Origin of the sequence: Micromonospora endolithica (assembly GCF_003626595.1) — a bacterium.
In the GTDB taxonomy this organism is placed as follows: domain Bacteria; phylum Actinomycetota; class Actinomycetes; order Mycobacteriales; family Micromonosporaceae; genus Micromonospora; species Micromonospora endolithica.
On the sequence record NZ_RBAK01000010.1, the window covers coordinates 1 to 57,671 of the forward strand.

Sequence of the window (57,671 nt, forward strand, 5' to 3'; positions counted from 1 at the left end):
ATAACCAGTCGAGGTTCGAAGCTCGAAATGTCACAACGTAAATCGCCGTCCGGAGTTAACCCGATCTGACCTACTCCGACCCGCCAGACCGCGCCCAGCTTCACGACGCCCCGCCCCGCCCCTGGACACGCGATCTTGCACTTTCTGTCGCCGCTTTTCGGACACAGCACGCGAAACGGCGACCAGAAGTGCAAGATCGCGAAAGGTGGGTGGGGTGGGTGGGGTGGGTGGGGAAATCGGTTTGTGGGGGTGGGTGGGGGAGCTAGGGTCGCGGGCATGTTCGCGTACGCACTGATCGAGGCGGTCGGCACGCCGGCCTGTCTCGGGCCGCTGTTGCAGGCCCGCCCGCGAGTCCGGCGTCCGGCCCTGGCCGGCGTGACCCGCTACTGATCCTCGTCCGCGCGGCATCCTGACCGGATGCCGTGGCGCCCCGCCCGGATGACCTGCTCCGAGGCGGCGCGCCGTCCGCGCGGCACCGTCACCGCGTCACCGCCCAGGGCCGTCCGAGTCCCCGATCAATCGGACAGGCTTCTGATCCACCGTGCCCGCCGCTCCAGACGATCGAACGCGTAGGGCTGCGCACGTCCGAGGGCGGCCCGACTGCGCCGAGCCGCCTCGGGACCGCGACGCGGCCATGCGGCCGGCGCGGGCTGGGGCACCGGAACCGCCTGTCCGTTCCGTCGCCGTACGGCGACAGACAGGACGACGCCCCGTGGCAACCCGCCGTACCCGTACCGAACGCGACCGGTCCCGTCGCGTACTGTCCCAGAACTTCCTCGTTGACCCGGCCGCGATCGCACGGTTGGTCCGGGCGGCCCGTCCCGATCCGGACACGCTCCTGCTGGAGGTCGGCGCCGGTCGGGGTCAGCTCACCCGGGCGCTGGCCGCCCGGTGCCGACACCTGGTCGCGTACGAGGTGGATCCGGCCGCCGCGGCGGAGCTGGCCCGGGTCTGCGCGGCGGTCCCGAACGTGACACACCGGCAGGCGGACTTCCTGATGGCCGTGCCGCCGGCGGAGCCGTTCGACGTGGTGGGCAACATTCCGTGGTCGCTCACCTCCGCCGTGGTGCGCTGGTGCCTGGCGGCGCCGGGGCTGCGCGCGGCCACCCTGCTCACCCAGGCGGAGTACGCGCGCCGGCGCAGCGGCGACTACGGCCGGTGGACGCGGCTGACCGTGTCGACCTGGCCGGAGTTCGGTTGGCGGCTGGTGGGCCGGGTGCCCCGGACCGCGTTCCGCCCGGTGCCCGGGGTGGACGCCGGCATCCTGCGCGTCGAGCGGCGGCCGGAGGCCCTGCTGCCCCCGGCGGCGCTGCCCGCGTACCGGAGGATGGTGGAGCGGGGCTTCGACGGCGCCGGCGGGTCGCTCGCGGCGTCGCTGGGCCGGCGGTACCCGCGGGCCCGGGTGGCCGCGGCCCTGCGCGCGGCCCGGCTCGACGCGGCCACGCCGGTCGGCCACGTCTGGCCGGAGCAGTGGCTGGTGCTGTTCCGGCTGCTGCACGCCCGCTGACCGGGCAAGGAAGGGCCCCTCCTTAACGCCTGGTGTCGAGGAGGGGCCCCCGCTCAACACCGTCAGGCGAGGGTGTTCAACGCGTCGGTCAGCTCGGCCGGATCGTCGAACTGCTCGGGCGGGAGCGCCCGCAGCATCTGCAACACCTCGGTGGGCGCCCCGTTCTCCTGGCCCCAGCGCACCAGGTCCTCCCGGGAGATCGGGTAGTCGAGCCCGGCAAGGTACTCCTGCAACTGCACCCCGCTGACGGTCATGGCGGGCGGCTACCCGCTGCGCCGGCCCGTACACCGCCCGGGCGCCGGTTTGCCCGCTGGACCGCCGGGTAGCCGCCCGGCATGCTGGTTCAGCGGCTCGGCGCGCCGAGCGACTTCGACCCGTTGCTGGAGCGTGTCCGGGACGCCCGGATCGTCATGATCGGCGAGGCGACGCACGGCAGCTACGACTACTACCGCCTGCGGGAGCAGCTCACCCGCCGGCTGATCGCCGAGTGCGGTTTCTCGTTCGTCGCCGTGGAGGGGGACTGGCCCGACTGCGACCGGGTGCACCGGTCGGTCGTCGCCGCCCCGGGCGGCGCCACCGAGCCGCAGACCGCGCTGGAACGCTTCGAGCGCTGGCCCACCTGGATGTGGGCGAACGCCGAGGTGGCCCGGTTCTGCCGCTGGCTGCGGGCGTGGAACCTGGACCGGCCGGAGCCGGCCCGCGCCGGTTTCCACGGCTTGGACGTCTACAGCCTGTGGGAGTCGATGCAGGCCATCTTCGACTACCTCGGCGAGGAGGACCCGGCGTCGCTGGAGGCCGCGCAGGACGCCTACCGGTGCTTCGAGCCGTACGGCAAGCGGGTCGAGGAGTACGGCATGGCGAGCCGGTTCGTGTCGGCGCGCTGCGAGGAGGAGGTGGTACGCCTGCTGGCGCGTACCCGGGAACACGCCGTGGCGGACGGCCCGGACGCCTTCTCGGCCTGGCAGAACGCGGAGGTGGTGGCCGGCGCGGAGCGGTACTACCGGGCGATGGTCGCCGGCGGCCCGGAGTCGTGGAACGTCCGCGACATCCACATGGCGGACACCCTGGACCGGCTGCTGGACCGGTACGGCCCGGATGCCCGGGGGATCGTCTGGGCGCACAACACCCACGTGGGGGACGCCCGGGCGACCGACATGGCCGCCGACGGCATGCTCAACATCGGCCAGTTGGCGCGGGAGCGGCACGGCGACGACCGGGTCGTGCTGGTCGGCTTCGGCAGCTACCGGGGCAATGTGGTGGCCGCGCCCCGCTGGGGCTCGCCGGCCGAGGCGATGATCGTGCCGCCGGCCCGGGAGGGGTCGGTGGAGCGCCGGTTGCACGAGCTGATGCCGGAGCGGGCGGTGCTGGTCTTCGGCGGCGACCAGCCGGGCTGGGTCACCGACAGCCTGGACCACCGGGCGATCGGGGTGGTGTACGACCCGTCCTTCGAGTCCTGGGGAAACTACGTGCCGACCCGGCTGGGGCAGCGGTACGACGCCTTCATCTGGTGCGACGAGGCGACCGCGCTGCACCCGCTGCCCGCGCTGGCGATGCCGGGGGAGATGGAGACGTACCCGGCCGGTGTCTGAGCCGCGGTCGTGCTCGTGGGGTGTTAAGAAGGGCCCCCGGTACCACGCCAGGCGTTAACCGGGGGCCCTTCCTTACTGCCCGCTACACGCGGGCGGGGGTCTTCTCGTCGAGGTGGGCGCGCAGGCCCTCACCCTCGATGTCGACGTTGGGCAGTGCCCGCTGCAGCCAGCTCGGCAGCCACCACGCGGCCCTGCCGAGCAGCGACATCACCGCCGGCACGATGGTCATCCGGACCACGAAGGCGTCGATGGCGACACCCACGGCGAGCGCGAAGCCCATCGACTTGATCACCGGGTCGTCCAGGAAGACGAAGCCGCCGAAGACCGAGATCATGATCAGCGCGGCGGCGGTGACCACCCGGGCGCCGTGCCCCATGCCGTTGATGGTGGCTTGCTGCGCGGTGTCGCCGTGCACGAAGTCCTCCCGCATCCGGGAGACCAGGAAGACCTCGTAGTCCATGGCGAGGCCGAACAGGATGCCGATCAGCAGGATCGGCAGGAAGCTGATCAGCGGCCCCGGGGTGTCCAGGCCGACCAGGTCGGCCAGGTGACCCTGCTGGAACACGGCCACCGTGATGCCGAAGGTCGCGGCGACGGTGAGCAGGAAGCCCACCGCGGCCTTCACCGGCACCAGCAGCGAGCGGAAGACCAGCATCAGCAGCAGCACCGACAGGCCGACCACCAGCAGCAGGTAGACCGGCAGCGCGTCGGACAGCTTCTCGGAGACGTCGATGCCGATGGCGGTGACGCCGGTGAGCAGCACGTCGGCGCCCTGGATCCCGCCGACCGCGGCGCGGACGTCGTTGACCAGCGTCTCGGTCGCCGCGTCGGTCGGGCCGGTCTCCGGCACCACGGCGAGCAGCGCGGTCTTCCCGTCCGGGCTGAGCTGCGGCGGGGTCACCGCGAGGACGTTCTCGGTGCGCTGGATCTGCGCGGTCACCTGCGGTACCGCGTCGGCGGTGGCCTGCGGGGTGTCGCCGGCGACGACCACCGCGAGCCGGCCGGTGAAGCCCGGCCCGAAGCCCTCGCTGATCAGGTCGTTGGACTCCCGGGCGGGCGACCCGACCGGTGCGGTGCCGGCGTCCGGCAGGGCCAGCCGCATGTCCGGGGTGGGCAGCGCGAGCAGGCCGAGACCGAGCAGCCCGACCAGGATGACCGGCACCCGGAAGCGGGTGACCAGGCGGGCCCAGCGGAACCCGAACCCGGAGCGGTCCTCGGCCCGCGCGGCACCGGCGACCGGGGCCGGCGCGTCGGTCCCGCCGGTGGTGTCGGACCCGTCGGCGGTGCCGGTGGTCGGCCCGCCGTCGGTGCCGGCGTCCGCCCGGTCGGCGGCGCCGGTGGCCAGCTGGTCGGCGGGGACGGCGGTACGCAGCTTGCGGGGCAGCACCCGGGCACCGGCGAAGCCGAGCAGGGCCGGTTGCAGGGTGATCGCGACCAGCACGGCCACGGTGACCGTGCCGGCGGCGGCCAGACCCATCACGGTGAGGAACGGGATGTCGACCACGGCCAGCCCGGCGAGCGCGATGACCACGGTGGCGCCGGCGAAGACCACCGCCGAGCCGGCGGTGCCGACCGCCCGCCCGACCGCCTCGTCCGCCGGCAGGCCCTCCAGGAGGTTCTGCCGGTAGCGCGAGGTGATGAAGAGCGAGTAGTCGATGCCGACCGCCAGCCCGAGCATCAGGGCGAGGATCGGCGCGGTGCTGGTCAGCTCGACCACGCTGCTCAGCGCGAACAACCCGGCCATGCCGACGCCGACGCCGATCAGCGCGTTCAGCATGGTCATCCCGGCCGCGACCAGCGAGCCGAACGTGACCACCAGGACGATCAGGGCCACCGCGACGCCGATCGCCTCGGTCGACCCGACCTCCGGCTCGCCGTTCAGCACCTCACCGCCGGGGGCGACCTGCCAACCCTGCGCCTCGGCCGCCGCGCCGACCTTCTCGTACGCCTCGCGCTGCTCGTCGGTCACCTCGTCGGCGCCGGTGGCGAACTGGACCTGGACCAGCGCGTACCGGCCGTCCGGGGTGACCGCGCGGGCCTGCAGCGGGTCGACGGCGCCGACCACGCCGGGCAACGTCGCCGCCTCCCGGGTCAGCTCCTGCACCACCGCCTGACCGGCCGGGGTACCGAGCTGACCGGCCTCGGGTGCCTTGACCGCGATGGTGCCGGTCGCGCCGCTGGCCGCCGGGAACTGCTCGGCGAGCAGGTCCTGGGCGCGCTGCGACTCGGTGCCGGGCATGGTGAAGTTGCTCGCCGTCGGGCCGCGCAGCGTCGCGGCGGCCAGACCGAGCCCGACGAGTACGACGAGCCAGATCACCGCGACGAGTCGCCGTCGGCGCAACGAGCCCCGGCCGAGCCGGTAGAGCAGGGTCGCCATGAGTTCCTAGTCCTCCGTGTGGATGGGTGGGACGGGCGTCGAGGAGTGGGGTGGTGCGGGTCGGTCGACGGGCTCCAGCCCGCGCGTGACGAGGGCCAGCAGTGCCGGGCGGAGCACCTCTTCACCGAGGTCGAGGAACTCGCCGCACGCCTCGGAGATGCCGGCCAGCAGCACCAGCGCGGCGATCCGGGCCGACGGGCGTTCGGGGTGTCCGGCGAGCGCGTCGACCAGCCGCTCGGAGATCCGCTGGATGTGCGCGAAGGCGGGTTGCGCGAGCAGCTCCGGGAAGTCGCCGCGGAGCACCGCGATCTCGCGCCGGAACCGTACGGCCAGGTTGACGAAACCCTCGGCGGCGACCCGCTGGGCGTCGGCCGGGTCGGTGGCGAGGGCGATCCGCTCGTCGAGGGACTGGAGCACGGCGATCGCCGGGGCCATCAGCTCGGTGAGGATGGCCTCCTTGTTGGCGAAGTGGTAGAGCACGGCGGCCTTGGAACAGCCCACCTCGCGGGCGATGTCCTGCAACGACGTGCCTCGGTAGCCGGTCGCCGCGAAGCGTCGCGTCGCCGCCGTCAGGATCTCGTCGTGTGTCTCCGGTACCGCCCGTGCCATCGCCGGCCACCTCCCCGCACCAGCATGCCTGACCGATCGGTCAGTAGCTGACCGATCGGTCAGACTCTGGGCGTGGTCTTCCCCACAGAATGGGTGGGTTTCGATCAGTCCGGGGTGCCGGTCCAGTCGTCCAGCCAGGGACCGTGCCAGGTCAGCGTGCCCGCCCGCAGGTCGGCCACGAGGCCGCGTACCCACGCCAGCTCGGCGCGCATCATGGCCAGCCGGTACTCGTCCTCGACCAGGAACAGCCGGGGCAGGTCGATCGCCGCGAGGACCGCCTCCCGCTCGCGCAGCCGGGCGGCCAGCAGCTCGGCCCGCCGGTCGAGCTGCTGGGCCGCTTCGGCCGGCGGCAGGATCGGCAGGAAGGAGAGCGCCGCCGGGAACTCCGGGAACTCCCGGGCGGGCGCGGCCAGCGCGTCGGCGAGCCAGGCGTCCAGCGCGCGGCGGCCCTCCGGCGTCAGCTCGTACACGGTGCGTTCCGGGCGGCGTTCGTCCCGGGCGGTGTGGCTGACCCGGACCAGTTCCTCCCGCCGCAGCCGCTCCACGGTCTGGTAGATGCTGTTGCGCTGCGCGACGTTGACCACGTCCAGCTTGTCCCGCTCCCGGATCACCTGCTGCATCCGGTACGCGTGCATCGGCTCCTCGACCAGCAACGCGAGCACCATCATCGCCAGCGGCGAGCGGCGCTGGGCCCGTGCGGTCATCTCCTCACCCTAGGCGACGGGGTGGTTCACCATAGTCATTCTATGTATAGTCACTTTATGACTAAGGCTCTCATCATCGGTGGTGGCATCGCCGGCCCGGTCGCCGCCATGGCGCTCCAGCGGGCCGGCATCGAGGCGGTCGTACACGAGGCGTACGCGCGGGACGCGGTGGGTGTGGGCGCGTTCCTCACCCTGTCCGTCAACGGGGTGGACGCGCTGCGCGCGATCGGGCTGGACGGCCTGGTCGCCGGCCTCGGCCACCGGACACCCCGGATGGCGCTGCACAACCACCGGGGGCGGCGGCTGGCCGAGTTCGGCACCGCCGGCGTCCGCACCCGGGGGTCGGGCAGCACCACGGTCCGGCGCTCCGACCTCTACCGGGCGCTGCGCGACGAGGCGCTCCGCCGGGGCGTACCGATCGTGCACGGGGCCCGGATGGTGGACGCCGAGCCGACCGCCACCGGCGTGCGTGCCCGCTTCGCCGACGGCCGCGACGCCGAGGGTGACCTGCTGATCGGTGCCGACGGCCTGCGGTCGCGGACCCGTCAGGTGATCGATCCGGCGGCGCCCGTGCCCCGGTACGTGCCGTTGCTCAACGCCGGCGGCTTCGCCCGGGTGCCGGGGCTGGGCGGCGAGACCGGCCTGATGCATATGGTCTTCGGCAGGCGTTGCTTCTTCTGCTGGATCCCGGTCGGCGGCGACGAGGTCTGGTGGTTCGCCAACCTGCCCCAACGAACCGAGCTGACCCCCGCCGAGATCGCCACCCTCGACGCCGGGGAGTTCCGCGCGCGCCTGCGCGGGCTGGTCGCCGACGACGCCGGGCCGGCAGCACAGATCATCGACGCCACCGATCGGATGGAGTACGGCTGGCCGACGTACGACCTGCCGTCGGTGCCGCGCTGGCAGCGGCACCGGATGGTGATCATCGGGGACGCCGCGCACACCGCCGCACCCTCCTCGGGGCAGGGCGCCGCGATGGCCTTCGAGGACGCCGTGCAACTGGCCCGCTGCCTGCGCGACCTGCCCGACCCGACCGAGGCGTTCGGCGCGTACGAGCGGCTGCGCCGCGACCGGGTGGAACGGGTGGTCGCGCAGGGCAGGCGGACCAGCAACACGAAGGTGGCCGGCCCGGTCGGTCGGGTGCTGTGGGACGTCACCATGCCGCTGTTCGGCCGGTGGGCGGCCAGGGACGACGGGAAGTCGTTCGCCTGGCTCTACGACCACCACATCGACTGGGACGCCAGGATCACGGCGTAGCCGGGCTCACCGCTGGTCGTGCTCGCGGTCGTAGGCGGCGCGGGCGGCGGCGATCGCGCCGCGGTGCCGCTCCGCCCAGCCGGTGAGTGCGACCAGCGACTCGTACAGTTCCAGGGCGATCGGCGTGGCGGTGTACTCGACCTTCGGCGGCACCGTCGGGTACACCTTGCGCCGCAGCAGGCCGTCCCGTTCCAGGTTGCGCAGGGTCAGGGTGAGCATCCGCCGGCTGATCCCCTCGACGCACCGCTCCAACTCGGTGAACCGCACCGGCCCCTGGGAGGCGGCCACCAGGATGCCGATGCTCCACTTGCCGCCCACCCGGTCCAGCACCTCGCGGACCGTGCAGGCGCGGGCCAGTCCGGGCGTGAACGGGCCGTCGCCGGTCGGGCAGTCGGACCGATCTTCGCCCGTCACGGGCACATCGCTGTTCCCCTGGGACATCAAAGTGCCTCCTTACGCCTCGGCCAATGGTCACAGACCGTTTCGCCGGTGGTCCCGTCGGACCGGCCCGGCGCGGCGCTGGTTGACCGGGGGATCGCGGACGGGGAGGGTGGGCGGATGAGCGGGGCGGGCGAGGAGCGGGACGGGGTCGCGCTGACCAATCTGGATCAGCCGCTGTTCGACGGATCGGGGGCGACCAAGCGGGACCTGGTCGACTACCTCGACGCGGTCGGTGAACGGATCCTGCCCGCGCTGGCCGGGCGGCCGCTCTCGGTGGTCCGGGTGCGTCCCGGCCAGCCCCCGTTCATGCAGAAGAATCTGCCCAGGTACACCCCGGACTGGGTCCGCCGCACCACGGTGTGGGCGGAGGCGTCGCACCGGGAGATCGCGTACGCCCTCTGCGACGACCGACGCACGCTGCTGTGGTTCGCCAACCAGCGGGCGGTGGAGTACCACCCGACGCTGGCCACGGCGGACGCCCCGCACCGACCCACCCACCTCGTGCTGGACCTGGACCCGCCGGAGGGCGCGGCGTTCGGCACCGCGGTCGCCGCCGCCCTGCTGGTTCGGCAGGCGTTGGCCGACGCCGGGCTGGCCGGCGCGGTGAAGACCAGCGGGGCGAAGGGCGTGCACGTGTTCGTCCCGGTCGCCGAGGGCGCCGCCGCCGACGACATGGCTGCCGCGACCCGGGCCCTGGCCGCCCACGCCGAGCGGCTGGATCCGGCGCTCGCCACCACCGCCTTCATCCGTGAGGACCGGGCCGGGAAGGTGTTCGTCGACTCGACCCGGGCCGGCGGCGCGACCGTGGTGGCCGCGTACAGCCCACGGTTGCGACCGGGGGTGCCGGTGTCGTTCCCGGTGGACTGGGCGGACCTGGAGTCGGTGACACCGGCCGACTTCACCCTCCGGACCGCCCCGGCGCTGGTCGCGGAGCGGGACCCGTGGGCCGCCACGATGCCCGCGCCGCAGTCGCTCCCCACCGACCTGGTGGCCGAGGGGCACACCATCCCGGTCGCCCGGGTGCAGGCGATGCACGAGGGCAAGCGCCGGGCCCGCGCCCGCCGCGCCGCCGGCTGAGGTACGCACCGGTTTGCCCCGACCGGCCGGGAGGCCGATCATGTCCGGCGTGACGGAACCTCTTGGGTACGACTGGGTGTGGGGGTTGGTCGACGACGACCCCGGCGTACGGGCGGCGGCCGTCACCCGGCACCGAGCCCTTCTCCGGTCGCACTCGTGGGACGAGCGCAACGGCACCCTGACCGACCTGGTGAACGACTTCCTGATCGCCTCCCGGGCGGCGGAGCCGGCGGCGACCCGGCTGCTCCCGTACGCGCTGCTGTTTCTGGACTGGGAGAACCGCCACCCCGACGAGTGGCGGCGGGCCGGTTGGCTCTGGTCGCCCTGGTCGACGAAGGAGGCGCTGCTGGATCACCTGGCCCGCTACCACGCCACGGCGGCCGGCCCGGCCCTGACCGAGCGGCTGGTCACCGCCGTGCGGCGACGGCAGCACTGTCAGGACCGGTGGTACTGGCACCTCGCCCGGGCGCTCGACGGCCCCCGGTTGCGGGACCGCCTACGACACGTCGCGCGGGACGCCGCCGGGGCGGGGGACGACCGGACGGAGCTGCGCGCCCGCTTCGTGCTCTGGCTGCTCGACAGTCCTTCCGAGGCGACCGGCAGCCGGAGCTGGCGGCGGTGGTGGCGCGACGTTGCCCGGCCGGTGACCGCACCCCGGCCGGCGCGGGAACTGGCGGCGATGCCGGCCACCGAGGTGGCGGCCCTGCTCGGCGGCCTGCCCCCGGCCGAGCTGGCGCGGGTCCTGGAGGGGCTGCACGCGGGGCCCGCGATGCGGATCGTCACCGTTCTCGGTCTGTCGGCGACCGAGGCGGTGGCGCTGATGGACGCCCGGATGGCCGCGAAGCTTCTCAAGATCATGGACCGGCCGCTGGCGGTGGCGTTGTTGACGGCGATGCCGGCGGAAGCGGCGGCGTCCCGCATCCCCGGCGAGGGGTACTGGGTCCTGCGGGAGATGGACCGGGAGGTGGCACTGCGCTGCCTCGCCGCGATGAAGCCGACGGTGGCCGGTCGGTACCTGCGGGCGTTGTGGCCGGGGGAGGCGGCGGCGTTCGTCCGCCGGCTGGAGCCGTCCCGGGCCGGGGCGGCGTTGGAGTACGCCTGGCCCGCCGTGCCGGAGATCCTGGGCAGGCTGCCGGCCCGGCAGGCGGCCGACCTGCGCGGCAGGCTCGCGCCTCACGTGGTCGACCTGATCCGGGACGTCGTCCGGCCGGACTGGTGAGGGCGAGGCGTCCGGGAGACGAAGAAGCCCGGACCGTGAGGTCCGGGCTGTTCGATGATCTCTGGTGCCCCCGGCAGGATTCGAACCTGCGCCCCCGCCTCCGGAGGGCGGTGCTCTATCCCCTGAGCTACGGGGGCTCAGCGACGGGAGAAGACTAGCAAACCCGGTCGCCGAACGCCGAATCGGTATCCGGGGCCCGCCACCGTGTCGCCGCACCGTCCAGTGGCCGACAGCGCGGCTCGGCAGCCGCACCGGTCAGGCCGCGACGACCGTGCGCCCGCAGCTCGGCAGCGGGTGCAGCACGATCCGCCGGGGAAGGCGCCGGGGCCACTCGTTGCGGGGCCATGAGCCGTCCACGATCAGGTGCACCGTGCGCTGCTCCGCGCCGCTGAGCCGGAGCACGAAGTCCCGGGGCAGCGGCGGGTCGACCGACGGAGTGGTGATCATGAAACGGACCCGCCCGCGGGACGAGACGGCGGAGATGACGTCCGCCGCCGGCATCGTGCCGCGCAGCCGGATCCGCCCGATCCAGTAGACCTCCGCCAGGTGTTCCTGGGCGGCCCGGGTGATCGCCGGGTACTCCAGGCGTACCCAGCGCTCCACCGCGCCGACGCACAGCCCGCAGGCCCGCTCCCGCGGTTCCCGCGGGCCCAACCCCCAGGCCCGCAGGTACGCCCCGACCGCGCCCGCCTCCAGCGGCAGTTCGAAGCGGCGCTGGATGAGGGTGTGCAGGCTCTGCCGCGTCCACAGCTCCTCGTCCAGCCCGAACGCGTCCGGGTAGGTGCCTCGGAGGATGTCGATGAGTTCCAGTTCCTGTTCGCGGCTGAGCAATCCCGGCTCGCCCTGCCGCTGTCCGCGACGGACGGTCGCCACCGCTCCGTCACCGCCGATGGTGTGGCGCCGGCACCAGCTGGTGACCGAACGCCGTGCGTCTCTCAGTGCAACCCCCACGTCCTGCGCAACGAGCCCGAATCGCAACTGGTCACGATATCTATGGAGAAAACTCTCTTAGAGTCGCAATCGGTCCAAGAGCCCACTGCGCGCTAAAAGTGCTAAAAGCCCAAAACGGTCATCGGTTGGCCGGTCGACGGCGTGGACCGGTGGATGCGTCCAGGGCGCTGTCGAGCTGAGTCATTCACGACATCGTGCTGCTCCGCGCCGCGGCTGCGCTGGGCGCAGTCCGACCCGGCCCGCTCGGCGATGGCCGTGCCGGGCTCGGTGCCGTTACGGCGATGGCGGCGTCCGGTTCGGTGCCGCTACGGCGATGGCCGTGCCTGGCTCGGTGCCGTTACGGCGATGGCGGCGTCCGGTTCGGTGGCGCTACGGCGATGGCCGTGCCTGGCCCGGATGCCGCTCCGGCCTGGATGCCGCTCGGGTCCGGCTCGTGCGGCTGAGAGGTGCGGCTCGTGCGGCTCCGGGTTTGGCCCGCTGGCGCCGGGCCCGGTGGAGCGGCCTCCGAACACCGGCGCAGGGCTGATCCATCGACGACATCAGCTCGAAAGCGCCCGACGGGACAGTGTCGCCCGTCGGCCGGCGGGTGGGCAGTGTCGCCCCGTCGGCCGGCCGGCGGCCGGCGGTCGGCCGACGGGTGCGATCGCGGCGGATACGGGGCCGGTCGCGGGGAGAGGGAGGGGCCCGGCAGACGGGAGGCCCGCACCGCGAACGGTACGGGCCTCCCGGCGGTGATGCCGGACCGGAGCGGTCAGCCCTTGATGCGATCCAGGGCGTTCCGCAGGTTGACCAGCTCGGTCTGCTGGGTGTTCTTCATGGTCTGCGCGGCGCGCACCACGTCCGGCTCGTCGCTGGCGTCGAGCAGGGCGTCGGCCATGTGGACGCCGCCGATGTGGTGGTCGATCATCAGGTCCAGGAAGAGCACGTCCAGCTCCTTGCCCTGGGCGGCGCGCAACTGCGCCATCTGCTCCGGGGTGGCCATGCCCGGCATCAGGCCGTTCCTGACCATGTCGGTGCCGTCGGGCATCCACGCCATCCGGGGCTGCGAGCCGGTCGGGTCCAGCCCCCAGGACCGCAGCCAGGTCTGCATCGCGCCGATGTCACCCTGCTGGGACAGGGCGATGTCGCCGCCGATGCTGCGGACCTCCTGGTCCGTGCCGCGTTGGAAGGCGATCAGCCCCATCTCCACCGCCTGCGCGTGGTGGGTGGTCATGTCCCGGGCGAAGCCGGCCTCCACGGAGGCGTCCCCCGGCCGGGTCAGGCGCGGGGTGAGGAGACCGCCCGCGTACCCCAGCAGGAGGCCGACCACGACGGCGGCCGCCACCACGACGGTGCCGAACCGGCGGGCGGACCTCCGGTCACCGTGCTCGGTGACCGGGGTCTCGTCCGGCGAGCCGTCCAGGGTCGCGGGTGCGGTCATCGCTCGTCCTTACTGCTGGGCGCCGAGTTGCTGCGGGGTGCGCGGGGTGGTGCCGGTGGCGGTCACGCCCTGGTTGCAGAGCGCGGTCGGGCCCTCGACCGAGGCGTTCACCTTCAGCGTCTTGATGAAGTCGTCGATCCGGCTGTCGTCGGCGTTGTCGACCTTGAGCTGGTAGCCCCACGCCTGGAGCGAGATCGCCTTGTCCAGACCCTCGTACGGGCTGAGCATCAGCTTCTCGTTGCCGCGCACCTTGGCGGCCAGCTTCTCGACCTGGTCGGCGGGCAGGTCCGGACGGTAGGTGATCCAGACCGCGCCGTGCTCCAGGCTGTGCACCGCGTGCTCGCTGGCGATCGGGGCGGTGTAGACGTCACCCATGCAGTTCTGCCAGGCGTCGTTGTGCGGGCCGGCGACCGGCGGGAGCACCGAGTAGGTGATCGCCCCCTGCTGGTGCTTCCCGCCCTTGACCAGCTCCGGGTCCTTCTCGCGGTAGTTGACGATGCCGTCGATCGAGTTCGCCCGGTCCTCCCACGGCTTCGAGCCCTGGAAGGTGGCCCACGCGCCGTAGCCGATGATCGCCACGGCGAGCACACCGACGGCGGTGAACAGCGCGATCGGACCCCAGCTGCGGCCCTGGCTGACCTTGACCGGGGTGACCGGCTTGCGGGGGCCCTTGCCGCCGCCGGAGCGCCCGGCGCCCGCCGGCTTGCCGGAAGCGGCCTTGGCGCCGGCGGAGGGCCGGCCCGCGGCCGGCTTCTTGCCGGTGCTGACCACGGTCGGGCGGCGCTCGGGGCCGCCCGGGGTGCTGATGCTCATCGTCCCTCGTCAGGTCGGTCGGTCAGGGGATCTGGCGGGTCGGGTTCACATGCTGGGTCGCCGCCGCAGTGGCCGAGTCTACCCCCGATAACATGGATCGGTGACTCCCGCAGAACTCGCCGAGGTCGTCCTCACCGCAGCCCACGCCGTCTTCACCGAGCGGGGCCTGGACCGTGCCGCCCTGCCGGAGCGGACGGTGGTGGAGCGACCCCGAAACCCCGAGCACGGTGACTACGCCTCGACGCTGGCGCTCCAGCTCAGCAAGAAGGTGGGTGTCCCGCCGCGCGAGCTGGCCGCCGCCCTCGCCGAGCAGCTCGGTCGGGCCCCCGGGATCAAGTCGGTGGAGATCGCCGGTCCGGGCTTCCTCAACATCCGGCTCGACGCCGCCGCCGCAGGCCAGCTGGCCCGCGTGATCGTGGAGGCCGGCGCGGACTACGGCACCAGCGACCGGCTCGCCGGCCAGAAGATCAACCTGGAGTTCGTGTCGGCCAACCCGACCGGCCCGGTGCACATCGGCGGTGTCCGCTGGGCGGCCGTCGGCGACGCGCTGTCCCGGCTGCTGCGGGCCACCGGCGCCGAGGTCGGCACGGAATACTACTTCAACGACGCCGGGTCCCAGATCGACCGGTTCGCCCGCTCGCTGCTGGCCGCCGCGAAGGGCGAGCCGGCCCCCGAGGACGGGTACGCCGGCGCTTACCTCACCGAGATCGCCACGCAGGTCCAGGCGCTCCGGCCGGACGTGCTGAGCCTCGACGACGCCGCCGCCCAGGAGGTGTTCCGGGTCGAGGGCGTCCAGCTGATGTTCGCCGAGATCAAGTCGTCGCTGCGGGACTTCGGGGTGGAGTTCGACACCTACTTCAACGAGAAGGACCTGCACGACTCCGGCGAGCTGGAGCACGCCCTGACCCGGCTGCGGGAGCAGGGCCACACCTTCGAGCACGACGGCGCGACCTGGCTGCGCACGACGGACTTCGGCGACGACAAGGACCGGGTGCTGCGCAAGTCCAACGGCGAGTGGACCTACTTCGCCGCCGACTGCGCGTACTACCTGGACAAGCGGGAGCGCGGCTTCGACCGGGTCGTGATCATGCTGGGTGCCGACCACCACGGCTACATCGGCCGGATGAAGGCGATGTCCGCGTGCTTCGGCGACGACCCGGAGCACCACCTGGAGATCCTCATCGGCCAGCTGGTCAACCTGGTCCGCGACGGCGCCCCGGTGCGGATGAGCAAGCGGGCCGGCACGGTGGTCACCCTGGAGGACCTGGTCGAGGCGATCGGGGTGGACGCCGCCCGGTACGCGCTGGCCCGCTACTCGTCGGACTCCCCGATCGACCTCGACGTGGAGCTGTGGACCAAGGCCGGCAACGACAACCCGGTCTTCTACGTGCAGTACGTCGCCGCCCGGACGGCCAGCGTCGGCCGGAACGCCGCCGAGGTCGGCCTGACCCGGGGCGACGCCGCGTCGTTCCACCCCGAGCTGCTCGGCCACGAGAAGGAGAACGAGCTGCTCAAGGCGCTCGCCCAGTTCCCCGCCGTGGTGGCCACCGCCGCCGAGCTGCGCGCGCCGCACCGGGTCGCGCGCTACCTGGAGGAGCTGGCCGGGGCGTACCACCGGTTCTACGACCACTGCCGGATCCTGCCGCGCGGCGAGGAGGAGATCACCGACCTGCACCGGGCCCGGCTCTGGCTGAACGACGCCACCCGCACGGTGATCGCCAACGGCCTGCGGCTGCTCGGCGTCACCGCCCCGGAGCGGATGTAATGCGGGCGCACGAGGCCGGCGCCCTGCACGGTGACATCGGCAGCCGCGGGCCGGCCTGGCTGCGTCCGCCGGCCGACGTCAACGCCCTGGTGCCGGACCTGTGGCCGCGCAACGTGGTGCGCGCGACGGACGGCGCGCTCGCCGTCGCGGGCCTCTCGGTCCACGACGTCGCGGCCGAGTACGGGACGGCGGTGTACGTCCTGGACGAGGACGACCTGCGGTCGCGCTGCCGGGACTTCCGGGCCGCCTTCCCGACCGAGGACGTCTACTACGCGGGCAAGGCGTTCCTCTGCCGCGCGGTGGTCCGGATCATCGCCGAAGAGGGACTGCACCTCGACGTCTGCACCGGGGGTGAGCTGGCCACCGCGCTGTCGGCGGGCATGCCCCCGGAGCGGATCGGGTTCCACGGCAACAACAAGTCGGTGTCCGAGCTGACCCGGGCGCTGGACGCCGGGGTGGGCCGGATCATCGTCGACTCGTTCACCGAGATCGACCGGCTCACCGCGCTGGCCCGCGAGCGGGGTGTCCGGCCGAGGGTGCTGGTCCGGGTGACCGTCGGTGTCGAGGCGCACACCCACGAGTTCATCGCCACCGCCCACGAGGACCAGAAGTTCGGGTTCTCCCTGGCGGGCGGGGCGGCGGCGGCCGCCGCCTTCAAGATCCTCGACGAGGACGTCCTGGAGCTGCGGGGCCTGCACTCGCACATCGGCTCGCAGATCTTCGACGCCAACGGCTTCGAGGTCTCCGCTCGCCGGGTGCTCGCCCTTCAGGCGCAGATCCGTGACGCCCGCGGGGTGGAGCTGCCCGAGCTGGACCTGGGCGGCGGCTTCGGCATCGCGTACACGACCCAGGACGACCCGGCCACGCCGCAGGACCTCGCCAAGCGGTTGCGCAAGATCGTGGACTCGGAGTGCGCGGCGGAGCGGCTGGCCGTGCCGCACCTGTCCATCGAGCCCGGTCGGGCCATCGTCGGGCCGGCGGTCTTCACCCTCTACGAGGTGGGCACGGTCAAGGACGTCGACGGCATCCGGACGTACGTCAGTGTCGACGGGGGGATGAGCGACAACATCCGCACCGCCCTGTACGACGCGTCGTACTCGGCGACGCTCGCCTCCCGCGCCTCGACCGCGGAGCCGATGCTCGCCCGCGTGGTGGGAAAGCACTGTGAGTCCGGGGACATCGTGGTGAAGGATGAATTCCTGCCCGCCGACGTGCAGCCCGGAGATCTTCTCGCGGTACCCGGCACCGGTGCCTACTGCCGGAGCATGGCCAGCAACTACAACCACGTGCCCCGGCCGCCGGTGGTCGCGGTGCGGGACGGTCGAGCGCGACTGATCGTCCGGCGGGAGACCGAAGACGACCTGCTCGCATTGGATGTTGGATGACGTCACCTGTGCGTTTGGCACTGCTCGGTTGCGGCACGGTCGGCCAGGAGGTGGTCCGGCTGCTGCACGAGCAGTCGGCCGACCTGGCCGCCCGGATCGGCGCGCCGCTGGAGATCGCCGGCATCGCCGTACGCCGGATCGGCCGGGACCGGGGTGACCTGCCGGTCGACCCGACGCTGTTCACCACCGACCCGCTCGGCCTGATCAAGCGCGACGACGTCGACGTGGTGATCGAGGTGGTCGGCGGCATCGAACCGGCCCGGACCTGGCTGGTGGAGGCGCTGCGCGCGGGCAAGAGCGTGGTCACCGCCAACAAGGCGCTGCTCGCCGAGGACGGCGCGGCGCTGCACGACGCGGCGGCCGAGGGCGGCGGTGACCTCTACTACGAGGCGTCCGTGGCCGGCGCGATCCCGCTGCTGCGTCCGCTGCGTGAGTCGCTGCACGGCGACCGGATCACCCGGGTCACCGGCATCGTCAACGGCACCACCAACTTCATCCTCTCCGCGATGGACGCCACCGGCGCCGGCTTCGCCGAGGCACTGGAGGAGGCCACCGAACTGGGTTACGCGGAGGCCGACCCGACCGCCGACGTCGAGGGCTTCGACGCCGCCGCGAAGGCCGCGATCCTCGCCTCGCTGGCCTTCCACACCCGGGTGGCCGCGGCGGACGTGCACCGCGAGGGCATCACCGAGGTCACCGCCGCCGACGTGGCCAGCGCCCGGGCGATGGGCTGCACCATCAAGCTGCTCTGCATCGCCGCCCGGGGTGCCGACGCGGCCGGCCGCGAGACGGTCGGCGTCCGGGTGCATCCGGCGATGATCCCTCTGACCCACCCCCTGGCGAGCGTCGGCGACGCGTTCAACGCGGTCTTCGTCGAGGCCGACGCGGCCGGGCAGCTCATGTTCTACGGCCGGGGCGCGGGCGGCGCACCCACCGCCAGCGCGGTGCTCGGCGACGTGGTCGCGGTGTCCCGCAACCGGCTCGCCGGGGTCCGCGCGGCCAGCGAGTCCGCCTACGCGGACCTGGCGGTACGGCCGATGGGGGAGGCCCTCACCCGCTACCACATCAGTCTCGACGTGGCCGACCGGCCGGGTGTGCTGGAAGCGGTGGCCGGCGTGTTCGCCCGGCACGACGTGTCCATCGCGACCGTCCGGCAGGGCCCGGCGGGCGGCGGTCCGGCCGGCCGGGGCGACGACGCGGACCTGGTCATCGTCACCCACGTCGCCCCGGACGCCGCGCTCGCCGCGACCGTCCGGGAGCTGCGGGGCCTGGACATCGTCCGGTCGGTGGCCAGCGTCCTGCGGGTCGAGGGCGGCGCCTGACCCGGCGTCTCGCCTGGTGGTTAACCGTGGGTGCGACGAGGATGGGTGCGCAAGGCTGGACCACGCTGGACGGGAGCCCCCGGGGAGCGGGGCACGGAGCGAGGAGAGCGACATGTGGCGGGGTCTGATCGACGCGTACGCCGACCGGCTGCCGGTCACCGAGGCCACGCCCGTCGTCACCCTGCACGAGGGGAACACCCCGCTGCTGCCCGCGCCGGTGCTCTCGGCCCGGCTCGGCTGTGACGTCTGGTTGAAGGTCGAGGGGGCCAACCCGACCGGCTCCTTCAAGGACCGGGGCATGACGCTGGCCGTCTCCAAGGCGGTCGAGGCCGGCAACAAGGCGATCATCTGCGCCTCCACCGGCAACACCAGCGCCTCCGCCGCCGCGTACGCGGCCCGCGCCGGCCTGACCTGCGCCGTCCTCGTGCCGCAGGGCAAGATCGCACTCGGCAAGCTCGCCCAGGCGCTGGTGCACGGCGCCAAGCTGCTCCAGGTCACCGGCAACTTCGACGACTGTTTGGCGCTGGCCGCGAAGCTCGCCCAGGACTACCCGGTGGCCCTGGTCAACTCGGTCAACATCGACCGCCTGCACGGGCAGAAGACGGCCGCGTTCGAGATCGTCGAGGCGCTCGGCGACGCACCGGACATCCACTGCCTGCCGGTCGGCAACGCCGGCAACGTGTCGGCGTACTGGCTGGGCTACTCCGAGGACCTCGCCGCCGGCAACACCACCCGCGCCCCGAAGATGTACGGCTTCCAGGCCTCCGGTGCCGCGCCCATCGTCACCGGCAAGGTGGTCCGCGAGCCGTCGACCATCGCCACCGCGATCCGCATCGGCAACCCGGCGAGCTGGACGAAGGCGCTGGACGCCCGGGACTCCTCCGGCGGTCTGATCGCCGCGGTGACCGACCGGGAGATCCTGGCCGCGTACCGGCTGCTCGCCCGCGAGGTCGGCGTCTTCGTGGAGTTGGGCAGCGCGGCGAGCGTGGCCGGTCTGCTCCAGCAGGCCGCGCAGGGACGGGTCCCGGCCGGTTCCACGGTCGTCTGCACGGTCACCGGGCACGGCCTGAAGGACCCGGAGTGGGCCATCACGACCGCGCCCGCCCCGGTCACCATCGCCAACGACCCCCTCGCCGCGGCCCGCTCCCTCGACCTGGCCTGACCGGGACCGGCCGCGCCCGTCCGCCGGGTGCGGCGACGCGGAGCCCGGCGAGGGCGGTGGAGATCGGGTGGGGGACACTCTGGGTGATCCCGAAACAGTTTCCCCTTCAGGAGTGAGCCACGCCGATGTCGCTGCTCGCCAGATTCAGCCTCGCCAACCGGGGGCTGATTGCCCTCATCGCGGTGGTGACCACGGCGTTCGGTGCGTTCGCCGTACCGTCGCTGAAGCAGCAACTCCTGCCGTCGCTGGAGTTCCCGGCCGCGTTCATCGTCGCCGCGTACCCCGGCGCCGGCCCGGAGATCGTCGAGTCCCAGGTCACCGAGCCGATCGAGAACAGCCTCCAGGGCATCACCGGCCTGGAGAAGGTCACCTCGACCTCGCGTGAGGGCTCGACGACCGTCCAGGTGCAGTACGAGTTCGGCACCGACCTGGACGACATCTCCAACAAGATGCAGACCGCGCTCAACCGGATCGACGCGCAACTGCCGGAGGGCGTCGACCCGCAGGTCATCGTCGGCAGCACCGACGACCTCCCGGCCGTGGTGATCGCCGCCGCCGGCGGTGACGACCAGCGGGCCCTGGGCGAGAAGCTGCGGACCACCGTCGTACCCGAGCTGGAGGCCATCGAGGGGGTCCGCACCGTCGAGGTGACCGGCACCCGCGACGAGGTCGTGGTGGTCACCCCGGACCCGGCCAAGCTGGCCGCCGCGCGCCTCGCGCCGACCGCGATCGGGGAGGCCCTGCGCAGCAACGGCGTGGCGGTGCCGGCCGGCGCCGTCGTCGACGGGACCCGTGGACTGCCGGTCCAGGTGGGCACCCCGCTGGCCGGCATCGACGACCTGCGCGGCATCGTCATCCCGCGCACCCCGCCGGCCGTACCGGTCCGGCTCGGCGACGTAGCCTCGGTCGAGCAGCAGCTCGCCCCGGCCACCGCGATCACCCGTACCAACGGCAAGGACAGCCTCGGCGTCGCCGTCACGGCCGCGCCGGACGGCAACGCGGTGGAGATCTCGCACGAGATCCGCGACCGGCTCGCCGACCTGCGGACCGCGTCCGGCGCCGAGCTGACCGTGGTCTTCGACCAGGCGCCGTTCGTCGAGAAGTCGATCGAGAGCCTGACCACCGAGGGCCTGCTGGGTCTGGTCATGGCCGTCGTGGTCATCCTGGTCTTCCTGCTCTCGGTACGCTCCACCGTCGTCACCGCGGTCTCCATCCCGCTGTCGGTGGTGGTGGCGCTGATCGCCCTCTGGGTCGGCGACTACTCGCTCAACCTGCTCACCCTCGGCGCGCTCACCATCGCGGTCGGCCGGGTGGTCGACGACTCGATCGTGGTGCTGGAGAACATCAAGAGACACCTGGAGTACGGCGAGGAGAAGCGGACCGCCATCCTCACCGCGGTGCGGGAGGTCGCCGGCGCGGTGACCGCGTCCACACTGACCACGGTCGCCGTGTTCGCGCCGATCGCGCTGGTGGGCGGCTTCGTCGGGCAGCTCTTCGCGCCGTTCGCGATCACCGTGACGGTGGCGCTGCTCGCCTCGCTGCTGGTGTCGCTGACCGTCATCCCGGTGCTGGCGTACTGGTTCCTCAGGCCCGCCGGCTCCACCGTGGACGACGCGGCGGTCCGCCGGGCGGCGGAGGAGAAGGAACTTCGCAGCCCGTTGCAGCGCGCGTACCTGCCGGTGATCGGCTTCGCCACCGGTAAGCGGGCGACCCGCTGGATCACCCTCGGACTCGGCGTGCTGGTGCTCTTCGGCACCTTCGGCCTGTCCCGGCAGCTCGAGACGAACTTCCTGGACGACTCCGGCCAGGACACCATGAACATCAGCCAGGAACTGCCGGCGGGCACCGGCCTGGCCGGCACCGACGCGGCGGCCCGCCAGGTCGAGGCGGTGCTGGCCGGCACCGACGGCGTCGAGACCTACCAGGTGACGGCCGGCTCCGGGGACACCCCGTGGGCCGGTGGCGGCGGCAACAACGTCGCTACCTGGTCGCTGTCGCTCGGTGACGAGACCGACGCCAAGGAGATGCGCGGGATCCTGCGGGAGAAGTTCGCGGCGCTCGGCGACGGGGCCGGCGAGTTCACCTTCGGCGCCGGGCAGGGCGGCGCGTCCGCCAACCAGCTCGAGGTGGTCGTCCAGGCCGGCGAGCCGGAGGTGCTGGAGCGGGCCGTCGGCGAGGTCGAGGCGGCGATGAAGGGCCTCGACGGCGTCGAGGACGTGACCACCGGCCTCGCGGCCCGGGTGGACCGGGTCCAGGTCACCGTCGACCGGCTGGCCGCCGGGCGGTACGGACTCAGCGAGGCGGCGGTCGGGCAGCTGGTCGCCCAGGCGTACCGGGGTGCCCCACTGGGCCAGGTGACCCTCGACGACGGGCAGCAGGACGTGGTGCTGCGGAGCACCGCCCCGCCGCCGGTGACCGTCGACCAGCTCCGGGCGCTGCCGGTCGGTCCGGTGAAGCTCGACGACATCGCCGAGATCACCACGGCCGCCGGGCCGCAGCAGGTCACCCGGGTGGACGGCGAGCGCAGTGTCTCGGTCACCGGTGCCGCCACCGGCTCCAACCTGGGTGCGATCAGCCAGGAGTTGCAGAAGAAGCTGGACGGCATCGACGTGCCGGGGGCGACCTTCGCCATCGGTGGCGTCAGCGCCGACCAGGAGGAGGCCTTCGCCGACCTCGGACTGGCGGTGCTGGCGGCCATCGCGATCGTCTTCCTGATCATGGTGGCCACGTTCCGCAGCCTGACCCAGGCGCTGATCCTGCTGATCTCCATCCCGTTCGCGGCGACCGGCGCGATCGGTCTGCTGCTGGCCACCGGCACCCCGTTGGGCGTGCCGGCGCTGATCGGCGTGCTCATGCTGGTCGGCATCGTGGTGACCAACGCGATCGTGCTGCTCGACCTGGTCAACCAGTACCGCGCGCAGGGCATGGGCGTCCAGGAGGCGGTGGTGGAGGGCGGCCGGCGTCGACTGCGGCCGATCCTGATGACCGCGGTGGCGACCATCTTCGCGCTGCTGCCGATGGCGATGGGCCTGACCGGTGAGGGCGGCTTCATCTCGAAGCCGCTGGCGATCGTGGTGATCGGCGGTCTGCTCAGCTCGACCCTGCTGACCCTGATCCTGGTGCCGACGCTGTACGCGATGGTGGAGAACACCAAGGAGTCGCTGCGGGCCCGTCGTGCCCGCCGTCGCTCCGGCGGCGCTCCGGCGGACGCGGGCGGCGGCTCCGGGTCTTCGGCCGGCGGTGCCACCCCGGGCGAGGACGTCCCCTCTCCGGCCGGCGGTGCCACCCCGGTCGGCGGTGCCGCCGGTGACCCGGTCACGGCCGGGTCGGGGCGGGCCGCCGGCGGTGCTTCCGTCACGGGCGCTCCCGGCGACGGGGGTTCCACCGAGCCCCGGTCACGGCCGGCCCCCTCGGGTGCGCTCATCGACGGCACCGACCAGTTCGAGGTCCTGCGCCTGCCGAAGAGCCGCACCTCCCCGCTGCCCCCCACCGAATAGATCAGCGGGCACGGTTTCCCGGAGAGTGTGGCCGTTCCGCGCGGGATGGCCACACTTTCCGGGAGACCGCCGGTGCGGGCGGAGGTGCGCGGTCCGGGTGTCGGGTGTGCGCGGGGCGGAGGACGGTCGCGGGGCGGCCGGGTAGGGTCCGGTCCGTGCCGTCCGCCCTCTCGGTCCTGCGCCGCAACCGGAACTTCCGCAATCTCTTCCTGGCCGAGCTGGTGGTCTTCGGTGCCGACTGGTTCGTCATGGTGCCGCTGCTGGTGCTGTTGCCGAAGCTGACCGGCAGTGGCGTGTGGGGCGCACTGGTGCTCGCCGTCGACACCGGCATCGTGGCGCTGCTGTTGCCGTACACCGGGACGATCGCCGACCGGATCGACCGCCGGAAGATCATGATCGCGGCGAACGTGGCCGCGCTGGGCGGCGTGCTGCTGCTGCTCGGGGTACGCGGTTCGGGCACGGCGTGGCTGGCGATGCTCGGGATCGGCGTGGTGGCGGTCGCCAAGGCGTTCTACTCGCCGGCCGCCCAGGCCGCCCTGCCGAACGTCCTGGATCCGGAAGAGCTGGCCGCCGGAAACGCGGTAGCGGGTTCGGCGTGGGGCACGATGACGGTGGTCGGCGCCTCGCTCGGCGGGGTGCTCAGCGCGGTGGCCGGCCCGTACGTCTGCTTCTGGGTGGGGGCGGGCGGCCTGGTGCTCGCCGCGCTGCTGGCCGCCTGGATCCGCCGGCCGCTGCAGGCCCCACGGGACCGGGACCGGCCCGCGCAGCAGACATGGGTGGCGATCCGCGAGGCGCTCGGTTACATCGGGCACCGCCCACGGGTGCTGGCGTTGGTGACGGTGAAGTCGGCGGTCGGGTTGGGCAACGGAGTGCTGACCGTTTTTCCGCTGCTCGCCGGGGTGTACGGCGTCGGCGCGCTCGGTGCCGGCCTGCTGTTCGCGGTACGCGGCGCGGGTGCCCTGGTCGGTCCGATCCTGATGCGCCGGGTGCTCGGCAACCGGGCCTGGCTGCTGCCGGGGCTGGCGTTGTCCATGTCGCTGTACGGCCTGGCCTACCTGGGAACCTCGGTCGTCGGGTGGTTCCCCCTGGTCCTGGTGCTGGTGTTCGTCGCGCACTTCGCCGGCGGCAGCAACTGGGTGATGTCGAACTTCGCCCTCCAGGGCGAGGTGCCGGACCGGCTGCGCGGACGGGTGTTCGCCACCGACATGATGCTGGCGACCCTGGCCATCTCGGTGAGTCAGCTGGTGGTGGCCTCGGTCGTGGACATCGTCGACGAGCGGGTGGTGCTGGCCGGCTGCGGCCTGGTCACCCTGGTCTACGCGATCGGCTGGCGGGTCGCCACCCGACAGCTCTCGCTCACCGACCCGGTCGCTGAGCCGGACCCGTCGGTGGTCCGGTAGCCGTCGGGCCCGCACCGCCGCGTCCCTCCGGCCGATGGCCGGCGCGCCGGTGTCCCATCGGCCGGACGATGACCCGAGGTGTCGGTGCGGGGCCCTAGCATGGGCGCGTGCCGACGACATTCGCCTCCGGGCCGGTCCGGGTCCGGGTCCCCGCCACCAGCGCCAACCTGGGCCCGGGGTTCGACGCGCTCGGGCTCGCCCTGATGCTGCACGACGACGTCGTGGCCGAGGTGCGGCCGGCCGGTGTCACGGTGGCGGTGACCGGCGAGGGCGCCGGGGAGCTGCCGGACGACGACCGGCACCTGGTGGTGAGCGCGATGCGGGCGGCGTTCGACGCGCTCGGCGGCCAGCCGCCGGGGTTGGCGGTGGAGTGCGTCAACCGCATCCCGCAGGCGCGCGGGCTGGGCTCGTCGTCCGCCGCGATCGTCGCCGGTGTGCTGCTCGCCCGCGCGTTGGTGGTGGACGGTGAGCGGCGGCTCGACGGCGAGGCGGTGCTGCGGCTCGCCGCCGGGATCGAGGGCCATCCGGACAACGTGGCGCCGTGCCTGCTCGGGGGCTTCACCGTGGCGTGGACCGAACCGGCGGGCGCGCGGGCCGTATCGTTGCCGGTGGCCGACGGCATCCGGCCGGTGGTCTTCGTGCCCGCCGAGCGGGGCCTGACCGCAGCCGCGCGGGCGGCGCTGCCGGCGACCGTGCCGCACGGTGACGCCGCGTCGAACGCCGGGCGGGCCGCGCTGCTCGTGCACGCGTTGACCGCCGAGCCGGCTCTGCTGCTGCCCGCGACGGTGGACCGGCTGCACCAGGCCTACCGGGCCGACGGCATGCCGGCGACATCCGCGCTGGTCAGCGATTTGCGTGAGGCCGGTGTGGCGGCCGTGGTCAGTGGGGCCGGTCCGACGGTGCTGGCGTTGACCGAGCCGCCGGAGGATTTCCACCCGGGAACAGGTTGGCGGGTCCTCCGGTTGGGTACAGACGTGCACGGCGCCCGGGTTGGTCGGGGTAGACTGGGACACGCGGAGCGGGACCCTGTTGCCGCAGGTCGGAAGAGTTGATTACGCTCTAGACTTAGCACAGCCGCGAAGCATGCGATCTCCCTGCGGGTCGGCGCACCCCCGAAGCTCTCGGCGGTAGCCCGTCACCCCTGCCTAGGCCCACGCCGCACCGCAGTCTTCACAGGTCGCCGCAGACGGCGAGATCCGTCCACCGACGTTGGTGGGTCGGAAAACCGACCGGCTGCTGTGTCACAGACTCCCGCGACGCGTCCATGCGAGGCGGGTGCACCGAGGCCGCCCGGCCACCTTGTTCGTCGATCCCGGGCAGTCCCGGCCTATCGAGGGAAGGAATCCATTGAGCGACACCACCGACGTGACGTCGGATGTTTCCAACGTCGCTGGCGATGCCACCACTGCCGCCCCTGCCCGTCGTCGGCGCAGCGGCACCGGTCTGTCGGCGATGCTGCTGCCGGAGCTGCAGAGCCTGGCCGCGTCGCTCGGCATCTCGGGTACGGCTCGCATGCGTAAGGGCGAGTTGATCAGCGCGATCTCCGAGCGGCAGGGCGGCGGTGCCGCCGCCGGGACCCCTCGACCGCGGGCCGAGGTAGCGGCCGCGGCCGCGCCCGCCCGGGACGAGGTCCGCGAGACCGTCGAGCGACCGGAGGCCGAACGCCGTACGGCGGAGCAGCCACCGGCCGAGCCGGCCGGCGGCGAGTCCGGTGGTCGTACCCGCACCCGGCGTGGCCGGGCTGCCACGGCCGAGACCCGGGGTGGCGAGGCGGGTGCCGCCGAGCCGCGTGCCGCCGAGCCGCGCACCGAAGAGCCGCGTACCGACGAGGCCGAGGTCGGCGACCGGGCCGGCGAGGGTCGTGGCGGTCGGGAGCGTGCCGAGCGGGGTGACCGCAACGAGCGTGCCGACCGGGGTGACCGGGCCGAGCGCGGCGATCGCACCGAACGCGGCGAGCGGACCGACCGGGCCGAGCGGACCGACCGGGCCGACCGGGCCGAGCGCGGCGAGCGGAATGACCGGGGTGACCGGGCCGAGCGCGGCGACCGTAACGACCGGGGCGACCGGGCCGAGCGCGGTGACCGTAACGAGCGCGCCGAGCGCAACGACCGGGGTGACCGCAACGACCGCGGTGACCGGGCCGAGCGCAACGACCGGGGTGACCGCAACGACCGCGGTGACCGGGGCGACCGCAACGACCGGGGTGACCGCAACGACCGGGGTCAGCGCGCCGAGCGGGACAACCGGGACCGGGACAACGACGGTGACGACGACGAGAACGGCGGCCGGCGGGGCCGGCGCAGCCGGTTCCGGGACCGTCGGCGCGGCCGCAACGACCGGGTCGACGGCGGTGACTCCGGTGGGCGTGAGCCCCAGGTCGCCGACGACGACGTGCTCGTTCCGGTGGCCGGCATCATCGACGTGCTGGACAACTACGCCTTCGTCCGGACCACCGGCTACCTGGCCGGCCCGAACGACGTGTACGTGTCGATGTCGCAGATCAAGAAGTACGGCCTGCGCCGTGGTGACGCGATCACCGGTGCGGTCCGCGCGGCGCGCGACGGTGAGCAGCGGCGGGACAAGTACAACCCGCTGGTCCGGCTGGACACGATCAACGGCATGGAGCCGGAGGAGGCCCGGCGCCGCCCCGAGTTCTACAAGTTGACGCCGCTCTACCCGCAGGAGCGGCTGCGGCTGGAGACCGAGCCGCACATCCTCACCACCCGGGTCATCGACCTGGTCATGCCGATCGGCAAGGGGCAGCGGGCGCTGATCGTGTCCCCGCCCAAGGCCGGCAAGACCATGGTGCTCCAGGCGATCGCCAACGCGATCACCCGGAACAACCCGGAGTGCCACCTGATGGTGGTGCTGGTGGACGAGCGTCCGGAAGAGGTCACCGACATGCAGCGGTCGGTGAAGGGCGAGGTCATCGCGGCCACGTTCGACCGGCCGCCGCAGGACCACACCACGGTCGCCGAACTGGCGATCGAGCGGGCCAAGCGCCTGGTCGAGCTGGGCCACGACGTGGTCGTGCTGCTCGACTCGGTGACCCGGCTCGGTCGGTCGTACAACCTGGCGGCGCCGGCCAGCGGCCGGATCATGTCCGGTGGTATCGACTCGACCGCGCTCTACCCGCCGAAGCGGTTCCTGGGTGCGGCGCGCAACATCGAGAACGGCGGCTCGCTGACCATCCTCGCCACCGCGCTGGTGGAGACCGGGTCCATGGCGGACACGGTCATCTTCGAGGAGTTCAAGGGCACCGGTAACGCGGAGCTGAAGTTGGACCGGAAGATCGCCGACAAGCGGACCTTCCCGGCCATCGACATCAACCCGTCCGGTACGCGCAAGGAGGAGGTCCTGCTCGCGCCCGAGGAGCTGGCCATCATCCACAAGCTGCGCAAGGTCCTGCACTCGCTGGACTCCCAGGCCGCCCTGGACCTGCTGCTCGACCGGCTCAAGCAGTCCCGCACCAACATCGAGTTCCTGATGCAGATCGCCAAGTCGACGCCGGGGGAGTGACCTCCCCGGTCGGAGACCGCACGAAGGGCACGGCCCCCGTCAACGGGGCCGTGCCCTTCGTGCGTGCCGGGGCGGGAGAAACTCCATCGTCCGCGTCGTGACGGAATGTCACCTCCGCGACGCCGGGGAGCCGATGGAGTTTTCTTTCAGTTCAGGCATCGGGTCTTGAAACTTCTGTTCACCCTCGGGTTGACTGTCGTCCATGCGTACCCGCAGACGATCAACCCGACTCGCTGGCGTGCTGCTGCTGACGCCGCTGCTCGCGGCGACGAGCGTCATGGCTCCGACAGCTTCGACGGCCGGCGCGGCGGCACCCCCGGCACCCGCCCCGCCGGCCGGCACCGCCGCCGAGGACGTGCCCCGCGCCTCCTCGTACGCCAGCGGTTCGGTCACCCTGGCGGCGGATCCGGCCGCGAGCGTCGCGACCACGGCGACCCCGGCGGGCGTCGAACCGGCCGGTGGTCTGGAGACCACGAAGACCACCCGCCCGGTCGCGCCGGGGCTCGACCTCACCTCCTTCGACCGGTACGACGCCGCCGGTTGGCTGCGGGCGGACGCCCTCACCGCTGACCTGCGCGGCGGCATCACCGTGGACTACGTCAACTCGGGCGCGGTCAGCCGGGCCGCACCGCTGCGTGGCGCGGTGGACGCCGCACGGGCCGTCGCCGCCGTCAACGGCGACTTCTTCGACATCAACAACTCCGGCGCCGCCCAGGGCGTCGGCATCCGCGACGGGGAACTCGTCCAGTCCGCGGTCGACGGGCACCGCAACGCGGCGGCCATCACCGGCGACGGGCTGGGCCGGGTCGTCGAGGTGAACTTCGACGGCACCGCCGCCCTGCCCGCCGGGCCGGTGCCGCTGACCCAGTTCAACAACATGGTCCAGGCCAACGGCGTCGGCGTGTTCACGTCGCTCTGGGGCACGTACACCCGGGAGCGCGCGGTCGCCGGCGCCGGCCGCGTCACCGAGGTCACCGTGGTCGGCGGTCGCGTGGCCGGGGTGGCCACCGGCGCCGGCAGCGGGCCGATCCCGGCCGGCACCACCGTCCTGCTCGGCCGCGACGCCGGCGCGGACGCCCTCGCCGGCCTGCGCACCGGCGACCCGGTCGACGTCACGTACCGCCCGAAGCCCGCCGACGGCGGTACCGTGCGCGCCGCGGTCGGCGGCGGCAACGTGCTGGTCCGCGACGGGGCGGTGCAGAGCATCGCCGACACCTCCCTGGCCCCGCGCACCGCGGTCGGCTTCTCCGCCGACGGCCGACGCATGATCATGCTCACGGTGGACGGGCGGCAGCTCGACAGCCGGGGCGTCACCCAGACCGAGATGGGCCGGATGATGGCCGAACTCGGCGCCCACCACGCGCTGAACCTCGACGGCGGCGGATCGTCCACGCTGCTCGCCCGCGAGCCGGGCGCGGCGGCGGTGCAGGTGGAGAACAGCCCGTCCGACGGCACCGAGCGGGCGGTGCCCAACGGCCTCGCCCTGTACGCCCCGAAGGGCAGCGGCCGGCTCACCGGCTACTGGCTGGAGACGGCCAGCGACCCCACCACCGCGCCGGGCGTCTCTCCGGTGCGCGGTGGCCGCCCCGACCGGGTGTTTCCCGGGCTGACCCGTCGGCTCACCGCGGCCGGCCACGACGAGACGTACGGCCCGGCGGCCGGCGCGCCGACGTGGCGGGCCACCCCGGCGGTGCGCGGCCTGGTGTCCCGCTCCGGCGTCTTCCGGGCCGGGCTGCCCGGCGGCACCACCGTCACCGCTTCGCGAGGCTCCGCGCGGGGCGCCATCGACCTCACCGTGCTCGGCCCGCTGGCCCGCCTCGACTCCACGGTGGACCGGGTCGGGCTTTCCGCCGCCGACGGGACCGGTCTGTTCGGTGTGGTCGGCTACGACGCCGAGGGCAACACCGCGCCGATCGAGCCGGCCGACCTGAGGCTGGACTACGACCGGGACCTGCTCCGGATCACCCCCACCGAGGACGGCAACCTGTCCGTCACCGCCCTGCGGGACAACGGGTCCACGCTCGTCACCGTCCACGTCGGAGCCCACCGCACGGTCGTACCGGTGACCGTCGGGCTGACCGACGTGCCGGTGGCCGGCTTCGACGACGCCGCCTCTTGGACGTTCAGCCAGGCCCGCGCCGACGGGGCCGTCACGCCGGTGCCGGGCCGCACCGGCACCGGCCTGCGGATGACGTACGACTTCAGCCAGTCGACCGGCACCCGGGCCGCGTACGCGAACCCGCCGGCCTGGATTCCGGTACCCGGTCAGCCGCAGGCCTTCGGGATGTGGATCCACGGCAACGGCACCGGGGAGTGGCCGAGCCTGCACCTGCACGACGCCCAGGACACCCAGCACGTGCTGCGCGGCCCGCTGGTCGACTGGACCGGCTGGCGGTACGTCGAGTTCACCGTCCCGTCCGGCGTGCAGTACCCGGTGCGGGTCCGCCGGTTCTACGTCGCCGAGACCCGTGCCGACGCGCAGTACCGCAGCGAGGTGGTCATCGACGACCTGGTGGCCAAGGTGCCGCCCACGGTCGACGTGCCGGCCGAGGTGCCGCGTACCGACCGGGTGGTGCTGCGCGACGGCACCGTGGACGGCGCGCCGTGGCGGTTCGCGGTGCTGTCCGACGCGCAGTTCGTCGCCGCCGACCCGGACAGCGACCTGGTCGCCCAGGCCCGCCGTACGCTGCGCGAGGTCCGGGCCGCGAAGCCGGACTTCCTGGTGATCGGCGGCGACCTGGTGGACACCGCCTACCCGGCGGACTTCGCGCTGGCCAAGCGGATCCTGGACGAGGAGCTGGGCGGGGAGATCCCGTACCACTACGTCCCCGGCAACCACGAGATCATGGGCGCCCCGATCGACAACTTCCGGGCCGTCTTCGGCGCCACCCGGCGGGTCTTCGACCACCGGGGCACCCGCTTCGTCACCCTCGACTCATCCACCGGGACGCTGCGCGGCGGCGGCTTCGACCAGGTCCGGATGCTGCGGGAGGCGCTCGACTCCGCCGCCGGGGACGACCGGGTCGGTTCCGTGGTCGTGGTGCACCACCACCCGCCGCGCGACCCGGGGGCGGCCAAGGCCAGCCAGCTCGGCGACCGGAAGGAGGCGGCGCTGCTGGAGCAGTGGCTGGCCGACTTCCAGCACCGCACCGGCAAGGGGGCGATGTTCGTCGGCGGGCACGTCGGCACGTTCCACGCCGACCGGATCGACGGTGTCCCGTACGTCGTCAACGGCAACTCCGGCAAGGGCCCGTCCAGCCCCGCCGACCAGGGCGGCTTCACCGGCTGGACCGAGTTCGGGGTGGACCCGGTCACCCCGGCCGAGGCCGACCGGGCCCGGCGGAACCCGCTGACCGAGGGCCCACGGTGGGTGACCGCCGAGTTCCACCCGCACGTCGACGCCCTGACGCTGGACGTGCCGGCCACCGTCGCGGTCGGCGCGCCGGTGCCGGTCACCGCGACGGTGACCCAGCCGGGCGGGCGTACGGTGCCGGTGGCCGCCCCGGTGAGCGCGGACTGGTCCGCCTCGTCGAACCTGCACGTCGGCTCGGTCCTCGGGCTGCGACCGTGGCACGTGGCCCGCTTCGACCCGGCCACCGGCCGGCTCACCGCCCTGCGCCCCGGCGCCACGGTGCGGCTCGCGGTCGACGTCAACGGCGTACGCGCCGAGGCGGTCCGCACCCTCACCCGCTGAGGGGTAAGGAAGGGCCCCTTGTTAACGCCTGGTGCGGGTAAAGGGGCCCTTCCTAACGGGCGGGCGACGGGCGCGGCGGCGGGCGGACGAATGCTCGGCCTCCCGGCGGGAATGCGGACGCAGGGGCGTACGTTGTCGATGCCGGACCCGCTGTGCGGCCCGACTGCCGGGCCGGCGTACGCCCATGGCACACTGGTCAATCGGCCACCGGTTCCGGTTCACGCCCGACAACCGTCGCGCACCAGGCGACGGGGGCGACCCGGCGACCACCCACGAAAGGACCGAGGCGACATGAAGCCCAACATCCACCCGGAGTACGTGACCACCGACGTCACCTGCTCCTGCGGCAACACCTTCACGACCCGCAGCACCGCCAAGGGCGGCTCGATCCACGTCGAGACCTGCAGCGCCTGCCACCCCTTCTACACCGGCAAGCAGCGCGTCCTGGACACCGCCGGCCGGGTCGCCAAGTTCCAGCAGAAGTACGCCAAGGTTCAGGCCAAGAAGGCCAAGTAACTCCTCGTTCGGCGCCCGCGTCCGGTTTCGCACCGGACGCGGGCGCCGTCCGCGTTCTGCCCCCGGCCGGCCCGGTGCCCGCCGGGCCGCGGCCCGTCCGCCCGTCCCGCGCCGTCGAAGGAGCCCCGCAGCATGAGCAGCGAGCGTCTGTCCGCCCTCCTCGACGAGTACGCCGAGTTGGAGAAGCGGCTGGCGGACCCGGCGATCCACGCCGACCAGAACACCGCCCGCCGGGTCGGTCGGCGGTACGCCGAACTGGTGCCCCTGTTCAAGGCGGCCGGCGAGCTGGAACAGGCCCGCGCCGACCTGGCCGCGGCCCGGGAACTGGTGGCCGAGGACCCGTCGTTCGCCGCCGAGGCGGAGTCGATCGCGGTGTCCCTGCCGGCGCTGGAGGAGCGGCTGGCCGAGCTGCTCATCCCGCGGGACCCGCACGACGCCAAGGACGTCATCGTCGAGATCAAGGCCGGTGAGGGCGGCGAGGAGTCCGCCCTGTTCGCCGGCGACCTGCTGCGCATGTACACCCGGTACGCGGAACGCCGCGGCTGGCTCACCGAGGTGATCGACGCGCAGGACTCCGACCTCGGCGGGGTCAAGGACGTCTCCCTGGCGATCAAGACCAAGGGCGTGCCGGAGGGCGGCAACGGGGTGTGGTCCCGGCTCAAGTGGGAGGGCGGCGTGCACCGGGTGCAGCGCGTCCCGGTCACCGAGTCGCAGGGACGCATCCACACCAGTGCCGCCGGCGTGCTGGTGCTGCCCGAGGCGGAGGACGTCGACGTCACCATCGACCCGAACGAGCTGCGGATCGACGTGTTCCGCTCGTCCGGGCCGGGTGGGCAGTCGGTGAACACCACCGACTCGGCGGTGCGGATCACCCATGTGCCGACCGGCATCGTGGTGTCCTGCCAGAACGAGAAGTCCCAGCTCCAGAACCGGGAGCAGGCGATGCGGATCCTGCGGGCCCGGCTGCTGGCGGCGGCGCAGGAGGAGGCCGACGCGGCCGCCTCGGACGCCCGCAAGGCACAGGTGCGTACGGTGGACCGTTCGGAGCGGATCCGCACCTACAACTTCCCGCAGAACCGGATCACCGACCACCGGATCGGCTACACCGCGTACAACCTCGATCTTGCCCTGGGCGGTGACCTGGACGGCGTGCTGGACGCCCTCGCCGAGGCCGACCGCGCGGCCCGGCTGAGCGGCGCCCCCGACCTGACCCGCCGCTGACGGCTGCCCGTCAGGAGGCGCGGGGGCGGGTCTTGGCGCGGAGCATCTCCCGGTCGGCCGCCTCGAAGGCGATGCCGAGCGCGTCACGCAGGTCCGGACCGCCGCCGCCGACCTCGGCGAAGCCGATGCTCACCCCGACCGGGGTGCCGGGGACCAGCGACTCCCAGTCCTCGGTGCGGATCGCCGCGTCGATCCGGCGGGCCACCTCGCCCGCCTCGATCATGCCGGCGTCGGAGAGGACCACCACGAACTCGTCCCCGCCGTAGCGGGCGACGAAGTCGCCGCGCCGCATCACCCGGTTGATCACTCCGGCCACGCGTTGCAGGACCAGGTCGCCGGAGTGGTGCCCGTGCCGGGTGTTCACCGCCTTGAAGCCGTCCAGGTCGCAGACGCCGATCACCACCCGCTCGCCCCGGGCCACCACGGCGGCGATGTAGCGCTCCAGCCGGCGCCGGTTGGGCAGGCCGGTGAGGGGGTCGGTCAGCGCCTCGCCCTCGAACCGGACCGCCTCGCGGCGCATCTCCTCGTGGTCGATCCGGGCCGCGATGCCGTCGATGTAGACGTCCCGGAGCCGGTCGTTGCGCTGCGCCGCCAGCCGGAACGCCAGCCGGTCGACGCGGTGGGCCGCCGCGTGGTCGCCGGCCCGGGCGAGGGCGACGCTGCGCAGCCGGGCCGGCTCGGCCGCGCCGAGCGTCTCCTGGGACACCTGCACGGTGTCCAGCCGGGTGACCGCCTCGATCGGCCGTCCCTCGGCGATGGCCAGGCACACCTGACCGAGCTGGCGCATGTCCCGGGCGCGGACGCTGTCGCCGCCGTGCGAGAGCAGCCGGGCCGGTGCGGCGTCCGTGCCGACCTCCAGGCGGTCGCCGAGGGCGACCCGGCGGGCGGCGGCGTAGCCGTACGCGGCGAGGCTGCTCGGTCGCATCCGGGCGGTGCGTCCGGTGGTCAGGAACCGGTCGAGGTCGGAGGCGACGTCGCGCAGCACCCGCAGGCAGCCATCGGTGTCGCCGGCGTGGTCCAGCGCGACGGCGTTGCGCAGCCGGATGCCGGGCGCGGCGAAGGTCTCCTCCGGGATGTCGGCGGCCAGGCCCAGCTGCCGGGCGCGTTCGATGGCGCCGAGGGCATAGCCGTGGAAGCCCAGGTAGGAGTAGGCCATCGCCAGGTCGTGCCAGCCCCACGCGGTGTCCCGGTCCGGGTCCTCCACGGCGCCGAGCGCGCGGGCGGCCCGCACCAGGTGGGTGACGCACCGGTCCAGGGCGCCCTGGTGGTGCGCGGCGAGCGCGGCGAGCGCGTTGAGGTGGCCGTGCAGGTAGGGCTCGGCGAGGTCACGGACCGCCGCCGACGCGTCCTCGATGGCCCGGGTGTACTCCGCCGTGCGGCCCAGGTTGAGCAGGGCGCACAGGCGCTGCACCAGCGCGTCGGCCCGGGCGTACGGGTCGGTGGTGGTGCGCAGGACGGTGTCCAGGATCGCGGACGCCTCGGCGGAGCGGCTGGACTCCTGGAGGTCCCGCGCCCGGATGAGGGCGTCAACCTGGTCGGTGACCCGGTCGAGCCAGCCCACCCGTTACCTCCTGTCGGTGTGCGCCCGACCGCATCCACTCGTGCTGTGCGTGGCGACGCTTGCATGATTATGGCGTGACCACCGTGCCGCAACACCCGTCCGAAGGGACGAGACGCGAAAAAGCCTCCATGTCGGTGACCCGGGCGGCCCGGGTGCTCGCCGCCGCCGGAGTCGAGGCGGCCCGGGTCGAGGCGGAGTTGCTGGCCGCGTACGTGCTGGGGGTGTCCCGGGGGCGGCTGGCCCTGGCCGACGGCCTCACCGACGGGCAGCGCGAACGGTTCGACGCGCTCGTCGCGCGCCGGGCGGGACGCGAGCCGTTGCAGCACCTCACCGGCAGTGCCGGGTTCCGGCACCTGGACCTGGCGGTCGGGCCGGGCGTCTTCGTCCCGCGACCGGAGACCGAACTGCTCGTCGGCTGGGGGATCACCCGGGCGGCCGGGACGGCGGAGCCGCTGGTGGTCGACCTGTGCAGCGGTTCCGGGGCGATCGCCCTGGCGGTGGCGCAGGAGGTGCCGGACGCCCGGGTGGTCGCGGTGGAGCGGTCGCCGGCCGCGCTGCGGTGGCTGCGGCGCAACGCGGCGGCCCGGGCGGCGGCGGGGGACCGACCGATCGAGGTGGTGGCGGCGGACGCCACCGCGCCGGACCTGCTCGCCGACCTGGCCGGTCGGGTCGACGTGCTGCTGTGCAACCCGCCGTACGTGCCGGACGCCGTGGCCGTACCCCCGGAGGTGGCCGGTCACGACCCGGCCGACGCGGTCTTCGGCGGCGCGGACGGCCTGGCGGTGATCCGGCCGGTGCTCGCGCGGGCGGCGGAGCTGCTGCGCCCCGGCGGAGCGCTGGGCGTCGAGCACGACGACACGCACGGCGCGGCGGTGCCCGCGCTGCTCGCGGCCGACGGCCGGTACGTCGAGGTCACCGCCCATCCGGACCTGGCCGGGCGGCCCCGGTTCGCCACCGCGTGCCGCCGCGACGACGGCCGGCACGCCATGGACGGCGCGGCGTGGCAGACTGGCTCCTCGTGATGCTCTACGACTGTCGGTCGCCGGCCGACCGGGACCGCGGCATCGCCGCGGCCATCGAGGCGGTCCGCAACGGCGAGCTGGTGGTCCTGCCGACGGACACGGTCTACGGAATCGGCGCGGACGCGTTCACGCCCTACGCGGTCAAGGCGCTGCTCGACGCCAAGGGGGGCCGGGCGGCCCCGCCGCCGGTGCTGATCGGTTCCCGGCACACGCTCGACGGCCTGGTGTTCACTCTGCCCCGGTCGGCGCGGGACCTGGTCGAGGCGTTCTGGCCGGGCGCGCTGACCATCATCGTCGAGCACTCGCCCAGCCTGCGCTGGGACCTGGGGGACACCAACGGCACGGTGGCGGTACGCATGCCGCTGCACCCGGTGGCGCTGGAGGTGCTGCGGGAGACCGGGCCGATGGCGGTCGCCTCGGCCAACAAGGTCGGTCAGGCGGCGGCGGTCACCGCCGAGGAGGCCCGCGACCAGTTGGCCTACTCGGTGCGGGCGTACCTGGAGGCCGGCCCGGCCGCCGATCCGGTGCCGAGCACGATCGTGGACCTGACCGGCGAGGTGCCGCAGTTGCTGCGGCCCGGCGCGATCCCGATCGAGAAGCTGCGTGACGTGGTGCCGGACATCGTCGACGCCAGGGCGGCCTGAGTGCCTCCGTTCACGGTCCTGCACGTGTGCATGGGCAACATCTGCCGGTCCCCGATGGCCGAGCGGTTGCTCGCCCTGGCCGTGCGGGAGCGGCTGGCCCGGCGGGACGCCGACCCGGACCGCGTCGACGAGCTGGTGCACAGCCACAGCGCCGGCACCGGCGGGTGGCACGCCGGTGAGGAGATGAACCCGCCGGCCGCCCGCCAGGTCACCACCCGGGGCGGCAGCGTGGCCGGCTTCGCCGCCCGCAAGCTCCGCTCGGACCACATCGACGCCGCCGACCTGGTGCTCACCGCGACCGCCGACCAGCAGGAGTACGTGGTGGCGCTGCGCCCGGACGCGGCGTCGCGCACCTTCGTGCTGGGGGAGTTCGGCCGGCTGCTGGGCGCCGTCGACGCGGCCGGCCTGCCACCGGCCGCGGCCACTCCGGAGGCGGTGTACGCCCGGGGAGTCGCCCTGGTGGAGGCGGCACACGCGGCCCGGCCGGGCACGTCGCCGCTGCCGACCGACGACCTGGACGACCCGTGGGGACGGGGCGACCAGTGCTTCAGCCGGGTGGCCGACGAGATCGAGGAGACCGTCCACCCGCTGGCGACCGCGCTGCTCCCGTAATCTGCCCGGTTCACCCCGTAGGTGCGAGTTTCCTGCGGGTTTGGGGGAAAGTCGCGGCAAAGGATGGCCTTCGGGCCATTCTGAACGGGTCCTGAAGGCTCCTGCGGGGAGATCTGATGACCCGGGCACTCGAGAAACTCATGACCGTGCTGATCGCCGGCGTACTCGCCGGTCTGGTGCTCGCGGCGGCGGCCCTCCCGGCCGCGCTGGTGTTCGGGATCGGGTTCTCGACGTTCGCCGCGCCCTACGCCGAACTGCCGAACTCGCTGCGTACGCCGCCGACGGCCCAGCGGTCCAACCTGTACGCCAACGACGGCACCACCCTGATCACCTCCTTCTACCAGGAGGACCGGGTGGACGTCGGCCTGGCCGAGGTGACGCCGGTGATGCAGCAGGCGATCATCGCCGCCGAGGACGCCCGGTTCCGCGAGCACAGCGGGGTGGACGTGCGCGGCGTCATCCGCGCCTTCACCGTCAACCAGCGCGACGGCGCGACCCGACAGGGTGCCTCCACGCTGACCATGCAGTACGTACGCAACGTGCTCAGCAGCGATCCCCGGCTCACCGAGCGGCAGCGGCGCGCGGCCACCGAGATCTCCAAGGCGCGCAAGCTCCAGGAGATGCGGTACGCCCTGGCCGTGGAGCGGGAGCTGAGCAAGGACGAGATCCTGACCCGTTACCTCAACATCGCCTACTTCGGCGCCGGGGCGTACGGGGTGGCGGCGGCGAGCAAGCGGTACTTCTCCAAGGCCCCGGCGGACCTCACGCTGGCCGAGGCGACGCTGCTGGCCGGGCTGGTGCGCTCACCGGACACCGACGACCCGATCAACGGGGACGCGGACAGTGCCCTGCGCCGCCGTGGGTACGTGCTGGACCGGATGGTCGAGCTGGGGCAGCTCCCGGCCGAGCAGGCCGACCTGGCCCGGGTCGAACCGTTGAACCTGCGCCCCAGCGAGACGCCGAACGACTGCACGGCGGTGCCGGAGGGGCACAACGACTGGGGCTTCTTCTGCGACTGGTTCACCCGCTGGTGGAACACCCAGCCGGCATTCGGCGCGACGGTCGACGAGCGCCAGCTCAGCCTGCGCCGGGGCGGTTACTCGATCGTCTCCTCGCTGGACCCGGCGGTGCAGCGGGCCACCACCGAGCAGGTCCGGCGGGTCTACGGCCCCGACGACCGGTACGCCGCCCCGACCGCGGTCGTCCAGCCGGGCACCGGACGGGTGCTGGCGATGGCGGTGAACCGGAACTACGGCGTGGCGGGGAACCCGGTCGGTCAGAAGAACCACCCGAACACCGTCAACCAGCTGGTCGCCGGGGGCGGCGCGATCACCGGCTACCAGGCCGGTTCGACCTTCAAGCTCTTCACCATGCTGGCCGCGCTGGAGTCGGGGCTGCCGCTGCGGACGGAGTTCGACGCGCCGGACCGGATCCTCACCCGCTACCCGGTCGACGGACCGACGAGTTGCGACGGCTACTGGTGCCCCCGCAACGCCAGCTCGTCGGTCGACGGCCGGCACTCCATGTGGACCGCGTTCGGGTTGTCGGTGAACACCTACTTCGCGTGGCTGACCGAGCGGGTCGGCGCGGACCGGGTGGTGGAGATGGCCGAGCGGCTGGGCATCGTGTTCCGGTCCGACGACGACGCCCGGCTGGCCCGGCACGGCGCCGCCAACTGGGGACCGTTCACCCTCGGGGTCTCGGCCACCACCCCGCTGGACGTGGCCAACGCGTACGCCACCGTCGCGGCGGAGGGCACCTGGTGCGCGCCGCGCCCGGTGATCTCGGTCACCGACGCCGCCGGTCGTCCGGTGGACGCGGCGGCGCCGGACTGCCGTCAGGTGGTCGACCCGGACGTGGCGCGGGCGGCGGCGGACGCGGCGCGCTGCCCGGTCGGCGACCAGTCGATGTACCGGCAGTGTGCCGGGGGCACCGCGACCCGGCTGCACGGCCAGCTCGGCCGGCCGGTGGCCGGCAAGACCGGCAGCTCGGAGCGGTTCGAGACGGAGACCGTGGTCGCCTTCACGCCGCAGTTGGCGGTCGCCACCATGGCCGCCAACCCGGACGACCCACGGGATGCGGTGGGCCGGGCGGCGCAGACCCGGATGGTCACCGCGGTCGGGGAGGTGCTCGGCTTCGCGCTGCGCGACCAGCCGGTCCAGGACTTCGTGCCGCCCAGCGAGGCGACCGCCTTCGGGGTCACCGGAGCCCGCGCCGGCAACTAGAACGGACGGGAGCCGCGAGCCGCGAGCCGCGGCGCTCAGCGGCGGGACGTGACGCCGAGCCGGTCGGTCTGCTCGGCGCCCCGGGCGATGTTGCGGGCCATCCCGCCGAAGACCACCGCGTGGAAGGGTGCCACCGCGCCCCAGTACGCGTGCCCGGCCAGCCCGCGCGGCAGGAACACCGCCCGCTGCTGGTAGCGGCTGCCACCGCCGTCGGTCGGGATCGCGCGCATCTCCAGCCAGGCCCGGCCGGGCAGCCGCATCTCCGCGCGCAGCCGCAGCAGCTCGCCGGGGACGATCTCCTCCACCCGCCAGAAGTCCAGCGCCTCACCGACCTGGAGGTGGTGCGGGTCGCGCCGGCCCCGGCGCAGTCCCACGCCGCCGACCAGCCGGTCCAGCCACCCGCGGATCGACCAGGCGAGCGGGAACGAATACCAGCCGTGCTCCCCGCCGACCCCCTCGATCACCCGCCACAGGGCGTCCGGCGGCGCGGCCACGTCCCGCTCGCGGACGTCGGTGTACGCGGTGCCGCCGGACCACTCCGGGTCGCTGGGCAGCGGCTCGGCCGGTGCGTCCGGCCCGCTCGCGTTCGACCAGCGGGTCTCCACCTCGGCGTCGCGTACCTTCGCCAGGGCCAGGGCGACCGCCTGGTCGAAGCCGGTCAGCCCGCCCGGCGGGTCCGGGACGTACCGGGCGATGTCGTGCTCGTGCGCGATCGCCTCGTGGATCAGGCTCTCCACCAGCGGGCGGGCGATGGCGTTCGGCACCGGGGTGATCAGCCCGACCCAGTGCGAGGAGAGCGACGGGGTCAACGGCCGGACCGGCACGATGATCCGGCGGCGCAGTCCGGCCACCGCCGCGTAGCGCTGCATCATGTCGAGGAAGGTGAGCACGTCCGGGCCGCCGATGTCGAACGCCCGGTTGACCTCGGCCGGCAGGTGCGCGCAGCCGGCCAGGTAGCGCAGCACGTCGCGGACCGCGATCGGCTGGATCCGGTTGCGTACCCAGCGCGGGGTGATCATCGCCGGCAGCCGCTCGGTGAGGTAGCGGAGCATCTCGAACGACGCCGAGCCGGATCCGATGATCACCGCGGCCCGCAGCACCGCCGTGGGCACGTCGCCGGCCAGCAGGATCCGCCCCACCTCGGCCCGGGACCGCAGGTGCGGGGAGGGGACCTCCCCGTCGTCGGTCGGCTCCGGCCCGCCCAGATAGACGATCCGGCGTACGCCGGCGGCCCGCGCCGCGGCCGCGAAGTTGGTGGCGGCCTCGCGGTCGGCGGCCTCGAAGCCCGCCTGCCCGAGCGAGTGCACCAGGTAGTAGGCGACGTCCACGCCCTGGAACGCGGCCGGCAGCGTCTCCGGCCGGCGCAGGTCGCCCTCGACGATCTCGGTCCGTGCCGCCCAGGGCACGTCCCGCAGTCGACCCGCCTTGCGGGCCAGGCAGCGCACCGTGTGGCCCTCGGCCAGCAGGCGGGGCGCGAGCCGGCCGCCGATGTATCCCGTCGCTCCGGTCACCAGGCATCTCACGGTCTCCAGTGTGCGGCCCCCTAGACTCTGGCGCTGTGAACACCGACCAAACGACGGCCGGCGAGGACCGGCGCTGGCGGCTGCGGCACCTGCCGGTGCTGCTCGCGGCCACCGGCGGCCTGGCCGCGGCCGCGGCGCTGGTGGGCGCGCTCGCGCAGGGCGCGGACGCGGCGCTCGGGGCGGCGCTCGGTGTCGGCGTCACCGCGGCCAGCTACACGCTCAGCACGGTGGTGCTGGCCTGGGCCGACGGTGTCAACCCGCAACTGGTGCTCCCGTTCGGCCTGGCCCTGTACGCGGCCAAGTTCACCCTGCTGGGCGTGGTGATGGTCGGGGTGGCGTCGACCGGCTGGGCCGGGCTGATCCCGCTCTGCCTGGGCATCGCCGCCGGGGTGGTGGTCTGGACCGGCGTGCACATCTGGTGGATCACCACGGTGCACGCCCGCCGGTCGCGCTGACCGCCGCCGGCCCCGCCCTGGCCGGCGTTGACCGTCCACGGTGCCGTCCCACAGGTCGGACGGCGCGCAAATGTGTCCGGCACCGGTCATTTTTTTGCTGGCGGAAGGGGAGTAGCGTGCCCACAGACGACGGTGCCCACGAGATGCCCACACAACGACGGTTGTGCGGGGGGTGAGGCACAGCCTCGTCTCCCCGGCTGATATCGTTCGCCCCGTCATGGCTGGTGACCAAACCCCCCGACCCAGCGGCGGCCCGGACGATGTTCCGCCCGGTGCCGGCCAGGGTTGGACCGCGCTCTCCTACCTGATCGCGGGCATGCTCGTCTGGGGTTTCATCGGCTGGCTGGTTGACGGGTGGCTGGACACCGGTGGCGTCGCCACCGGGATCGGCGTCGTGGTCGGCATGGCCGGGGGCATCGTCCTGGTCGTCCGGAAACTCGGCACGCCTACTTAGGAAGGGACGCGGTGTTCGGACAGGCGAACGTCCTGGCACAGGGCGAGGCAGCATTCCCTCCCAGCGTGGAGGATTTCTACCTGCCCAGCATCGTGCCGTGGGGTGCGGAGAACTCGTACTGGTTCACCAAGATCACGGCGATGGTCTGGCTGGCCGTCGGTCTGTTGATCATCTTCTTCCTGGTGACCTACCGGAAGCCGCAGCTGGTCCCGACGAAGAAGCAGTGGCTCGCCGAGTCGATCTACGGCTTCGTCCGGAACAACATCGCGGTCGACATGATCGGGCACCGTGGGGTGGCGTTCGCGCCGTACTTCACCACGCTGTTCTGCTTCATCCTGCTGACCAACTTCTTCGCGATCGTGCCCGGTCTGCAGATCTCGCCGAACTCGCACATCGCCTTCCCGGCCTTCCTCGCCGTGATCAGCTACGTGATGTTCATCTGGGTGGGCATCCGGCACCACGGCGCGGGCAAGTTCTTCAAGAACTCGCTGATCCCGCCGGCGCCCTGGTACATCCTGCCGCTGCTGATCCCGATCGAGCTCTTCTCGACCTTCATCGTCCGGCCGTTCTCGCTGGCCGTCCGTCTCTTCGCCAACATGTTCGCCGGCCACATGCTGCTGCTGGTGTTCACGCTCGGCGGCTTCGCGATGCTGAACGCCAACGTCTGGCTCGCGCCGGTCTCGCTGCTCTCCTGGCTGATGACCGTCGCGCTCACCTTCCTCGAGTTCCTGGTGATCTGCCTCCAGGCCTACGTCTTCACGGTTCTGACCGCGAGCTACGTCCAGGGCGCGCTCGCCGACGAACACTGATCCACCGGGTCGGCGCTCGCGAGCGCTGTTCCACCCGGATCGGCGCTCGCGAGCGAGCAATGATCCACCTCGCACCACCAGTTGTCGTCCCGCGTGACCGTCACGCGTGATAACCAGGAGGAACCCACTAATGGACATCTACGCCGCGGTAGAGGGCAGCACCGCCGCCATCGGCTACGGTCTCGCGGCCATCGGCCCGGGCATCGGTGTCGGCCTGGTCTTCGCCGCCTACATCCAGTCGACCGCCCGCCAGCCGGAGTCGTCGCGGATGACCCTGCCGTACGTCTGGATCGGCTTCGCCGTGATCGAGGCGCTCGCGCTGCTGGGCATCGCCTTCGGCTTCATCTGGTCCGGCGCCTGATCCCCCTCTGACCGGGAGGTCTCTCATGTTCTTCCTCGCCGCAGAGGGTGGTGAGACGAGCCACAACCCGATCGTTCCTGTCTGGCAGGAGCTTGTGGTCGGTGGCGTCGCCTTCGCCGTTCTCTGCTTCGTGCTGATGAAGTTCGTCTTCCCCCGGATGGAGCAGACGTTCCAGGCTCGGGTCGACGCGATCGAGGGTGGCATCAAGCGTGCCGAGGCCGCCCAGGCCGAGGCGAACCAGCTGCTCGAGCAGTACCGGGCGCAGCTCGCCGAGGCGCGTACCGACGCCGCCAAGATCCGGGACGACGCCCGGGCCGACGCCGAGGGCATCCGGCAGGACGTCCTCGCCAAGGCGCGGGAGGAGTCCGACCGGATCATCGCGGCCGGCAAGGAGCAGCTCGCCGCCGAGCGGGCCACCATCGTGCGCGAGCTGCGCACCGAGGTCGGCACGATCGCGGTGGACCTGGCCAGCAAGATCGTCGGTGAGTCGCTGGCCGACGAGGCGCGCCGCAAGGGCACCGTCGACCGGTTCCTGAGCAACCTCGAGAGCACGGGGGCCCGCTGATGCAGGCCGCCAGCCGGGAGTCGTACAAGGTCGCGGCCGAGCGCCTCGACGCGTACGTCCGCGGCGCGGAGCCGTCGGCGGTGACCTCCACCGCCGACGACATCCTCTCCGTCGCCGCGCTGCTGCGGCGCGAGCCGCGGCTGCGCCGGGCGCTGTCCGACCCGGCCCGTTCCGGCGAGGACCGTGCCGGTCTGCTCAACGGGGTCTTCGGCGGCAAGATCAGTGCCGAGGCGCTCGACCTGCTCGCCGCGCTCGTCGCCGGCCGTTGGTCGGCGCCGTCGGAACTCCTCGACGGCGCCGAGCGACTGGGCGTCGAGGCGCTCCTGGCGAGCGCCGACTCCGCCGGTGAGCTGGGCGAGGTCGAGGACGAGCTGTTCCGCTTCGGCCAGGTCGTCTCCGGCTCGCCGGAGCTGTCCAACGCGCTCGCCGACCCGGCGGTCCCGGCGGAGCGGCGGGCGACCCTGGTCGACCAGTTGCTCGCCGGCAAGGCCCGACCGATCACCGGCTATCTCGTCGGGGTCGCGCTCGCCGGGTTCGGGGGACGCCGGTTCACCGGGGCGCTCACCCGGCTGGTCGAGCTCGCCGCCGACCGGCGGGACCGGCAGGTCGCCTACGTGACCGTGGCCGCCCCGCTGAGTGACGACGAGGAGCGACGCCTCGGTGCCCGCCTCTCCGCGATGTACGGTCGGGAGGTCTCCGTCAGGCAGACGGTCGACCCCGAGGTGCTCGGCGGGGTGAGCGTGCGGGTCGGCTCCGACCTGTACGACGGCACCGTCCTGCGCCGCCTCAACGAGACCCGCAACGCGCTCGTGAAGCGCTGACCGGCTGCACCGCTCAGCGCCCCAGATAGACGCCATTCGGACCGGTCGGTACTAGGTATCCCGGGCCCCTGAATTTTAAGGAAGCAGAGGATGGCCGAGCTGACCATCTCGACGGAGGAGATCCGCGGCGCCCTGGAGCGCTACGTCTCCTCCTACTCGTCCGACGTCTCCCGCGAGGAGGTCGGGACCGTCTCCGACACCGGCGACGGGATCGCGCACGTCGAGGGCCTGCCCTCGACCATGACCAACGAGCTCCTCGAGTTCGAGGACGGCACGCTCGGCGTGGCGCTGAACCTCGACGTGCGGGAGATCGGTGTCGTCGTCCTCGGTGACTCCGCCAAGCTGGAGGAGGGGCAGCGCGTCAAGCGCACCGGCCGGGTGCTCTCGGTGCCGGTCGGCGACGCCTTCCTCGGCCGCGTGGTGGACGCGCTCGGCCAGCCGATCGACGGGCTCGGCGAGATCGCCAACGAGGGCTTCCGCGAGCTGGAGCTCCAGGCGCCCAACGTGATGGCCCGGCAGTCGGTCTTCGAGCCGCTGCAGACCGGCATCAAGGCCGTCGACGCGATGACCCCGATCGGTCGTGGCCAGCGTCAGCTGATCATCGGCGACCGGAAGACCGGCAAGACCACGGTCGCCCTGGACGCGGTGCTCAACCAGCGCGACAACTGGCGGTCCGGCGACCCGAAGAAGCAGGTCCGCTGCATCTACGTCGCCATCGGCCAGAAGGCCTCCACGATCGCCTCGATCAAGGGCGTCCTGGAGGAGGCGGGCGCGATGGAATACACCACCATCGTCGCCTCCCCGGCGTCCGACCCGGCCGGCTTCAAGTACCTCGCCCCCTACACCGGCTCGTCCATCGGGCAGCACTGGATGTACGGCGGCAAGCACGTCCTGATCATCTTCGACGACCTCAGCAAGCAGGCCGAGGCGTACCGCGCCGTGTCGCTGCTGCTGCGTCGCCCGCCGGGCCGTGAGGCGTACCCGGGTGACGTCTTCTACCTGCACTCCCGCCTGCTGGAGCGCTGCGCGAAGCTCTCCGACGAGCTGGGTGGCGGCTCGATGACCGGTCTGCCGATCATCGAGACGAAGGCCAACGACATCTCGGCCTTCATCCCGACCAACGTCATCTCGATCACCGACGGCCAGATCTTCCTGGAGACCGACCTGTTCAACCAGGGCGTCCGGCCGGCCATCAACGTCGGCACCTCGGTCTCCCGGGTCGGTGGCGCCGCGCAGGTGAAGCCGATGCGGAAGGTCGCCGGTTCGCTGCGGCTGAACCTGGCCCAGTACCGGGAGCTGGAGGCGTTCGCCGCCTTCGCCTCCGACCTGGACCGGGCCTCGCAGAACCAGCTCGCCCGTGGGTCCCGCCTGGTCGAGCTGCTCAAGCAGGCGAACTACTCGCCGTACCCGGTGCAGGAGCAGGTCGTCTCGGTCTGGGCCGGCGTCGAGGGCAAGCTCGACGACATCCCGGTCGGCGAGGTGCGGCGCTTCGAGTCGGAGTTCCTCCAGTACCTGCGGCACAAGCACGAGGGCACCCTCGCGGCGATCGCCGACAACAAGTGGGACGACGACATCATCGGCACGCTGGACTCGGCGATCAGCGAGTTCAAGAACGTCTTCCTGGGCAAGGAGGACGAGCGTCGGATCAACGAGGCCCCGGCCAAGCCGCTCGAGGGCGAGGAGAACCGCGAGACGGTGACCCGCTTCCGGGACGGTTCGACCGACCGGCCGGCAGAGTAGGGCTGACGCATGGCGGCCCAGGTACGCGTCCTTCGTCAGCGGATCCGCTCGGCGAAGGGGATGAAGAAGATCACCAAGGCGATGGAGCTCGTGGCGACGAGCCGCATCGCCAAGGCCCAGGCCCGGGTGGCGGCGTCGCTGCCGTACGCCCAGGCCATCACCGGTGTGCTCACGGCGCTGGCGTCCAACGCCCGGATCGACCACCCGCTGCTGACCCCGCGCGAGCGGGTGCAGCGGGCCGGCGTCCTGCTGATCAGCGCCGACCGCGGTCTGGCCGGCGGTTACAGCTCCAACGCGATCCGGACCGCCGAGTCGCTGGTCGCCCGGCTCAAGGCCGACGGCAAGGAGCCGGTGCTCTACGTCATCGGGCGCAAGGGCGTCACGTTCTACCGGTTCCGCAACCGGGAGATCGCGGCGAGCTGGACGGGCTTCTCCGAGCAGCCGACCTTCGCCGACGCCCGCGAGGTGGGTGAGACGCTGATCAAGGCGTTCACCGCCGGCGCGGACGACGTGGACGGCACCGCCGGGGCGGACGGCGTGCTGGGTGTGGACGAGTTGCACATCGTCTACACCGAGTTCAAGTCCCTGATGACCCAGAACCCGGTCACCAGGATCATCGGCCCGATGCAGGTCGAGGACCGCCCGCGGTCCGAGGGGCTGCTGCCGGCGTACGAGTTCGAGCCGGAGGCGGAGGCGCTGCTCGACGCGCTGCTGCCGAAGTACATCAACACGCGGATCTACGCGGCGTTGCTGGAGTCGGCGGCGAGTGAGTCGGCGGCCCGTCGGCGGGCGATGAAGAGCGCCACCGACAACGCCGAAGAGATGATCGAGAAGTACACGCGTGAGATGAACTCGGCCCGCCAGGCCGGGATCACCCAGGAGATCAGCGAGATCGTCGGCGGCGCGAACGCGCTGGCCGCGTCGGGAAGTGAAGTGTGATGACTGCACCAGTGGAGACCAAGATCGCCACGGGTCGCGTGGTCCGGGTCATCGGCCCGGTCGTCGACGCCGAGTTCCCGCGCGACGCCATGCCGGCCCTGTTCAACGCCCTCAAGGTGGACGTGAACCTGTCCGGCGGTGAGAAGACGCTGACCCTGGAGGTCGCCCAGCACCTGGGTGACAACATGGTCCGCGCCATCTCGATGCAGCCGACCGACGGCCTGGTACGCGGCGCCGAGGTGCGCGACACCGCCGGCCCGATCCGGGTGCCGGTGGGCGACACCGTCAAGGGGCACGTGTTCAACGCGATCGGCGAGTGCCTCAACCTGACCGAGGGCGAGACCCTCAACCCCGACGATCACTGGGGCATCCACCGCAAGGCCCCGGCCTTCGCGGACCTGGAGCCGAAGACCGAGATGCTGGAGACCGGCATCAAGGTCATCGACCTGCTCGCCCCGTACGTCAAGGGCGGCAAGATCGGCCTCTTCGGCGGGGCCGGCGTGGGCAAGACGGTGCTCATCCAGGAGATGATCACCCGGGTGGCCCGGAACTTCGGCGGTACCTCGGTCTTCGCCGGCGTGGGTGAGCGCACCCGTGAGGGCAACGACCTCATCGCCGAGATGACCGAGTCCGGCGTCATCGACAAGACCGCGCTGGTCTACGGCCAGATGGACGAGCCGCCGGGCACCCGGCTGCGCGTCGCCCTGTCCGCGCTGACCATGGCGGAGTACTTCCGGGACGTGAAGAAGCAGGAGGTGTTGCTCTTCATCGACAACATCTTCCGCTTCACCCAGGCCGGTTCGGAGGTCTCCACCCTGCTCGGCCGGATGCCGAGCGCCGTGGGTTACCAGCCGACCCTGGCCGACGAGATGGGCGAGCTCCAGGAGCGGATCACCTCCGTCCGGGGCCAGGCCATCACGTCGATGCAGGCGATCTACGTGCCGGCGGACGACTACACCGACCCCGCCCCGGCCACCACGTTCGCCCACCTGGACGCGACCACCAACCTGGAGCGGTCGATCTCCGACAAGGGCATCTACCCGGCGGTGGACCCGCTGGCGTCCTCGTCGCGGATCCTCGCCCCGGAGTTCGTCGGCGAGGAGCACTTCCAGGTCGCCACCGAGGTGAAGCGGATCCTGCAGCGCTACAAGGACCTGCAGGACATCATCGCCATCCTCGGTATCGAGGAGCTCTCCGAGGAAGACAAGATCACCGTGGCCCGGGCCCGGCGGATCGAGCGCTTCCTGTCGCAGAACACGTACGCCGCCGAGCAGTTCACCGGCGTACCGGGTTCGACCGTCTCGATCGCCGAGACGATCGAGGCGTTCAAGAAGATCAGCGAGGGCGAGTACGACCACTTCCCCGAGCAGGCGTTCTTCATGTGCGGCGGTCTCGAGGACCTGGAGCGCAAGGCCAAGGAACTGATGTCGGAGGGCTGAGCCCCAGCCCTGACCTGAAGGCCGCCCCGGTGCACGCCGGGGCGGCCTTTCGGCGTCCGGGGGGGCGGGGCCGTCCCGCCACCCGGTTTCGTGCTCGGCGATCATGCGGAACGCGAGGTACCGTCGATCCCGCGCTCCCCCGAGCGTGGATCCTGCAACCATTCGGCTGCGTGCGCCCGTCTCCTCTTCGTGGGCGTGACGAACAGGAGATGCTCGTGGTTAAGGCCGGCAAGGGCGGCGGGAAGCCGTCCGTGTGGTCTGGCGTGCCGAGGTGGGCCCGGGTCTGCACCGTCTTCGGCGCCGTCCTGACACTGCTCAGCGGCGTGGTCCTGATCGGTGCCGAGGTGCTGATGGCCCGCTACGAGGGGGCGGTGGGCAAGGCCGATCTCTTCGGCGACCAGGCGGCCGGCGCCAAGGAGCGCAAGAGCGACATCAAGGGCCCGCTCAACATCCTGCTGGTCGGCATCGACCCGCGTAAGCCGGAGACGCCGCCGCTTGCCGACTCGGTCATGGTGCTGCACGTGCCGGCGGGGCTGGACCGGGCATACCTGTTCTCCCTGCCGCGTGACCTCTACGTGCAGATCCCGGCGTTCGCCAAGGGGGGCTACGGCGGCGGCCGGAACAAGTTGAACGCGGCGATGTCGTTGGGCAGCCGCAAGGAGGGGCAGAACCCGGACGCGGCGCAGGGTTTCGAGCTGCTGGCGAAGACGGTGCAGCAGGAGACCGGTATCCCGCGCTTCGACGCCGGCGCGATCATCAACTTCAGCGGCTTCGTCAAGATCGTGGACGCGATGGGCGGCGTCACGATGAACATCGAGCGCGAGGTGCGCTCGGAGCACCGCGAGCCGGACGGCACCCACCGGGAGCTGCGGCCGGGCGGCGGCGGCTACCTCGGTCCGCAGGCGGTCTACGAGAAGGGCCGCCAGCACCTCAAGGGGTGGCAGGCGCTGGACTACGTGCGGCAGCGCTACGAGAAGAACGGCGTCCCGGACGGCGACTACGGCCGTCAGCGTCACCAGCAGCAGTTCGTCAAGGCGATGGTCAGCCAGGCGTTCAGCGCGGACGTGGTGACCAACCCGATCAAGCTGGACAAGGTGCTGCGGGCCGCCGGCCAGTCGCTGATCTTCAGCGGCCGGGGGAACAGCGTGGTCGACTACGGCCTGGCCCTGAAGGGGCTCCGGCCGGATGCCATCCAGATGATCAAGTTGCCCGGCGGTGGCGTCATCGAGAACGGGGAATACCTGGGCGAACGGTTCGAGCCCGCGGTGGACGACTTCTTCACCGCGCTCAAGAACGAGCAGCTGGACGCGTTCCTGCTCGAGCACCCGAGTTTCCAGAACAAGGCCAAGTAGGCGTGGCGCAGCTCTCGCCACCCGCGTTTCGGGCGCTCCGGCGGCGGGACTAGACTTTCGACAATCCGCCCGCCGCAGCAAGGAGACAGCGTGGCACAGCAGCTTCACGTCGAGCTCGTAGCCGTCGAGGAGAAGGTCTGGTCCGGCGAGGCCGAGATGGTCGTCGCCCGGACGACCGAGGGTGAGCTGGGTGTGCTGCCGGGGCACGCGCCCCTGCTCGGCCAGCTCGCCGAGCCCGGCCAGGTCCGGATCAAGCTTCCCGGTGGCGAGCAGGTGTCCTACGAGGTCGCCGGCGGCTTCCTCTCGGTGAGCGCCGAGGGCGTCACCATCCTGGCCGAGAGCGCCACCCCGGTCTCCGCCGCACAGAGCCGCTGAGTCGTTCCGCCGATGGGGATCGTCGAGGGGTTCGGGATCTGCTTCGCCGTGATCCTCGGCGCGCTCCTGATTCTCTTCGTCCGGCGGGCGCTGGTCACCCGCAGCGGGGGCATCATCCGGCTCAGCGTCCGGACCTCCACCATGCTCGACGGGCGGGGCTGGTCACCCGGCTTCGGCCGGTTCGCCGGCGACGAACTCCGGTGGTACCGGATGTTCAGCTTCGCGCTGCGCCCCAAGCGGGTGCTCTCCCGGAAGGTGCTGGCGGTGGAGCGACGGCGGCTCCCCGAAGGGCAGGAACGGTTCTCCATGCCCGCCGACTGGGTGATCCTCCGCTGTACCAGTCAACACGCCCCGGTGGAGATCGCGATGGCCCGATCCACCGCCACCGGGTTTCTCTCCTGGCTTGAGGCCGCCCCTCCGGGGGCGGTCTCGCCACGTCTGGCCTCCCAGGACTGGCCCGCGGCCTGACCCGGCCCGCGTCCGTCGCGGTCAGCCATCCCCCGGCCCGTTCCGCCGGGACCACCCGGCACCCCCTCAGCCGGTACGCCGGACCGGCCGCCGGCAGTGGTACACCAGCGCTGGCGGGACGTTGCCCCACACCGTGCGCCCCACGGTCACCTCCTCGAACAGGCCCTCCAGGAGCCTCCGGAACGTCCGCGCCGGCGGTGTCACCAGCGCATGCCGGTAGGCGAAGGTGGTGAACACGCCACTGCCGCCGAGCGCTCCCACGACGGCGTGGAGGATGTCCCGCTGACGCTCCGCCCGGAACGCCGCCCACGGCAGCCCGCTCACCACGAGATCCGCGTACGGGTGGCGTTCGGCGGCGAGCAGGGCCCCGAGCGCGGCGGCGTCGGCGGCCAGCACCCGTACGCCCGGGTGCCGTTGAGCCAGCCGCGCGGCGAACCGCGGGTTCACCTCCACGGCCAGGTGGTGACCGCGACCGCCGAGCCGCTCCCGAAGCGTGCGGGTGAAGGCACCGGTGCCCGGCCCCAGCTCCACCACCACCGGATGCCCGGTCCGGGGGACCGCGGCGGTGATGTCCCGGGCGAGCCGTGTCCCGCTGGGCAGGGCCGCGCCGACGGCGAGCGGATGGCGGACGAACTGGGTGACGAAGGTCGGCAGATCGTTGATCACGCTCATGGGCGCTAGCCGCGGTGTCGGGCCGGGGGCCTCGTGCCGACAGGCGGCCTGGCGGCCACCCGGAGGAGGGGCGACGGCCACCGGGAGGACCGGTGGGGGGCGATCGGATCCGTATGGTGGCCAGGTGACGGGCGGTCGAATGCGCTGGTGGCCCGAGCTGCCGATCGGCCTGGTGCTGGCCGGTCTCGGCCTCGGCGCCAACTGGCTCGCGCCACCCGGCTTGCCGCGGCAGGAGTGGGCCGGCGTGTTCGGCGTCGCCGCCGGCCTGCTGATCGTCTGCGTACGCCGGTTTCCGTGGGTGGTGCTGGTGGCCGAGTGCGTGCTGCTGGTGGTGGCGGACACGGTGACGCCGACCGGTCCGGACACGGCACAGGTCGCGGCGGCGGTGGCACTCGGCTACCTCGCCTACCGCGCCGGGCGGCGTGCCACCACGGCCGCCTTCCTGCTGTTCTTCGCCGTGACGATCGTCAACGTCGTGGACCCGGGCAACCCCGGGTTGCTCTCCGGCGCCGAGGGTGCGATCCGCCTGGTGATGCTGGCCGGCATCGCCGCTGCGCCGGTCGCGTTCGGCCGGTACGTGCGGGGCGTGCGGCACGCGACGCGGGTGGCCGAGGAGCGGGCCCGGGAGGCGGAGGCGCGCCGGTGTGTGGAGACCCGGGCGGCCCGGCTGGCCGAACGGGCGGGCATCGCCCGGGACCTGCACGACATCGTCGCCCACCACATCGCGGCCGTCGCGTTGCGCGCCGGCTCGGCCCGGTTCGCGGTGCAGCACACCGGGGACACGGCCGAGGCGGTGGCCGCGCTGGGCGAGGTGCGGGACACCGCCGGGCAGGTCCTGGACGAGCTGCGCGCCCTGTTGGAGGTGCTCCGCGACCCGGAGGCGGTGGAGAGCGACGGCGGGCAGGTCGAGCCGGAGCAGATGATCCGGGACGCGGCACGCCTGGTCCGGGACGCCGGCGTGGCGGTGCGGGTGACGGTCTCCGACGCGTTGGCCACCGCGCCGCTGGTGGTGCGGACGACCGCCGCGCGGGTGGTGCGCGAGGGCCTCACCAACTCGCTCAAGCACGCCGGGCCGGGCGCCGCCGCCTCGGTGGACGTGCGGGCCGGCGACGGCGAGCTGGTGATCGAGGTGCGGGACAGCGGCCCGGTGCGGCTCCGCCCGGCCCTGCCGCCGTCCGGGTACGGGCTGAGCGGGATGCGGGAACGGGTGGGGCTGCTCGGTGGCACGCTGTCCGCCGGGGCCACGGCCGGTGGCGGATGGTGTGTCCGGGTCCGGCTGCCGACGAGGGAGAACATGTGATCAGGGTGCTCGTGGTGGACGACCAGGCGCTGGTCCGCGCCGGGGTGGGACTTCTGCTGCGTACGGCGGGCGGGTTCGACGTGGTGGGCGAGGCCGGTGACGGGCTCGACGCGGTCCGGCTCGCCGAGCGGCTGCACCCGGACGTGGTGCTGATGGACCTGCGGATGCCCCGGTTGGACGGGGTGGAGGCGACCCAGCGGATCCTGGACCGGCAGCCGGCCGTCCGGGTGCTGGTGCTGACCACCTTCGCCGAGGACGCCGACGTCTATGGGGCGCTCGGTGCGGGCGCGATCGGATACCTGGTCAAGGACGGCGCCCCGGAGGACCTGATCGAGGCGGTCCGCCGCGCCGTCCGGGGCGAGCCGTTGGTGGCGCCGCCCGTTCTGGCCCGGATCCTGCACCGGGCGATGGTCGCCCATCGTGACGAGCACCGGCCGGCGCGTCGGCACGCCGCGGACCTGGGTGTCCTCAGCCCCCGGGAGCGGGAGGTCCTGGCGCTGGTCGGCGCGGGCATGTCGAACGCGGAGATCGGCATCCGGCTGCACCTGGGCGTCACCACCGTCAAGACCCACGTGTCGGCCGCGATGGAGAAGCTGCACCTGCGCAACCGGGTCCAGGCCGCGGTGGTGGCGCACCGGCTCGGACTCGTCGACGACGACTTCAACCCTCGGCCCGGTCCGGGGTCTCCCTAGGGAGGGGACCGGCCACCCGGAGGACCCGGGGCGGCCGGCGGAACGACGGCGGAGCCGCCACGGCGCGGCAGGCTCGATGACGTGAGCATCGTGGATTCCCTGTTCGGCCGGATCGGCGATCTGCCGCCGGGCTACCTGCTGCTGGCCGCCGCGGCGGTGCTCGCCGCCGAGGTGGGCCTGCTCGCCGGGGTGGTGCTGCCGGCGGCGACCACCATGCTGACAGTCGGGCTCCTGGCCCGCGACGGGCACCTTGACCTCGGCGTCGTACTCCTGGTGACCACCCTGGCCGCGTTCACCGGAGACCAGCTCGGCTACCTGGAGGGCCGGTTGTTGGGCCCCCGGGTGCGGGACGGCTGGCTGGGCCGCCGGATCGGCGCGGACCGCTGGCGGCGCGCCGAGCGACTGATCGCCGAGCGGGGCGGCCCGGCGGTTCTGCTGGGCAGGTGGACGGCGTTCGCGCGAACGTTGGTGCCACGGCTGGCCGGGGCGGCCGGCCTGTCGTACCGCCGCTTCGTCCTCTTCGACGGTGCGGCGGTGGTGGTCTGGGTGCCGGGCACGGTGCTGCTGGGCTGGGCGGTGGGCGGCGTCCCCACCGGGCTGCCGGCCGCCGGCGGGGTGGGCCTGGTCGCGGTGGTGATCGTCGTGATCGTGCTGTCCCGCCGGGCGCGTCGGGCCGGCGGTGGGCCGGCCCGCCCACCCGGCCCACCGGACCCGCCGGTCCGGATAGGCGAGGTGTCGGATCAGGCGGTCCGGGCCGGCGGGGCGACACCCCGGACGCGGGCGGAACCCTTCCACGGCAGGTGCGTGGTGGGGACCGCGATCTTCCGCGATCGGGCCGCGCTCCGGCGTCGGCCGGGAGCTGGCCGGACGGGACCGGTCCGCCGCGGCGCCGGCCGTCGCCGGGACGGTTGACCGTTCCCGCCGCCCGCCGTCAGGGCCGGCGGCCGGGTCACGGTCGCCCGGCGACCAGCTCGACCTCGTACCCCTGCTCGTCGGTCAGGTAGGCCGCGTAGGTCCCGGGCCCGCCCGCGTGCGGATGCCGATCCGGGAAGAGCAGCGACCACCCGTGCGCCGGCGCGGCCGCGACCAGCCGGTCCACCGCGGCCGGCGGGCCCGCGTGGAAGGCCAGGTGGTTGAGGCCGGGCGCGCGCCGGTCGTGGGTCCGGCCGGAGAGCGCGGGAGACTCCTCCATGACCAGGTACGTCGGACCGAGCCGCCAGGAGCGGCCAGCCGGCCACTCCTGGTACGGCGTCCAGCCCAACTCGCCGAGAAGCCAGCCCCAGGCGCGCATCGCCGCGCCGAGATCGGGGACCCACACCTCGACGTGGTGCAGCCCGCCGGTGGTCAGCGGTTACCGCCGGGGACCCATAGCACATCTCCGTCCGGATTTGCCGTTCTTGACAGGATAAAGAGCAGATCGGAGAGCCGGTTGAGATACTTTGCCGGGAGAGGGCTGGTCCGATCGGGGTCGTGCGCCACCAGGGCCCACGCGGCACGCTCGGCGCGCCGGGCGACCGTCCGCGCCACGTGCAGCAGCGCCGCACCCGCGGTGCCGCCGGGGAGGATGAAGGAGTCGAGCTTGCTCAGGCGCGCGTTGTACTCGTCGCACCAGCCCTCGAGGCGCTCGACGTACGCCTCGGTGACCCGCAGCGGCGGGTACTCCGGGTCCGGCTCGACCGGGGTGGCCAGATCGGCGCCCACGTCGAACATGTCGTTCTGGATCGACCCCAGCACCGACCGCAGCTCGTCGTCGAGCTGTCCGAGGGCGAGCGCCACGCCGATCGCGGCGTTGCACTCGTCGACATCGGCGTACGCGGCGATTCGCGGGTCGGTCTTCGGCACCTGCTCGTTGTTGCTCAGCCTGGTCATGCCGGCGTCGCCGGCCTTGGTGTAGATGCGCGTGAGGTGGACGGCCATGACGCACAGCCTACGGATACCGGACCTGACGATCCCGGCGCGGCCCGACCCGGCCGTCGCCTGGCCGCCCGGGGTGGGGCCCGGCGACGCGGGTGACCCGGCGGTCAACGACGTCGACGTCATCCGGGTCCCCGGGGACGCCCGGCTGGCCGGCACCGTGCACGTGGTCGGCGCCAAGAACTCCGCCCTGAAACTGATGGCTGCCGCCCTGCTCGCCCCGGGACGCAACGTGATCACCAACGTTCCCCGGATCACCGACATCGCGATCATGGGGGAGGTGCTGCGTCGGCTCGGTTGCGGCGTACGGTTCGACGCCGACGACCCGGTCGACCCGATGGTGGCCCTCGGCGGGTTGGCCCGCTCCCGGTCGGTCACCATCGACGTGCCCGACACCCCCGGCGCCGAGGCCGACTACGACCTGGTACGCCGGCTGCGCGCCTCGATCTGCGTGCTCGGCCCGCTGCTGGCCCGGCGGGGGCACGTGCGGGTGGCGCACCCCGGTGGTGACGCGATCGGCTCGCGCGGACTGGACATGCACGTCTCCGGGCTCACCCGGATGGGCGCCGACATCTCGGGGGAGCACGGCTTCGTCATCGCCTCCGCGCCGGGCGGGCTGCGCGGCGCCGAGATCGTGCTCGACTTCCCCAGCGTGGGCGCGACCGAGAACCTGGTGATGGCGGCGGTGCTCGCCGACGGCACCACGGTGATCGACAACGCGGCCCGGGAGCCGGAGATCGTCGACATCTGCACGATGCTCAACCAGATGGGCGCGCTCATCGACGGGGCCGGCACCTCCACCCTGACCATCGTCGGGGTGCCCGCCCTGCGGCCCGTACGCCATGCCACGGTGGGGGACCGGATCGTCGCCGGCACCTGGGCCTTCGCGGCCGCGATGACCCGGGGCGACGTGACGGTGACCGGCCTGGACCCGGCGTTCCTGGAGATCGCGCTGGACAAGCTGGTCTCCGCCGGAGGGCTGGTGGAGACCCGGGCGGACGCCTTCCGGATCCGGATGGACGACCGGCCGCGCGCGGTGGACGTGGTCACCCTGCCCTATCCGGGCTTCGCCACCGACCTGCTGCCGATGGCGATCGGCCTGGCCGCGGTCAGCGACGGGGCGTCGCTGATCACCGAGAACATCTTCGACGGCCGGTTCATGTTCGCCAACGAGATGATGCGCCTCGGCGCGGACATCAAGACCGACGGCCACCACGCCGTGGTACGGGGACGCGACCGGCTCTCCGGCGCCCCGGTCCGCGCCACCGACATCCGCGCCGGCGCCGGTCTGATCATCGCCGGGTTGTGCGCCGACGGGGTCACCGAGGTGTCCCACGTGCACCACGTCGACCGGGGCTACCCGGATTTCGTGGCGGACCTGCGGGCGCTCGGTGTCGAGGTCGAACGGGGCACCGGCCCCGAGGAGCCCGAACTGTCCATCTGACCCGTCACCACCGGGGCCTTAGCAGTCGTTCAGGCTCGCCGACTAGGGTCTGTGTCGAAGTCCCCGGCCAGGGGCTTCGACACAGACCCTAGGGTGCTGACAGACACTCTTACTGGCGAGGGAGAAGCAGATGGCGGGTCGACTCGCGGTCGTCGGGGCCGGGCTGATGGGCTCGGGTATCGCCCAGGTGGCGGCGCAGGCGGGCTGGCAGGTGACGCTGCGGGACCTGGACGACGCGGCCACCGGGCGCGGCCTGGCGGGGATCCGGAAGTCGCTGGAGAAGTTCGCGTCCAAGGGCGCCATCGAGGCGTCCTCGGTCGAGGAGACCCTGGCCCGGATCACCCCGACCACCGACCTGGAGGCGGTCGCCGACGCCGACATCGTGGTCGAGGCGGTCTTCGAGCGGCTGGACATCAAGCACGAGGTGTTCCGCGCGCTGGACAAGATCTGCAAGGCCGACGCGGTCCTCGCCACCAACACCTCGGCCATTCCGGTGACCCAGATCGCCGCCGTCACCGAGCGGCCCGAGGCGGTCGTCGGCACCCACTTCTTCTCGCCGGTGCCGATGATGAAGCTCTGCGAGCTGGTGCGCGGCTACAAGACCAGCGACCAGACGCTGGCCACCGTGAAGGCGTTCGCCGAGGAGATCGGCAAGACCGTCGTGGTGGTCAACCGGGACATCGCCGGCTTCGTCACCACCCGGCTGATCGCCGCCCTGGTCGTCGAGGCGGTCAAGCTCGTCGAGTCCGGCGTGGTCTCCGCCGAGGATCTGGACACCGCCTGCCGGCTGGGCTTCGGGCACGCCATGGGCCCGCTGGCCACCACCGACCTGACCGGCG

50 protein-coding genes and 1 tRNA gene (1 of these 51 running past the window's edge) are annotated in these 57,671 nt (G+C 72.8%); 37 read left to right on the forward strand and 14 right to left on the reverse strand.

The window, feature by feature from the left end:
- Window positions 1-712 precede the first annotated feature (712 nt).
- Entirely contained in the window at window positions 713-1,507 is a 795-nt protein-coding gene (erm, locus tag D7223_RS22615) for an ErmE/ErmH/ErmO/ErmR family 23S rRNA (adenine(2058)-N(6))-methyltransferase (RefSeq protein WP_120730442.1), read from the forward strand.
- 62 nt (window positions 1,508-1,569) lie between these two features.
- On the opposite strand, the gene D7223_RS22620 is transcribed toward erm, so the two are convergent.
- Entirely contained in the window at window positions 1,570-1,761 is a 192-nt protein-coding gene (locus tag D7223_RS22620; protein WP_120730443.1) for a DUF2795 domain-containing protein, read from the reverse strand.
- A gap of 81 nt (window positions 1,762-1,842) precedes the next feature.
- Between D7223_RS22620 and D7223_RS22625 the strand changes: the two genes are divergently transcribed.
- Entirely contained in the window at window positions 1,843-3,096 is a 1,254-nt protein-coding gene (locus D7223_RS22625) for an erythromycin esterase family protein (RefSeq protein WP_120730444.1), read from the forward strand.
- 82 nt (window positions 3,097-3,178) lie between these two features.
- Here D7223_RS22625 and D7223_RS22630 read toward each other — a convergent pair whose 3' ends face one another.
- The 3 genes from D7223_RS22630 to D7223_RS22640 form a co-directional block, all read right to left on the reverse strand.
- Complete coding sequence (locus D7223_RS22630; protein ID WP_120730445.1) at window positions 3,179-5,473, reverse strand: MMPL family transporter; 2,295 nt, start codon at window positions 5,471-5,473, stop codon at window positions 3,179-3,181.
- A gap of 6 nt (window positions 5,474-5,479) precedes the next feature.
- On the reverse strand, window positions 5,480-6,082 hold the full coding sequence (locus tag D7223_RS22635; RefSeq protein ID WP_120730446.1) for a TetR/AcrR family transcriptional regulator: 603 nt from the start codon (window positions 6,080-6,082) through the stop codon (window positions 5,480-5,482).
- Between the two features lie 104 nt (window positions 6,083-6,186).
- Window positions 6,187-6,786 (reverse strand): PadR family transcriptional regulator, encoded by a 600-nt coding sequence (locus tag D7223_RS22640; RefSeq protein ID WP_202864685.1) that lies wholly within the window; start codon window positions 6,784-6,786, stop codon window positions 6,187-6,189.
- Between the two features lie 57 nt (window positions 6,787-6,843).
- On the opposite strand from D7223_RS22640, the gene D7223_RS22645 reads away from it, so the two are divergent.
- Window positions 6,844-8,043 carry an FAD-dependent oxidoreductase gene (locus tag D7223_RS22645; RefSeq protein ID WP_120730447.1) on the forward strand — a complete coding sequence of 400 codons (1,200 nt, stop codon included), beginning with the start codon at window positions 6,844-6,846 and terminating at the stop codon, window positions 8,041-8,043.
- Window positions 8,044-8,049: 6 nt separating this feature from the next.
- On the opposite strand, the gene D7223_RS22650 is transcribed toward D7223_RS22645, so the two are convergent.
- The gene (locus D7223_RS22650) at window positions 8,050-8,484 is read right to left on the reverse strand and encodes a winged helix-turn-helix transcriptional regulator (RefSeq protein WP_120730448.1); all 435 of its coding nucleotides are present in this window, start codon (window positions 8,482-8,484) and stop codon (window positions 8,050-8,052) included.
- Between the two features lie 117 nt (window positions 8,485-8,601).
- On the opposite strand from D7223_RS22650, the gene ligD reads away from it, so the two are divergent.
- Together ligD and D7223_RS22660 are read left to right on the forward strand one after the other, a co-directional pair.
- Window positions 8,602-9,561 carry a non-homologous end-joining DNA ligase gene (gene ligD, locus D7223_RS22655; RefSeq protein ID WP_120730644.1) on the forward strand — a complete coding sequence of 320 codons (960 nt, stop codon included), beginning with the start codon at window positions 8,602-8,604 and terminating at the stop codon, window positions 9,559-9,561.
- 49 nt (window positions 9,562-9,610) lie between these two features.
- Window positions 9,611-10,780 carry a magnesium and cobalt transport protein CorA gene (locus tag D7223_RS22660; protein ID WP_147252691.1) on the forward strand — a complete coding sequence of 390 codons (1,170 nt, stop codon included), beginning with the start codon at window positions 9,611-9,613 and terminating at the stop codon, window positions 10,778-10,780.
- A 62-nt stretch (window positions 10,781-10,842) separates the two neighbouring features.
- Here D7223_RS22660 and D7223_RS22665 read toward each other — a convergent pair.
- The 4 genes from D7223_RS22665 to D7223_RS22680 all read right to left on the reverse strand — a co-directional run bounded on the left by D7223_RS22665 (window position 10,843) and on the right by D7223_RS22680 (window position 13,964).
- Window positions 10,843-10,917, reverse strand: a tRNA-Arg gene (locus D7223_RS22665).
- Between the two features lie 118 nt (window positions 10,918-11,035).
- On the reverse strand, window positions 11,036-11,731 hold the full coding sequence (locus D7223_RS22670) for a winged helix-turn-helix domain-containing protein (protein ID WP_120730450.1): 696 nt from the start codon (window positions 11,729-11,731) through the stop codon (window positions 11,036-11,038).
- Between the two features lie 751 nt (window positions 11,732-12,482).
- Entirely contained in the window at window positions 12,483-13,151 is a 669-nt protein-coding gene (locus D7223_RS22675; RefSeq protein WP_120730451.1) for a DUF305 domain-containing protein, read from the reverse strand.
- 9 nt (window positions 13,152-13,160) lie between these two features.
- The gene (locus D7223_RS22680; RefSeq protein ID WP_120730452.1) at window positions 13,161-13,964 is read right to left on the reverse strand and encodes a DUF3105 domain-containing protein; all 804 of its coding nucleotides are present in this window, start codon (window positions 13,962-13,964) and stop codon (window positions 13,161-13,163) included.
- Window positions 13,965-14,064: 100 nt separating this feature from the next.
- On the opposite strand from D7223_RS22680, the gene argS reads away from it, so the two are divergent.
- From argS to prfA, 11 genes are all read left to right on the forward strand, one after another.
- Window positions 14,065-15,729 (forward strand): arginine--tRNA ligase, encoded by a 1,665-nt coding sequence (gene argS / locus D7223_RS22690; RefSeq protein WP_120730454.1) that lies wholly within the window; start codon window positions 14,065-14,067, stop codon window positions 15,727-15,729.
- Window positions 15,729-17,114, forward strand: a complete 1,386-nt coding sequence (lysA, locus tag D7223_RS22695; protein WP_120730455.1) for a diaminopimelate decarboxylase — start codon at window positions 15,729-15,731, stop codon at window positions 17,112-17,114. Before argS ends, lysA begins: the two co-directional genes overlap by 1 nt.
- 8 nt (window positions 17,115-17,122) lie before the next feature.
- Window positions 17,123-18,436 (forward strand): homoserine dehydrogenase, encoded by a 1,314-nt coding sequence (locus D7223_RS22700; RefSeq protein ID WP_186832448.1) that lies wholly within the window; start codon window positions 17,123-17,125, stop codon window positions 18,434-18,436.
- 112 nt (window positions 18,437-18,548) lie between these two features.
- Window positions 18,549-19,598, forward strand: coding sequence for a threonine synthase (gene thrC / locus D7223_RS22705; protein WP_120730457.1), 1,050 nt, complete (start codon window positions 18,549-18,551; stop codon window positions 19,596-19,598).
- Window positions 19,599-19,723: 125 nt separating this feature from the next.
- A complete protein-coding gene (locus D7223_RS22710) occupies window positions 19,724-23,095 on the forward strand; it encodes an efflux RND transporter permease subunit (protein WP_120730458.1) in 3,372 nt (1,123 codons plus the stop codon).
- Between the two features lie 155 nt (window positions 23,096-23,250).
- Window positions 23,251-24,495 carry an MFS transporter gene (locus D7223_RS22715; RefSeq protein ID WP_120730459.1) on the forward strand — a complete coding sequence of 415 codons (1,245 nt, stop codon included), beginning with the start codon at window positions 23,251-23,253 and terminating at the stop codon, window positions 24,493-24,495.
- Window positions 24,496-24,602: 107 nt separating this feature from the next.
- Window positions 24,603-25,547 (forward strand): homoserine kinase, encoded by a 945-nt coding sequence (gene thrB, locus D7223_RS22720; protein ID WP_120730460.1) that lies wholly within the window; start codon window positions 24,603-24,605, stop codon window positions 25,545-25,547.
- A gap of 295 nt (window positions 25,548-25,842) precedes the next feature.
- Entirely contained in the window at window positions 25,843-28,014 is a 2,172-nt protein-coding gene (gene rho, locus D7223_RS22725; RefSeq protein ID WP_120730461.1) for a transcription termination factor Rho, read from the forward strand.
- 202 nt (window positions 28,015-28,216) lie between these two features.
- The gene (locus tag D7223_RS22730; RefSeq protein WP_120730462.1) at window positions 28,217-31,708 is read left to right on the forward strand and encodes a phosphodiester glycosidase family protein; all 3,492 of its coding nucleotides are present in this window, start codon (window positions 28,217-28,219) and stop codon (window positions 31,706-31,708) included.
- Window positions 31,709-31,999: 291 nt separating this feature from the next.
- A complete protein-coding gene (gene rpmE / locus D7223_RS22735) occupies window positions 32,000-32,224 on the forward strand; it encodes a 50S ribosomal protein L31 (protein WP_091103487.1) in 225 nt (74 codons plus the stop codon).
- Window positions 32,225-32,356: 132 nt separating this feature from the next.
- The gene (gene prfA / locus D7223_RS22740) at window positions 32,357-33,445 is read left to right on the forward strand and encodes a peptide chain release factor 1 (RefSeq protein ID WP_120730463.1); all 1,089 of its coding nucleotides are present in this window, start codon (window positions 32,357-32,359) and stop codon (window positions 33,443-33,445) included.
- Between the two features lie 10 nt (window positions 33,446-33,455).
- Here prfA and D7223_RS22745 read toward each other — a convergent pair whose 3' ends face one another.
- On the reverse strand, window positions 33,456-35,006 hold the full coding sequence (locus D7223_RS22745) for a GGDEF domain-containing protein (protein WP_120730464.1): 1,551 nt from the start codon (window positions 35,004-35,006) through the stop codon (window positions 33,456-33,458).
- Between the two features lie 128 nt (window positions 35,007-35,134).
- Between D7223_RS22745 and prmC the strand changes: the two genes are divergently transcribed.
- From prmC to D7223_RS22765, 4 genes are all read left to right on the forward strand, one after another.
- Window positions 35,135-36,028: a peptide chain release factor N(5)-glutamine methyltransferase gene (prmC, locus tag D7223_RS22750; RefSeq protein WP_120730465.1), complete on the forward strand. Its 894-nt coding sequence runs from the start codon at window positions 35,135-35,137 to the stop codon at window positions 36,026-36,028.
- On the forward strand, window positions 36,028-36,672 hold the full coding sequence (locus tag D7223_RS22755) for an L-threonylcarbamoyladenylate synthase (RefSeq protein WP_120730645.1): 645 nt from the start codon (window positions 36,028-36,030) through the stop codon (window positions 36,670-36,672). Before prmC ends, D7223_RS22755 begins: the two co-directional genes overlap by 1 nt.
- Window positions 36,673-37,284 carry an arsenate reductase/protein-tyrosine-phosphatase family protein gene (locus D7223_RS22760; RefSeq protein WP_120730466.1) on the forward strand — a complete coding sequence of 204 codons (612 nt, stop codon included), beginning with the start codon at window positions 36,673-36,675 and terminating at the stop codon, window positions 37,282-37,284. It begins immediately after the preceding gene.
- A 116-nt stretch (window positions 37,285-37,400) separates the two neighbouring features.
- The gene (locus D7223_RS22765; RefSeq protein ID WP_120730467.1) at window positions 37,401-39,509 is read left to right on the forward strand and encodes a transglycosylase domain-containing protein; all 2,109 of its coding nucleotides are present in this window, start codon (window positions 37,401-37,403) and stop codon (window positions 39,507-39,509) included.
- A gap of 35 nt (window positions 39,510-39,544) precedes the next feature.
- Here D7223_RS22765 and D7223_RS22770 read toward each other — a convergent pair whose 3' ends face one another.
- On the reverse strand, window positions 39,545-41,032 hold the full coding sequence (locus D7223_RS22770; RefSeq protein WP_120730468.1) for an SDR family oxidoreductase: 1,488 nt from the start codon (window positions 41,030-41,032) through the stop codon (window positions 39,545-39,547).
- A gap of 35 nt (window positions 41,033-41,067) precedes the next feature.
- Between D7223_RS22770 and D7223_RS22775 the strand changes: the two genes are divergently transcribed.
- The 12 genes from D7223_RS22775 (at window position 41,068) to D7223_RS22830 (ending at window position 50,810) form a co-directional block, all read left to right on the forward strand.
- Entirely contained in the window at window positions 41,068-41,487 is a 420-nt protein-coding gene (locus tag D7223_RS22775; RefSeq protein WP_120730469.1) for a hypothetical protein, read from the forward strand.
- A gap of 217 nt (window positions 41,488-41,704) precedes the next feature.
- A complete protein-coding gene (locus D7223_RS22780; RefSeq protein ID WP_120730646.1) occupies window positions 41,705-41,941 on the forward strand; it encodes an AtpZ/AtpI family protein in 237 nt (78 codons plus the stop codon).
- Between the two features lie 11 nt (window positions 41,942-41,952).
- On the forward strand, window positions 41,953-42,750 hold the full coding sequence (gene atpB / locus D7223_RS22785; protein WP_120730470.1) for a F0F1 ATP synthase subunit A: 798 nt from the start codon (window positions 41,953-41,955) through the stop codon (window positions 42,748-42,750).
- A gap of 130 nt (window positions 42,751-42,880) precedes the next feature.
- Entirely contained in the window at window positions 42,881-43,111 is a 231-nt protein-coding gene (locus D7223_RS22790) for an ATP synthase F0 subunit C (protein WP_120730471.1), read from the forward strand.
- A 25-nt stretch (window positions 43,112-43,136) separates the two neighbouring features.
- Entirely contained in the window at window positions 43,137-43,676 is a 540-nt protein-coding gene (locus D7223_RS22795) for a F0F1 ATP synthase subunit B (protein ID WP_120730472.1), read from the forward strand.
- Window positions 43,676-44,497, forward strand: a complete 822-nt coding sequence (locus tag D7223_RS22800) for a F0F1 ATP synthase subunit delta (protein WP_120730473.1) — start codon at window positions 43,676-43,678, stop codon at window positions 44,495-44,497. The genes D7223_RS22795 and D7223_RS22800 overlap by 1 nt, the downstream gene beginning before the upstream one ends.
- A gap of 90 nt (window positions 44,498-44,587) precedes the next feature.
- The gene (atpA, locus tag D7223_RS22805) at window positions 44,588-46,237 is read left to right on the forward strand and encodes a F0F1 ATP synthase subunit alpha (RefSeq protein WP_120730474.1); all 1,650 of its coding nucleotides are present in this window, start codon (window positions 44,588-44,590) and stop codon (window positions 46,235-46,237) included.
- A gap of 9 nt (window positions 46,238-46,246) precedes the next feature.
- A complete protein-coding gene (locus tag D7223_RS22810) occupies window positions 46,247-47,176 on the forward strand; it encodes a F0F1 ATP synthase subunit gamma (protein ID WP_120730475.1) in 930 nt (309 codons plus the stop codon).
- The gene (gene atpD / locus D7223_RS22815) at window positions 47,176-48,615 is read left to right on the forward strand and encodes a F0F1 ATP synthase subunit beta (RefSeq protein ID WP_120730476.1); all 1,440 of its coding nucleotides are present in this window, start codon (window positions 47,176-47,178) and stop codon (window positions 48,613-48,615) included. The genes D7223_RS22810 and atpD overlap by 1 nt, the downstream gene beginning before the upstream one ends.
- A 209-nt stretch (window positions 48,616-48,824) precedes the next feature.
- On the forward strand, window positions 48,825-49,967 hold the full coding sequence (locus D7223_RS22820) for an LCP family protein (protein WP_120730477.1): 1,143 nt from the start codon (window positions 48,825-48,827) through the stop codon (window positions 49,965-49,967).
- 90 nt (window positions 49,968-50,057) lie between these two features.
- Complete coding sequence (locus tag D7223_RS22825) at window positions 50,058-50,342, forward strand: F0F1 ATP synthase subunit epsilon (RefSeq protein WP_120730478.1); 285 nt, start codon at window positions 50,058-50,060, stop codon at window positions 50,340-50,342.
- Window positions 50,343-50,354: 12 nt separating this feature from the next.
- Window positions 50,355-50,810: a DUF2550 domain-containing protein gene (locus D7223_RS22830; RefSeq protein ID WP_120730479.1), complete on the forward strand. Its 456-nt coding sequence runs from the start codon at window positions 50,355-50,357 to the stop codon at window positions 50,808-50,810.
- Between the two features lie 66 nt (window positions 50,811-50,876).
- Here D7223_RS22830 and D7223_RS22835 read toward each other — a convergent pair whose 3' ends face one another.
- Window positions 50,877-51,482: a class I SAM-dependent methyltransferase gene (locus tag D7223_RS22835; protein WP_120730480.1), complete on the reverse strand. Its 606-nt coding sequence runs from the start codon at window positions 51,480-51,482 to the stop codon at window positions 50,877-50,879.
- A gap of 124 nt (window positions 51,483-51,606) precedes the next feature.
- Between D7223_RS22835 and D7223_RS22840 the strand changes: the two genes are divergently transcribed.
- From D7223_RS22840 to D7223_RS22850, 3 genes are all read left to right on the forward strand, one after another.
- Entirely contained in the window at window positions 51,607-52,782 is a 1,176-nt protein-coding gene (locus tag D7223_RS22840) for a sensor histidine kinase (RefSeq protein WP_147252692.1), read from the forward strand.
- Window positions 52,779-53,474 carry a response regulator gene (locus tag D7223_RS22845; protein ID WP_120730482.1) on the forward strand — a complete coding sequence of 232 codons (696 nt, stop codon included), beginning with the start codon at window positions 52,779-52,781 and terminating at the stop codon, window positions 53,472-53,474. Before D7223_RS22840 ends, D7223_RS22845 begins: the two co-directional genes overlap by 4 nt.
- 81 nt (window positions 53,475-53,555) lie before the next feature.
- Complete coding sequence (locus D7223_RS22850; RefSeq protein ID WP_120730483.1) at window positions 53,556-54,386, forward strand: DedA family protein; 831 nt, start codon at window positions 53,556-53,558, stop codon at window positions 54,384-54,386.
- A 37-nt stretch (window positions 54,387-54,423) separates the two neighbouring features.
- Here the strand turns inward: D7223_RS22850 and D7223_RS22855 are convergent, their stop codons facing one another.
- Together D7223_RS22855 and D7223_RS22860 are read right to left on the reverse strand one after the other, a co-directional pair.
- Window positions 54,424-54,822, reverse strand: a complete 399-nt coding sequence (locus tag D7223_RS22855; protein ID WP_120730484.1) for a VOC family protein — start codon at window positions 54,820-54,822, stop codon at window positions 54,424-54,426.
- Window positions 54,819-55,391, reverse strand: a complete 573-nt coding sequence (locus D7223_RS22860) for a cob(I)yrinic acid a,c-diamide adenosyltransferase (RefSeq protein ID WP_120730485.1) — start codon at window positions 55,389-55,391, stop codon at window positions 54,819-54,821. Before D7223_RS22860 ends, D7223_RS22855 begins: the two co-directional genes overlap by 4 nt.
- On the opposite strand from D7223_RS22860, the gene murA reads away from it, so the two are divergent.
- Window positions 55,390-56,832, forward strand: coding sequence for a UDP-N-acetylglucosamine 1-carboxyvinyltransferase (gene murA, locus D7223_RS22865; protein ID WP_120730486.1), 1,443 nt, complete (start codon window positions 55,390-55,392; stop codon window positions 56,830-56,832). The genes D7223_RS22860 and murA overlap by 2 nt on opposite strands.
- A gap of 130 nt (window positions 56,833-56,962) precedes the next feature.
- Window positions 56,963-57,671, forward strand: partial view of a 3-hydroxyacyl-CoA dehydrogenase family protein gene (locus D7223_RS22870; RefSeq protein WP_120730487.1) — the 5' portion only. 140 nt of this gene lie beyond the right edge of the window; 709 of the gene's 849 nt are visible here — the first part of the coding sequence; it begins with the start codon at window positions 56,963-56,965; its stop codon lies off the right edge, out of view.

Excerpts from the sequence above, each read along its gene's own strand:
- D7223_RS22620 (WP_120730443.1), bottom strand. The coding sequence starts at position 1,761 with ATGACCGTCAGCGGGGTGCAGTTGCAGGAGTACCTTGCCGGGCTCGAC.
- D7223_RS22625 (WP_120730444.1), top strand. The coding sequence starts at position 1,843 with ATGCTGGTTCAGCGGCTCGGCGCGCCGAGCGACTTCGACCCGTTGCTG.
- D7223_RS22630 (WP_120730445.1), bottom strand. The coding sequence starts at position 5,473 with ATGGCGACCCTGCTCTACCGGCTCGGCCGGGGCTCGTTGCGCCGACGG.
- D7223_RS22635 (WP_120730446.1), bottom strand. The coding sequence starts at position 6,082 with ATGGCACGGGCGGTACCGGAGACACACGACGAGATCCTGACGGCGGCG.
- D7223_RS22640 (WP_202864685.1), bottom strand. The coding sequence starts at position 6,786 with ATGACCGCACGGGCCCAGCGCCGCTCGCCGCTGGCGATGATGGTGCTC.
- D7223_RS22645 (WP_120730447.1), top strand. The coding sequence starts at position 6,844 with ATGACTAAGGCTCTCATCATCGGTGGTGGCATCGCCGGCCCGGTCGCC.
- D7223_RS22650 (WP_120730448.1), bottom strand. The coding sequence starts at position 8,484 with ATGTCCCAGGGGAACAGCGATGTGCCCGTGACGGGCGAAGATCGGTCC.
- ligD (WP_120730644.1), top strand. The coding sequence starts at position 8,602 with ATGAGCGGGGCGGGCGAGGAGCGGGACGGGGTCGCGCTGACCAATCTG.
- D7223_RS22675 (WP_120730451.1), bottom strand. The coding sequence starts at position 13,151 with ATGACCGCACCCGCGACCCTGGACGGCTCGCCGGACGAGACCCCGGTC.
- D7223_RS22680 (WP_120730452.1), bottom strand. The coding sequence starts at position 13,964 with ATGAGCATCAGCACCCCGGGCGGCCCCGAGCGCCGCCCGACCGTGGTC.
- lysA (WP_120730455.1), top strand. The coding sequence starts at position 15,729 with ATGCGGGCGCACGAGGCCGGCGCCCTGCACGGTGACATCGGCAGCCGC.
- thrC (WP_120730457.1), top strand. The coding sequence starts at position 18,549 with ATGTGGCGGGGTCTGATCGACGCGTACGCCGACCGGCTGCCGGTCACC.
- D7223_RS22710 (WP_120730458.1), top strand. The coding sequence starts at position 19,724 with ATGTCGCTGCTCGCCAGATTCAGCCTCGCCAACCGGGGGCTGATTGCC.
- D7223_RS22730 (WP_120730462.1), top strand. The coding sequence starts at position 28,217 with ATGCGTACCCGCAGACGATCAACCCGACTCGCTGGCGTGCTGCTGCTG.
- rpmE (WP_091103487.1), top strand. The coding sequence starts at position 32,000 with ATGAAGCCCAACATCCACCCGGAGTACGTGACCACCGACGTCACCTGC.
- prfA (WP_120730463.1), top strand. The coding sequence starts at position 32,357 with ATGAGCAGCGAGCGTCTGTCCGCCCTCCTCGACGAGTACGCCGAGTTG.
- prmC (WP_120730465.1), top strand. The coding sequence starts at position 35,135 with ATGTCGGTGACCCGGGCGGCCCGGGTGCTCGCCGCCGCCGGAGTCGAG.
- D7223_RS22755 (WP_120730645.1), top strand. The coding sequence starts at position 36,028 with ATGCTCTACGACTGTCGGTCGCCGGCCGACCGGGACCGCGGCATCGCC.
- D7223_RS22765 (WP_120730467.1), top strand. The coding sequence starts at position 37,401 with ATGACCCGGGCACTCGAGAAACTCATGACCGTGCTGATCGCCGGCGTA.
- D7223_RS22780 (WP_120730646.1), top strand. The coding sequence starts at position 41,705 with ATGGCTGGTGACCAAACCCCCCGACCCAGCGGCGGCCCGGACGATGTT.
- D7223_RS22790 (WP_120730471.1), top strand. The coding sequence starts at position 42,881 with ATGGACATCTACGCCGCGGTAGAGGGCAGCACCGCCGCCATCGGCTAC.
- D7223_RS22795 (WP_120730472.1), top strand. The coding sequence starts at position 43,137 with ATGTTCTTCCTCGCCGCAGAGGGTGGTGAGACGAGCCACAACCCGATC.
- D7223_RS22800 (WP_120730473.1), top strand. The coding sequence starts at position 43,676 with ATGCAGGCCGCCAGCCGGGAGTCGTACAAGGTCGCGGCCGAGCGCCTC.
- atpA (WP_120730474.1), top strand. The coding sequence starts at position 44,588 with ATGGCCGAGCTGACCATCTCGACGGAGGAGATCCGCGGCGCCCTGGAG.
- D7223_RS22810 (WP_120730475.1), top strand. The coding sequence starts at position 46,247 with ATGGCGGCCCAGGTACGCGTCCTTCGTCAGCGGATCCGCTCGGCGAAG.
- atpD (WP_120730476.1), top strand. The coding sequence starts at position 47,176 with ATGACTGCACCAGTGGAGACCAAGATCGCCACGGGTCGCGTGGTCCGG.
- D7223_RS22820 (WP_120730477.1), top strand. The coding sequence starts at position 48,825 with ATGCTCGTGGTTAAGGCCGGCAAGGGCGGCGGGAAGCCGTCCGTGTGG.
- D7223_RS22830 (WP_120730479.1), top strand. The coding sequence starts at position 50,355 with ATGGGGATCGTCGAGGGGTTCGGGATCTGCTTCGCCGTGATCCTCGGC.
- D7223_RS22835 (WP_120730480.1), bottom strand. The coding sequence starts at position 51,482 with ATGAGCGTGATCAACGATCTGCCGACCTTCGTCACCCAGTTCGTCCGC.
- murA (WP_120730486.1), top strand. The coding sequence starts at position 55,390 with ATGACGCACAGCCTACGGATACCGGACCTGACGATCCCGGCGCGGCCC.
- D7223_RS22860 (WP_120730485.1), bottom strand. The coding sequence starts at position 55,391 with ATGGCCGTCCACCTCACGCGCATCTACACCAAGGCCGGCGACGCCGGC.